Annotated in this window: 54 protein-coding genes and 1 pseudogene (2 of these 55 running past the window's edge); 26 read left to right on the top strand and 29 right to left on the bottom strand. The window is 66.6% G+C overall.

Annotated elements, in window-relative coordinates:
• From ACX12D_RS30685 to ACX12D_RS30675, 3 genes are all read right to left on the bottom strand, one after another.
• Positions 1-328 carry the 5' end (the start) of a DUF535 family protein gene (locus ACX12D_RS30685; RefSeq protein WP_459374787.1) on the bottom strand. It extends 725 nt beyond the left edge of the window, so only the first 328 of its 1053 coding nucleotides appear in the window; it begins with the start codon at positions 326-328; its stop codon lies beyond the left edge, outside the window.
• Positions 329-672: 344 nt separating this feature from the next.
• Positions 673-1902 (bottom strand): MFS transporter, encoded by a 1230-nt coding sequence (locus ACX12D_RS30680; RefSeq protein ID WP_459376572.1) that lies wholly within the window; start codon positions 1900-1902, stop codon positions 673-675.
• Between the two features lie 119 nt (positions 1903-2021).
• Positions 2022-3503: an SLC13 family permease gene (locus ACX12D_RS30675; protein ID WP_459374785.1), complete on the bottom strand. Its 1482-nt coding sequence runs from the start codon at positions 3501-3503 to the stop codon at positions 2022-2024.
• Between the two features lie 136 nt (positions 3504-3639).
• Between ACX12D_RS30675 and ACX12D_RS30670 the strand changes: the two genes are divergently transcribed.
• Genes ACX12D_RS30670 through ACX12D_RS30655 form a run of 4 tightly spaced genes read left to right on the top strand, consistent with a single transcriptional unit; the run spans position 3640 to position 6826 of the window.
• Entirely contained in the window at positions 3640-4440 is an 801-nt protein-coding gene (locus ACX12D_RS30670; protein ID WP_459374784.1) for an AraC family transcriptional regulator, read from the top strand.
• Entirely contained in the window at positions 4437-5501 is a 1065-nt protein-coding gene (locus ACX12D_RS30665; RefSeq protein ID WP_459374782.1) for an FUSC family protein, read from the top strand. The genes ACX12D_RS30670 and ACX12D_RS30665 overlap by 4 nt, the downstream gene beginning before the upstream one ends.
• A gap of 27 nt (positions 5502-5528) precedes the next feature.
• Positions 5529-6044, top strand: a complete 516-nt coding sequence (locus ACX12D_RS30660) for a MarR family winged helix-turn-helix transcriptional regulator (protein WP_459374780.1) — start codon at positions 5529-5531, stop codon at positions 6042-6044.
• Positions 6041-6826 carry a DNA alkylation repair protein gene (locus ACX12D_RS30655; protein WP_459374779.1) on the top strand — a complete coding sequence of 262 codons (786 nt, stop codon included), beginning with the start codon at positions 6041-6043 and terminating at the stop codon, positions 6824-6826. Before ACX12D_RS30660 ends, ACX12D_RS30655 begins: the two co-directional genes overlap by 4 nt.
• A gap of 98 nt (positions 6827-6924) precedes the next feature.
• On the opposite strand, the gene ACX12D_RS30650 is transcribed toward ACX12D_RS30655, so the two are convergent.
• From ACX12D_RS30650 to ACX12D_RS30635, 4 genes are all read right to left on the bottom strand, one after another.
• The gene (locus ACX12D_RS30650) at positions 6925-7557 is read right to left on the bottom strand and encodes a LysE family translocator (protein ID WP_459374777.1); all 633 of its coding nucleotides are present in this window, start codon (positions 7555-7557) and stop codon (positions 6925-6927) included.
• 443 nt (positions 7558-8000) lie between these two features.
• Positions 8001-11129: an efflux RND transporter permease subunit gene (locus ACX12D_RS30645; RefSeq protein WP_459374776.1), complete on the bottom strand. Its 3129-nt coding sequence runs from the start codon at positions 11127-11129 to the stop codon at positions 8001-8003.
• Between the two features lie 13 nt (positions 11130-11142).
• The gene (locus ACX12D_RS30640; RefSeq protein WP_459374775.1) at positions 11143-12354 is read right to left on the bottom strand and encodes an efflux RND transporter periplasmic adaptor subunit; all 1212 of its coding nucleotides are present in this window, start codon (positions 12352-12354) and stop codon (positions 11143-11145) included.
• Between the two features lie 49 nt (positions 12355-12403).
• On the bottom strand, positions 12404-13666 hold the full coding sequence (locus ACX12D_RS30635; RefSeq protein ID WP_459376571.1) for a TolC family protein: 1263 nt from the start codon (positions 13664-13666) through the stop codon (positions 12404-12406).
• 531 nt (positions 13667-14197) lie between these two features.
• Between ACX12D_RS30635 and ACX12D_RS30630 the strand changes: the two genes are divergently transcribed.
• A complete protein-coding gene (locus tag ACX12D_RS30630; protein ID WP_459374774.1) occupies positions 14198-14974 on the top strand; it encodes a sulfite exporter TauE/SafE family protein in 777 nt (258 codons plus the stop codon).
• Here the strand turns inward: ACX12D_RS30630 and ACX12D_RS30625 are convergent.
• Positions 14971-15456: a GFA family protein gene (locus tag ACX12D_RS30625; RefSeq protein ID WP_459374772.1), complete on the bottom strand. Its 486-nt coding sequence runs from the start codon at positions 15454-15456 to the stop codon at positions 14971-14973. The genes ACX12D_RS30630 and ACX12D_RS30625 overlap by 4 nt on opposite strands.
• Positions 15457-15914: 458 nt before the next feature.
• Between ACX12D_RS30625 and ACX12D_RS30620 the strand changes: the two genes are divergently transcribed.
• A complete protein-coding gene (locus tag ACX12D_RS30620) occupies positions 15915-16988 on the top strand; it encodes an IS110 family RNA-guided transposase (RefSeq protein ID WP_459376570.1) in 1074 nt (357 codons plus the stop codon).
• Between the two features lie 1090 nt (positions 16989-18078).
• On the opposite strand, the gene ACX12D_RS30615 is transcribed toward ACX12D_RS30620, so the two are convergent.
• Complete coding sequence (locus ACX12D_RS30615) at positions 18079-19413, bottom strand: ABC transporter permease (RefSeq protein WP_459374771.1); 1335 nt, start codon at positions 19411-19413, stop codon at positions 18079-18081.
• On the bottom strand, positions 19410-20360 hold the full coding sequence (locus ACX12D_RS30610; RefSeq protein ID WP_459374770.1) for an ABC transporter ATP-binding protein: 951 nt from the start codon (positions 20358-20360) through the stop codon (positions 19410-19412). Before ACX12D_RS30610 ends, ACX12D_RS30615 begins: the two co-directional genes overlap by 4 nt.
• Before the next feature lie 183 nt (positions 20361-20543).
• On the opposite strand from ACX12D_RS30610, the gene ACX12D_RS30605 reads away from it, so the two are divergent.
• From ACX12D_RS30605 to ACX12D_RS30590, 4 genes are all read left to right on the top strand, one after another.
• Positions 20544-20732, top strand: coding sequence for a hypothetical protein (locus tag ACX12D_RS30605; RefSeq protein WP_459374769.1), 189 nt, complete (start codon positions 20544-20546; stop codon positions 20730-20732).
• A gap of 258 nt (positions 20733-20990) precedes the next feature.
• The gene (locus ACX12D_RS30600; protein ID WP_459374768.1) at positions 20991-21863 is read left to right on the top strand and encodes a hypothetical protein; all 873 of its coding nucleotides are present in this window, start codon (positions 20991-20993) and stop codon (positions 21861-21863) included.
• Between the two features lie 225 nt (positions 21864-22088).
• Positions 22089-22709, top strand: a complete 621-nt coding sequence (locus ACX12D_RS30595) for an N-acetyltransferase (RefSeq protein WP_459374767.1) — start codon at positions 22089-22091, stop codon at positions 22707-22709.
• 221 nt (positions 22710-22930) lie between these two features.
• Positions 22931-23581: an HAD domain-containing protein gene (locus ACX12D_RS30590; RefSeq protein WP_441640641.1), complete on the top strand. Its 651-nt coding sequence runs from the start codon at positions 22931-22933 to the stop codon at positions 23579-23581.
• A gap of 91 nt (positions 23582-23672) precedes the next feature.
• Here ACX12D_RS30590 and ACX12D_RS30585 read toward each other — a convergent pair whose 3' ends face one another.
• From ACX12D_RS30585 to ACX12D_RS30555, 7 genes and pseudogenes are all read right to left on the bottom strand, one after another.
• A complete protein-coding gene (locus tag ACX12D_RS30585) occupies positions 23673-24542 on the bottom strand; it encodes a DMT family transporter (protein ID WP_459374766.1) in 870 nt (289 codons plus the stop codon).
• Between the two features lie 143 nt (positions 24543-24685).
• On the bottom strand, positions 24686-24850 hold the full coding sequence (locus ACX12D_RS30580) for a hypothetical protein (protein ID WP_459374765.1): 165 nt from the start codon (positions 24848-24850) through the stop codon (positions 24686-24688).
• A 122-nt stretch (positions 24851-24972) separates the two neighbouring features.
• A complete protein-coding gene (locus tag ACX12D_RS30575) occupies positions 24973-25554 on the bottom strand; it encodes a hypothetical protein (protein ID WP_459374764.1) in 582 nt (193 codons plus the stop codon).
• Positions 25551-26201, bottom strand: coding sequence for an SCO family protein (locus ACX12D_RS30570; RefSeq protein ID WP_459374763.1), 651 nt, complete (start codon positions 26199-26201; stop codon positions 25551-25553). The genes ACX12D_RS30575 and ACX12D_RS30570 overlap by 4 nt, the downstream gene beginning before the upstream one ends.
• On the bottom strand, positions 26198-26803 hold the full coding sequence (locus ACX12D_RS30565; protein ID WP_459374762.1) for a c-type cytochrome: 606 nt from the start codon (positions 26801-26803) through the stop codon (positions 26198-26200). Before ACX12D_RS30565 ends, ACX12D_RS30570 begins: the two co-directional genes overlap by 4 nt.
• Before the next feature lie 112 nt (positions 26804-26915).
• Positions 26916-27542, bottom strand: a pseudogene (locus ACX12D_RS30560) (cbb3-type cytochrome c oxidase subunit II); the annotation flags it as partial.
• A gap of 2 nt (positions 27543-27544) precedes the next feature.
• Positions 27545-29188 carry a cbb3-type cytochrome c oxidase subunit I gene (locus tag ACX12D_RS30555; protein WP_459374761.1) on the bottom strand — a complete coding sequence of 548 codons (1644 nt, stop codon included), beginning with the start codon at positions 29186-29188 and terminating at the stop codon, positions 27545-27547.
• Between the two features lie 250 nt (positions 29189-29438).
• Here ACX12D_RS30555 and ACX12D_RS30550 point away from each other — a divergent pair, with 250 nt between their 5' ends.
• The 4 genes from ACX12D_RS30550 (at position 29439) to ACX12D_RS30535 (ending at position 32566) form a co-directional block, all read left to right on the top strand.
• Positions 29439-30911: an aminotransferase-like domain-containing protein gene (locus tag ACX12D_RS30550; protein WP_459374760.1), complete on the top strand. Its 1473-nt coding sequence runs from the start codon at positions 29439-29441 to the stop codon at positions 30909-30911.
• Between the two features lie 50 nt (positions 30912-30961).
• Entirely contained in the window at positions 30962-31165 is a 204-nt protein-coding gene (locus ACX12D_RS30545) for a SlyX family protein (RefSeq protein WP_150985171.1), read from the top strand.
• Between the two features lie 199 nt (positions 31166-31364).
• The gene (locus ACX12D_RS30540; RefSeq protein WP_441640672.1) at positions 31365-31883 is read left to right on the top strand and encodes a DUF1439 domain-containing protein; all 519 of its coding nucleotides are present in this window, start codon (positions 31365-31367) and stop codon (positions 31881-31883) included.
• A gap of 170 nt (positions 31884-32053) precedes the next feature.
• Entirely contained in the window at positions 32054-32566 is a 513-nt protein-coding gene (locus tag ACX12D_RS30535; protein ID WP_441640648.1) for a fumarate hydratase, read from the top strand.
• 412 nt (positions 32567-32978) lie between these two features.
• On the opposite strand, the gene ACX12D_RS30530 is transcribed toward ACX12D_RS30535, so the two are convergent.
• Together ACX12D_RS30530 and ACX12D_RS30525 are read right to left on the bottom strand one after the other, a co-directional pair.
• The gene (locus tag ACX12D_RS30530) at positions 32979-33596 is read right to left on the bottom strand and encodes a DUF938 domain-containing protein (protein ID WP_459374759.1); all 618 of its coding nucleotides are present in this window, start codon (positions 33594-33596) and stop codon (positions 32979-32981) included.
• Positions 33597-33698: 102 nt separating this feature from the next.
• The gene (locus tag ACX12D_RS30525) at positions 33699-34715 is read right to left on the bottom strand and encodes a GlxA family transcriptional regulator (protein WP_459374757.1); all 1017 of its coding nucleotides are present in this window, start codon (positions 34713-34715) and stop codon (positions 33699-33701) included.
• A 98-nt stretch (positions 34716-34813) separates the two neighbouring features.
• Between ACX12D_RS30525 and ACX12D_RS30520 the strand changes: the two genes are divergently transcribed.
• The gene (locus ACX12D_RS30520; protein WP_459374756.1) at positions 34814-35980 is read left to right on the top strand and encodes a DJ-1/PfpI family protein; all 1167 of its coding nucleotides are present in this window, start codon (positions 34814-34816) and stop codon (positions 35978-35980) included.
• A 92-nt stretch (positions 35981-36072) separates the two neighbouring features.
• On the opposite strand, the gene ACX12D_RS30515 is transcribed toward ACX12D_RS30520, so the two are convergent.
• Positions 36073-38064: a PhoX family protein gene (locus ACX12D_RS30515; protein ID WP_459374755.1), complete on the bottom strand. Its 1992-nt coding sequence runs from the start codon at positions 38062-38064 to the stop codon at positions 36073-36075.
• A gap of 292 nt (positions 38065-38356) precedes the next feature.
• Here ACX12D_RS30515 and ACX12D_RS30510 point away from each other — a divergent pair, with 292 nt between their 5' ends.
• Together ACX12D_RS30510 and ACX12D_RS30505 are read left to right on the top strand one after the other, a co-directional pair.
• Positions 38357-38968, top strand: a complete 612-nt coding sequence (locus ACX12D_RS30510; protein WP_459374754.1) for an IMPACT family protein — start codon at positions 38357-38359, stop codon at positions 38966-38968.
• Positions 38965-39288, top strand: coding sequence for a 2Fe-2S iron-sulfur cluster-binding protein (locus tag ACX12D_RS30505; protein ID WP_459374752.1), 324 nt, complete (start codon positions 38965-38967; stop codon positions 39286-39288). Before ACX12D_RS30510 ends, ACX12D_RS30505 begins: the two co-directional genes overlap by 4 nt.
• A 13-nt stretch (positions 39289-39301) precedes the next feature.
• Here ACX12D_RS30505 and ACX12D_RS30500 read toward each other — a convergent pair whose 3' ends face one another.
• The 4 genes from ACX12D_RS30500 to ACX12D_RS30485 form a co-directional block, all read right to left on the bottom strand.
• A complete protein-coding gene (locus ACX12D_RS30500) occupies positions 39302-40411 on the bottom strand; it encodes an extracellular catalytic domain type 1 short-chain-length polyhydroxyalkanoate depolymerase (RefSeq protein ID WP_459374751.1) in 1110 nt (369 codons plus the stop codon).
• A gap of 232 nt (positions 40412-40643) precedes the next feature.
• On the bottom strand, positions 40644-41399 hold the full coding sequence (locus tag ACX12D_RS30495) for a sulfite exporter TauE/SafE family protein (RefSeq protein ID WP_459374750.1): 756 nt from the start codon (positions 41397-41399) through the stop codon (positions 40644-40646).
• Positions 41400-41406: 7 nt separating this feature from the next.
• A complete protein-coding gene (locus ACX12D_RS30490) occupies positions 41407-41781 on the bottom strand; it encodes an antibiotic biosynthesis monooxygenase family protein (protein ID WP_174423839.1) in 375 nt (124 codons plus the stop codon).
• Between the two features lie 54 nt (positions 41782-41835).
• On the bottom strand, positions 41836-42960 hold the full coding sequence (locus ACX12D_RS30485) for a cytochrome P450 (RefSeq protein WP_459374748.1): 1125 nt from the start codon (positions 42958-42960) through the stop codon (positions 41836-41838).
• Positions 42961-43166: 206 nt separating this feature from the next.
• Here ACX12D_RS30485 and ACX12D_RS30480 point away from each other — a divergent pair, with 206 nt between their 5' ends.
• On the top strand, positions 43167-43634 hold the full coding sequence (locus tag ACX12D_RS30480; RefSeq protein ID WP_459374747.1) for a MarR family winged helix-turn-helix transcriptional regulator: 468 nt from the start codon (positions 43167-43169) through the stop codon (positions 43632-43634).
• 166 nt (positions 43635-43800) lie between these two features.
• Positions 43801-44247 carry a hypothetical protein gene (locus tag ACX12D_RS30475; RefSeq protein WP_459374745.1) on the top strand — a complete coding sequence of 149 codons (447 nt, stop codon included), beginning with the start codon at positions 43801-43803 and terminating at the stop codon, positions 44245-44247.
• A gap of 435 nt (positions 44248-44682) precedes the next feature.
• Here the strand turns inward: ACX12D_RS30475 and ACX12D_RS30470 are convergent, their stop codons facing one another.
• Both ACX12D_RS30470 and ACX12D_RS30465 read right to left on the bottom strand, forming a co-directional pair.
• Entirely contained in the window at positions 44683-45273 is a 591-nt protein-coding gene (locus ACX12D_RS30470; protein WP_459374744.1) for an HD domain-containing protein, read from the bottom strand.
• Positions 45274-45486: 213 nt separating this feature from the next.
• Complete coding sequence (locus ACX12D_RS30465; protein ID WP_459374743.1) at positions 45487-45774, bottom strand: DUF7668 domain-containing protein; 288 nt, start codon at positions 45772-45774, stop codon at positions 45487-45489.
• 413 nt (positions 45775-46187) lie between these two features.
• Here ACX12D_RS30465 and ACX12D_RS30460 point away from each other — a divergent pair, with 413 nt between their 5' ends.
• The 3 genes from ACX12D_RS30460 to ACX12D_RS30450 all read left to right on the top strand — a co-directional run bounded on the left by ACX12D_RS30460 (position 46188) and on the right by ACX12D_RS30450 (position 48120).
• A complete protein-coding gene (locus ACX12D_RS30460) occupies positions 46188-46565 on the top strand; it encodes a hypothetical protein (RefSeq protein WP_459374742.1) in 378 nt (125 codons plus the stop codon).
• Positions 46566-46840: 275 nt separating this feature from the next.
• Complete coding sequence (locus ACX12D_RS30455; RefSeq protein ID WP_441641220.1) at positions 46841-47530, top strand: ArsR/SmtB family transcription factor; 690 nt, start codon at positions 46841-46843, stop codon at positions 47528-47530.
• Positions 47531-47610: 80 nt separating this feature from the next.
• On the top strand, positions 47611-48120 hold the full coding sequence (locus ACX12D_RS30450; RefSeq protein ID WP_441641221.1) for a DUF6630 family protein: 510 nt from the start codon (positions 47611-47613) through the stop codon (positions 48118-48120).
• Positions 48121-48153: 33 nt separating this feature from the next.
• Here the strand turns inward: ACX12D_RS30450 and ACX12D_RS30445 are convergent, their stop codons facing one another.
• A complete protein-coding gene (locus tag ACX12D_RS30445; protein WP_459374741.1) occupies positions 48154-49083 on the bottom strand; it encodes a LysR family transcriptional regulator in 930 nt (309 codons plus the stop codon).
• A 236-nt stretch (positions 49084-49319) separates the two neighbouring features.
• Here ACX12D_RS30445 and ACX12D_RS30440 point away from each other — a divergent pair, with 236 nt between their 5' ends.
• The 4 genes from ACX12D_RS30440 (at position 49320) to ACX12D_RS30425 (ending at position 53392) form a co-directional block, all read left to right on the top strand.
• Positions 49320-50045: a TetR/AcrR family transcriptional regulator gene (locus tag ACX12D_RS30440; RefSeq protein ID WP_459374739.1), complete on the top strand. Its 726-nt coding sequence runs from the start codon at positions 49320-49322 to the stop codon at positions 50043-50045.
• Positions 50042-51436 carry a carotenoid oxygenase family protein gene (locus ACX12D_RS30435; protein WP_459374738.1) on the top strand — a complete coding sequence of 465 codons (1395 nt, stop codon included), beginning with the start codon at positions 50042-50044 and terminating at the stop codon, positions 51434-51436. The genes ACX12D_RS30440 and ACX12D_RS30435 overlap by 4 nt, the downstream gene beginning before the upstream one ends.
• An 83-nt stretch (positions 51437-51519) precedes the next feature.
• Positions 51520-52101 (top strand): hypothetical protein, encoded by a 582-nt coding sequence (locus ACX12D_RS30430; RefSeq protein ID WP_459374737.1) that lies wholly within the window; start codon positions 51520-51522, stop codon positions 52099-52101.
• A gap of 91 nt (positions 52102-52192) precedes the next feature.
• Positions 52193-53392 carry a low temperature requirement protein A gene (locus tag ACX12D_RS30425; RefSeq protein WP_459374736.1) on the top strand — a complete coding sequence of 400 codons (1200 nt, stop codon included), beginning with the start codon at positions 52193-52195 and terminating at the stop codon, positions 53390-53392.
• Positions 53393-53427: 35 nt separating this feature from the next.
• Here the strand turns inward: ACX12D_RS30425 and ACX12D_RS30420 are convergent, their stop codons facing one another.
• Together ACX12D_RS30420 and ACX12D_RS30415 are read right to left on the bottom strand one after the other, a co-directional pair.
• Positions 53428-54516 (bottom strand): Zn-dependent alcohol dehydrogenase, encoded by a 1089-nt coding sequence (locus tag ACX12D_RS30420; RefSeq protein WP_150985147.1) that lies wholly within the window; start codon positions 54514-54516, stop codon positions 53428-53430.
• Between the two features lie 157 nt (positions 54517-54673).
• Positions 54674-55519: the 3' portion of a mechanosensitive ion channel family protein gene (locus ACX12D_RS30415; RefSeq protein WP_459374734.1), read on the bottom strand. Its footprint extends 27 nt past the window's final position; the window shows 846 of its 873 coding nt (coding positions 28-873); its start codon lies beyond the right edge, outside the window; the stop codon is at positions 54674-54676.

Here is a 55519-nt window from a genome sequence, read left to right as displayed (position 1 = left end):
TGCGCTCGCGAAAGCTCAGCCCGCATGCGCCAAGCGGGCGATACGGGCGCTCGAGCAGCGAAGGCTTGGCCACGGCCACGCGCCGCATCAGCGCGCAGGAGTCGACCGCCTGCAACCAGCTGCGCACCGCGGTAAAGCGGAATGCGGACCGGCAGATCAGCTTGAAACGCTTTAAAACCCACTTCTTGCCGCCCGGCGGATGGCAAAACGCCGACAACGCAGTGAGCGTCGCCAGATAGCGAAAATAGAAAAAAGGCCCGAGATCTTGAAAAAATCCCCTGGCATGCAGCCCCGACAGCCATTGAAGGCTCGAGATTGGTCCTTGCACCACTTGACGCTCCCCTGTTCCCAATGCAGCAAAGCCGGTATCCGGTCTTGTGGTGCTGCCCTAACGATTCAAAACCGCCGCGCCCGCCATGGCAGTGGCGAGGTAGACGGCCAGGCGTAGCCTGGATCACGGGGCGTGGCTGGCAGCGTGGGGGGCTACCGGGCCAAGTGTTTCAGCCCCGTAATATTTCGTAACGAATAGTAATACGTCTGGTTGACAGGGAATGCAGTCATTTCCCTTGGAACGAAAAAAAATTTCGGCGGGGCGCCCGGGAGCATCGATAGATCAGGTCGCTGCCTGGATCACGCGCACAGGGCGCGCGCCCCGGCCCCGGCGATCCGGGATCAGCGCGGCGGCGCGCCCGCGGGCCGTCGCTCCGTAGCAAAGTACAGGCCCGCCATGGCCGGCAGGCCGAAGCCGATCCAGCTGGTGAGCGTCCAGCCGCCTTGGGCAAAGGCCCACGCCCCGACGGCCGATGCCACCGCGCCGCCGGTGAAGAAGATCGCCATGAACAGCCCGTTCAGGCGGCTGCGATAGGCGGCGCCCAGCGCAAAAATGGCGCGCTGGCTCACGACCAGGGTGGCCGCCACGCCAAAATCCAGCGCGATGGCGGCAATCGTCAGCGCCGCCAGGGCTAAGGGCGAGCCGGGCGTGCCGGCCTGTCCCAGCACAAAGGCGCCGGCCGCGAGCAACATGGCGAGCATGGTCATGCCCCGGCCACGGCCGCGATCGGCCTGGCGCCCGGCGATGGGCGCGGCCACCGCACCCGCCACGCCAGCCAGCGCGAACAGAGCGATGCCCTTCTGGCTCAGGCCGAACCCGGGGCCGGCGAGCCACAGGGGCACGGTGGTCCAGAACAGGCTGAACGCCCCGAACATGCATGCCTGGTAAGCCGCACGCCGGCGCAGCACGGGCTGCGCGCACAGCAGCTGCCACATGGACACCAGCAGCGCGCCATATCGCACCGCAGGTGCCGGGCGGCGATCCGGGAGCAGCCGCATGAGCACGGCGGCGAGCAGGGCCATCCCCACGGCCGAGCCCGCGAAAATGGCATGCCAGCCCCACAGGTCGGTGACCAGGCTGGCGGCCGGACGGGCCAGCATGATGCCCAGCATCAGGCCGCTCATGACATTGCCGACGACACGGCCGCGCGCGTGCTCAGGCGCCAGGTGCGCGGCAAACGGCACCAGGACCTGGGCCGCCACGGAGCTCAGCCCGATGCAGACGGCCGCCAGCAGAAACACCCCGGCATGGCCGGCCAGCGCCGCGCCGGCCAGTGCGAGTGCGCTGGCGACCAGCAGGCTGCAGATCAGCCGGCGGTTCTCGATGATGTCGCCCAGCGGCACGATCAGCAGCAGGCCCGCGCCGTAACCGGCCTGGATCAGGGTCACGATCAGGCCCGCCGCCTGCGGCGACAGCCCCAGCGCGTGGCCGATCGGGCCGATCAACGGCTGCGCGTAATACAGGTTGGCCACGATCAGGCCGCAGGCCGTAGCCAGCAGCAGGGTCATCCAGCTTGCGCCGCCCACGGGGCTAGCCTGCGCTTGCGGCGCGCAGTGCGCTCTTGTCGTCATCATTGCCTTCTACGGTGGAGCTCGGCTTACCCGCATGCCAGCCTACCCGGGGCTGGGGTTAACCAGAGGTCGAAGGCCGAGATCATGCCTCAGTTAGCGCAAGCTTGCTGGCAGCGCGCTCAAGGCAGGTAGCCCAGCAAGCGCCACCAGAAGTAATCCAGCGGCAGCAGCACCAGCAAGGTCAGCGCGGCCAGCGCCAGGCACATGCGGGTTCCGTCGCGCAGCCCCACGCCACCGAGCTGCATGGCGATCACGATGGGTGGCGACTGGTAGGGAAAGAACACCGTGGAGAACACGGGAACCTGCAGCATCAGCACGGCTTCCAGCGACAAACCCGTGGCCTGCGCCAGCTGTTTGGCCAGCGGCGTCAGCACGGCCGGCAATCCGGGCAGCGTCGTCATGAGCCCCAGGCTCGCCCCGACCGCGCCAAGCGCGGCCACATTGGCGGCGGTATGTCCCGGCGAGAGGGGCAGCCAGCGCAGCAGCGCCGTGCTGATGGCGCCCCCCAGCCCGGTGGATTCCACCACGGCGCCCAGGCCGAGAAAGCCGGCCACATAGATCAGGGGCGTGAGGTGCACCTGCTCGGCCAGCATGCGCGAGGAAACCAGGCCCACGCCCGGCAGCAGGCAGACGATGCATGCCGCCAGCGAGATCCAGGCCGGCGAGACGCCGTGCAGCGTGTCGGTGGCAAACCCGGCCACGGCCAGCACCAGGATCACCGCCAGCAGCTTTTCCTGCCGGCTCGGCGCGCTCGCTTGTTCGCGCGGGAGTGCCGCGATCGGTCCGTGCTCGGGAAACAGCCGGCATACCAGCCAGACCAGCATCACGGTCTTGAGCAAGCCCAGGATGGGGAAATGCAGCAGGAGATAGCTGCCATAGCTCAGGTTGACGCCATACAGGGAGCTAGCCGCGCCGAGCAACACGCTGTTGGGGATATTGGCCGGCAGGATGGTGGTGGGCGGCATATAGCTGGCGGCTGCCACGGTCAGCACCATGCCGATGCGGCCGTTGGAACCCGGTGCGAATCCAAGCCGGTCGGCCAGCGCCAGCACGATCGGCATCAGCAGCAGCACCCGCCCGGTGGTCGAGGGCATCAGGAATGCCAGCCCCACGGCGCTCACCGCCACGGTGCCGATCACCTGGCGATAGCTGCCCACCCGGCCCCGGAAAATGATGGCCGCCAGGCGCTGCGCCAGCCCGGTCTGGCGCAAGGCCACGCCGGTTACCGCGCCACCGAACATGAGCCACCACGCGGTAGAGGCAAAGCCCGAGAACACCACGGAGGCCGGCGCCACGTGCAGCACGACGGCGCACAGGAAGAACAGCAACGTCGTAGCCGGCTCGGGCAGCACGCCCAGCGCCCAGCAGCACACGGTGGACGCCACCAGCGCGCCCGCCAGCACCAGCCCGCCGGGCGCGCCGGTGGCGCGGCCCACCAGCCAGACCGCGGCTACGCACAGGGCGATGACCAAGGCGGCGCGCGCGCTGTCCGACAGCTTGCCCGCGGGTGCGGGGCCCGCGGCGGGTGGCGCCTTGGAAACGGCGGGATTGCCGGGAAGGCTGGCCGGGGGCGGCAAGCCGGGCTGACTGGTATTGCTCATGCGAGGGAACTCCGTGGTGCTCATGCGATGAGCGCCATCGTAGGACGCGCCGATCTGGCCGGGTTACACTTCTCGGGCAATTTCTTACGAATGCCAGCCACACCCGAACACCTGCGCCAAAGCCGCGCCGAGCCAGATGCCACGCACCACCTACCTGCCCGTCCCGCTGACCCAGCCCACCGCCGAGCAACCGGTCATCGTGCATCTGCGCCTGCCGCCGCCCAACGCCATCATTCGCCGCCATCGGCATGCTTGGGGGCAGATCTCGTGCCCCTCGCGCGGCAGCATGCGGGTCACCGCGGCAGGCACGACCTGGGTGGTGCCGACCATGCGCGCGGTGTGGATTCCGCCGGATGTGGAACACGAGGTGGTCACGCTGGGCGACGCAGCGCTGCATGCCTGCTATGTACTGCCGCAGGCGGCGCCGCTTTCGCTCACCGCCTGCGTGGTCGTGGAAGTGTCGGCGTTGATGCGCAACCTGATGGTGGCGCTGACCGACGCGGCCAGCTTGTCCGCGCCACGGCGCCAGCTAAGCGCGGCCTTGCTGCTCGAGGAGTTGCGCACCGCGCCCACGCTCTGGCCGGGGCTGGCCTTGCCTACCGACCGCCGCCTTAAAGCCTTGTGCGATGCCTTGATGGAGCAGCCGGGCTCAGCGCTAAGCCTGGCGCAATGGGCCGAGCTGACGGGTGCCAGCGAGCGCACCCTGGCGCGCCTGTTCCGCACCGAGCTGCGCACCAGCTTTGCCGCCTGGCGCCAGCAATTGCGGCTGGCGCACGCCGTGGACCTGATGAGCCGCGGCAAGCCGCTCGCGCACGTGGCGGCCGAAACCGGCTATGCCAATGCCGGCGCCTTCTCCACCATGTTCCGGCGCGCGCTGGGACAGGCGCCGCGCGATTTTCTGGCGGCGGAGTCCCGCAATCACGGGAGGGGACATTGAGCGCAAAGACCCACCTTGCCAAAGCCATCCATTGGCCCGCCGGCGCGCAGGTGCATCCTCGCGAGATGCTCGCGGCAGCCCTGGGCATGGGCATGCCACTGCTGCTCGCTGGCGCCATGGGGCAGATCGCGCTTGGCCAGGCCGCCGCGCTCGGCAGCCTGGCGATCGGCGCCGGGGCGGTCGCCGGATCCGGCATCGATGCGCAAGACGAATCCCGCATCAGGCCGCTGGCGGCCCTGCTTGCACCGGTTGCGGCTGCCGCGGCCATCGCTGCCGTCGCGGCAGGCCACGGCGCCCTGACCGATGTCATCGTCCTCTTGCTGGCCGGTGCGGCGGCCTGCATCGGCGGCTACAGCCGCCCGCTCGCTATCGCGGCCACGCGCTTCATCCTGTTCCTCATCATTGCCACCGGTGCGGCAAGCGCTGCGCCGCATCGGGCGGGTTTTCTCCTGCTCACGCTGGCCGGCGCGCTCTGGACCTGCCTGCTGTGCCTGCTCCTCGCGCCGAGGGCCAGGGCGCTGCCGCAGCCCGGCACGCCCTTGGCGTTGCCCACCACGGCGCAGCGCCTGCGGCGATGGCGGCGCACGCTGTCGCATTGGGCCGGGTGGCAGTACACGCTGCGGCTGGTGCTCGGCCTGGCCTGCGCCTGCATCCTGCGCTGGCTGCTTCCGGGCCATCACTTCGAATGGATCACGCTGACCGTGGCGATCCTGCTGCAGCGGCAGCCGGAGGGCTTCGCCGTCAAGGCCACGCAGCGGGTGGCCGGCACCCTCCTCGGCGTGCTTGGCGCGAGCTTGCTGCTGGGCCACCAGCTCCCGTACTGGCTGGTGGCATTCAATGCGGGATGGCTGGCCGGCATCCGGCCACTGCTGCGCCTGCGCAACTACCTGGCCTACTCGGCGGTCATGACCCCGCTGATGGTGATGATCATGGGCGCCAGCCGGCCGGCCGACGCCGGCATGCTGATGGACCGCGTGGCGGCGACGGCGATCGGTGCCGCCATCGTGCTGCTGGTCGACCGGATTGCCCTGAAGGCAGCTGGCGGCGCGCTTGCCAATTAGTTAGGCGCCATATAATATGGCGCCACTATGCAAGCACTCGAACAGAAGTACCTCGCCCTGCTCAACGAAGCCGAACGACGCCAGTTGCCCGACCTGGACAGCATCCAGCTGTGCTTCCGGGCACTATCGCTAGCGTCCGCGATCGACCGCGACTGCGCTGCGCTGCTGGCTCCGCATGGCCTGTCCGAAGGCCGTTTCGTGCTGTTGTTCCTGCTGAACGCAGCCAAGGACGGGCTGGCGCCCAATACGCTTGCCGAGCAGGCCGGTGTCACGCGCGCCACCATCACCGGCCTGCTGGACGGGCTGGAGCGCGAGGCGCTGATCGAGCGCCATGCCGACACCACGGACCGGCGCGCCCTGACCATCCGGCTCACCCGCAAGGGCAAGCAGGTCGCCAAGAAGGTGTTCGACGAGCATGGCCGCTGGATCGCCAGCCTGTTCTGTCACTTGTCCGCACAGGAGCGCGCCTTGCTCGACGGCCTGCTAAGCAAGGTTTCCGCGGGCATGGCCAAGCGCGATGGCGTGCCGGGGGATCTGGCATGAACCAGTCGGCAGCCCAGCCGGCAACACGCAAGGGCGCGAGCCGGGCGGCGGATATTCCCGCCGGCATCCTGGCCGCGCTGGAACGTGGCGAACTGCAAAGCGCCACGCTCACCGAATGCCTGGCGTTGAACCAGGTCACGCTGCTGCGCGCCGTGTTTCCCGAGCTCCCGCCAGCCGCCATCCGGCAAGCCGAAGCCGCCGGCCAGCTCGGCATCCTCAAGCGCATGGCCAGCATCGGCGCCATCCTCCTGGCGCAGCTTGGCGCCGCGGGCATCGCACGTTGCCAGGCGCATCCATCGGATACCGTGCGCGGCTGGGCCTGCTTCATGGCCGGCATGCGGCCGGACCTGGATCTGAGCCAGCGCCTCGCAGCCATCCGGGCGCTGGCCGACGATCCGCATTTCGGCGTGCGCGAATGGGCCTGGATGGCCGTGCGGCCGCATCTCGCGGCGGACCTGGACACCAGCATCGCGCTGCTTGCCGCCTGGACGGCATCGCCATCCGAGCGGCTGCGCCGCTTTACCACCGAGGCACTGCGCCCGCGTGGGGTATGGTGCGCGCACATCGCCGCGCTGAAGAAGCATCCCGCGCAAGCCCTGCCGCTGCTGGACGCGCTGAAGGCCGACCCCTCTGCCTATGTACAGGACTCGGTGGCCAACTGGCTCAACGATGCGGCCAAGGACAGTCCCGACTGGGTCCGCGCCCTATGCCAGCGCTGGCAGCAGCATGAACCGGCTGCCGCCACCCGCCGCATTTGCAGCCGCGCGCTGCGCAACCTGTGACGAAAAGACCGCGGGGCGGATCGGGGCAATGGAAAAAGCCGGCTGCCAAGCACTGCGCAGCAGGTCCCTTTGCGATGTGGATCAGGAGGGAATGGCACTCACTGTATGCCGCTGCGGCGATACAGGCTCAGTGCTATGCCCAGTCCTGCCAGCATGCCAGCGCACCCCCGGTTCAGCCAGCGCATCGCCCGGCCTGAGAGGATGCGTATCACGTGATATCCCCCAACTGCGTAGACGCTCATCAAGGCGATGTCGATCACCGCGGTCACGAGTGCGAGGGTGACATACTGAGCCGCGATAGCTCCTTCGGGATGAATGAACTGCGGAAGAAACGCGGAGAAGAACAGCAGCCCTTTCGGGTTGGACAAGGCGACCAGTAGCGAACGGACGAAGGCTGCGCGACCGCTCGGTGGCGCAGCTGCTGATGCGTCTGCATGAATCGGGCTGCCGGGGGCTCGCCACAGGATCCAGGCCAAGTACAGCAGGTAGGCGGCACCTACCCACTTCACGAGCGTGAACAACTGTTCGGATGCGATCAGAAGCGCGCCGAGGCCGCAACCTACCGCACTGATCAGGATCAAGTCGGACAACGCTGCGCCGGCGATGCCGAATGCCGCCAGCCGCATACCTCCATGTGCGCCATTGTTCAGCGCGAGCAGCATGGTTGGGCCGGGAATGACGGTGACGGCCGACACAGCTATCACATAGAGAAAGAATGTCGTTAAATCCATTTTCTATTCCTTGCTGAGTAGTTTCGTGAATGACGAGAGGATGTTCCATGCCAGGCGAGCGGCTTTATCCATCGAGGAAATGCCGATTTTTCAAGCATAAGGCCTATCGTGAAAATGATCGCCGATCACTGTCGCAATCCGCAAGAACAGATGGCCGCCATTCTTCTTGGTCAAGCGAATGATCAGAATCGATACGCGAGTCGGCAAAGTCTATCGTGAAGATGGAAAGAGTGCCCGCGAGGGGCACCTTGGCAAGGGGATGACATTGCGGTCAATGAAAAATTTCGGAAAGCACCGGCATCTGATGGGCGCGCCTAAGTGATTGATGAACCTGCTTCATCGGCTCGGGCGCAGTCCAGCGAAGTACCGAGCTGGAGCCTTGGTGAATAAAAAAAGCCCGCCACCAAGGTGACGGGCTTTCGAGGCAGGCAACAACCGGAAAATCAGGCCGGCAGCGAATCCGACAAGTGGTTCTCCTTGCCATTGCCATTGCCGTTCTCTTCGTCCGGCCAGTTGCGCCCAACCATCCACTCATACAGCGTGGGCAGCACGATCAGCGTGAGCATGGTGGCGGTGATCAGGCCGCCGATGATGACGATGGCCAACGGGCGCTGCGTCTCCGAGCCGATGGCGCGCGAGATGGCCATCGGGAACAGGCCTAGCATGGCCAGCAGCGCGGTCATCAGCACCGTGCGCAGGCGGTCCATCGAGCCGGTCAGCACGGCCTGGCGCACCGGCATGCCTTCGTCGCGCAGCTGGTTGAAGTAGGTCACCATCACCACGCCATTGAGCACGGCCTGGCCGAACAGCGCGATAAAGCCGATCGCAGCCGACACCGACAGCGGAATGCCGGTGATGAACAGCGCAAACACGCCGCCGATCAGCGCGAACGGAATGTTCGAGATGATGAGGGTCGCGCTCTTGAACGACTTGAAGGCGTTGAACAGCAGCAGGAAGATCACCAGCACCGACAGCGGCACCACGATCGACAGCCGCGCCATGGCGCGTTCCTGGTTCTCGAACTCGCCCGACCAGCTGATCTTGACGTCGTCGGCCTTGACGTTCTTGGCGACCAGCGCCTGCATGTCCTTCACCACGCTGCCCATGTCGCGGTCATGGATGAAGATGCCGATGGACGTGGTGCGCTGGCCGTTCTCGCGGCTGATGTTCATCGCGCCGGAAGCCGCGCGGAAGTGCACCAGTTGCGACAGCGGCACCTGCGCGCCGTCCGCCGTCTGCAAGAAGATATTCGGCAGGTTTGGCAGCTGGCGCTCGTTAGGCTTGAGGCGCACCGCCACGCTGAAGTGCTTCTCGCCCTCCCACAGCTCGGTGGCTGCCTTGCCGGCCAGCGCGGTCTCCATCAGGTCCTGCACGTCTCCCACGTTGATGCCGTAGCGGGCGGCCTGGGCGCGGTCGAAGTCCAGCACGTACTGCGGCAGCTCGCCGTCGCGGTCGATAAAGGCGCGCATCACGCCCTGGACCGATTGCACGTTGGCGAGGATCTGGTCGGCCACGCGCTTGTTCTGCTGCAAGCTGTCGCTCTGCACCTTGATCACGATCTGGCCCTTGATCTGGGAGATGCTCTCAAGAATGTTGTCGCGCACCGGCTGCGAGAAATTAGGCTCGATGCCGGGCAGCTGGCGCAGGTTGGCGTTGATCTCGTTGATGATCTTGCGCTTGTCGTAGCCCGCGCGCCATTGCTTGTCGTTCTTCAGGTCGACCAGGATCTCGACGGTGTTGATCAGCTTGGGGTCGGTGCCGTCGTCCGGGCGGCCCACCTTGGAGATGGTGGTATTGACCTCGGGCGTCTTGCGAATCACGCCCCGCAGGCGGCGGGCCTGGTCGCGCGCTTCGTCGATGGACACCGACGCCGGCAGGTCGAAGCTGACCCACATCGAGCCTTCATCCAGCTCCGGCAGGAACTCGCTGCCAAGGAACTTGCCCACGCCAACCGTTGCCACCAGCAGGCCAACGGCGATGCCCACCACGGTGCGCTTGTGGTCCAGCGCCCAGGCCAGCATCGGCTCGTAGAGGCGCTTGCTATGGCGCACCATGAAGTTGTCTTCATGCGCGATGTTCTTGGTCAGCAGCAGGTGGCACAGCAGCGGCACCAGCGTCAGCGAGATGATCAGCGAGCCGACCAGCGCACCCGTCACGGTGTAGGCCATGGGCGCGAAGATCTTGCCCTCGTGGCGCTGCAGCGTAAAGATCGGGATGTGCGCGGCGATGATGATGATCATCGAGAACACGGTCGGGCGGCCCACCTCGGTAGTGGCCTGCAGGATGGCGTGCATGCGCGCTCGGCTGTCCTTGATCTGCGCCTCCTTCAGCTCGCCCAGCCGCTTGAAGATGTTCTCCACCACGATCACCGCGCCGTCCACGATGATGCCGAAGTCCATCGCGCCCAGCGACAGCAGGTTGGCGGGAATGCCCACCCAGGTCAGGCCGATGAACGTGGACAGCAGCGCCAGCGGAATCACGATCGCCACGATGGCCGCGGCGCGCACATTGGCCAGGAACAGGTACAGCACGGCCATCACCAGCAGCGCGCCCTCGACCAGGTTGCCGAACACCGTGTGCAGGGTCTTGTCGATCAGCGTGGAGCGGTCGTAGTAGGGCACGATCTTCACGCCCTTGGGCAGGATCGAGTTGTCCAACAGGTCGATCCGCTTCTTGAGCGCTTCGAGCACCAGCGAGGGGTTCTCGCCCTTGCGCATCACCACGATGCCCGAGACGATATCGTCCTCGTCGTCCTGGCCCATCAGGCCCTGGGGCGGCGCCGAGCCGGTCCTGATCTCGGCAATGTCCTTGACCAGGATCGGCGTGCCGTTGACTTCCGACACCACCACGTCGGCGATATCTGCCGAGGTACGGAAGCTGCCCAGCGAGCGCAGCAGGAATTGCTGGCGCCCGTTGGCCACGGCGCCGCCGCCGGCGTTGGAGTTGGCGCGCTGCAGGGCGGTAAAGAGTTGCGAGAGCGAGATCTTGGCGTCGCGCATCTTCGCCAGGTTGGGGTTCACCTCGTACTGCTTGATGGTGCCGCCAATGGTGACAAGGTCGGCCACGCCCGGGACCTGGCGCAGGTTCTTCTCCACCACCCAGTCCTGCAGCGTGCGCAGCTCCTGCGCGCTGTAGCCCTTGCCGGTCAGGCGAAAGCGGAAGATCTCGCCGATGGCGGTGGACAGCGGCGCCAGCTCCGGCTGCACGCCGTCGGGCAGGTCCACCCCGCGCAGGCGCTCGATCACCTGCTGGCGGGCCACCACGTCGGTGGCCTTGTCATTGAAGGTGACCATCAGGAAGGACAGGCCGAACTGGGTGTGCGAGAACACCCGCACGGAGTTCGGCGTGCCGGCCAGCGCGGTCTCGATCGGGATCGTGACCTGGCGCTCGACTTCCTCGGCGGCGCGGCCCGGGTACAGCGTAATGACGTTGACCTGGATGTCCGAGACATCCGGGAAGGCTTCGATCGGCAGGTTCTTGAAGGCCGCAAGGCCACCCCCGATGAAGATGGCAAGGCCGAGCCAGACGAACAGCTTCTGGTGCAGGGCGAAATGGACGATGCGCGAAATCATGTGGCGGTCTTCCTCACTGCTTCGCGCTGGCGCTGCTGGCTTCGCTCGCGCGCGCCGCGTTGACCGCGGTGGCGTCTCGCAGGATGTCCTGCAGGTACAGGTTGCCGTCGGTCACCACCACGTCGCCATCCTTGAGCCCTTCCACCGCCTCGGTCATGCCGGGCAGCGACACGCCCAGCTTGATCTGCTTGCGCTCAAAGCGGTTCTGCGCCGTGCGCACGAACACAAAGTGGTGGTTCTCGGCCAGGAACACAGCCTTGGACGGCACCGCGATCCCCTGGAAGGAGGCGGCCTGCAGCTTGGCGGTGACGAACATCTCCGCCTTCAGGCGACGGTCCGGGTTGGGCACGGACAAGCGCACCTTGATGCTGCGCGCCGCGGGATCCACGTAATCGGCCACCTTGATCACCTTGCCGGCGAAGGTCTCGCCGGGATAGGCGGCCGACACCAGTTGGACGGTCACGCCGGGCTTGAACAGGGCGATGTCGGCCTCGGCCGCGTCGACCTGCGCCCACAGTTCGCCGGGATCGGTCACCAGGAACAGCGGCGCGGTGGGCGGCTGGTCGGGGCGCAGCTCCATGCCGTTATTGATATTGCGCTCCACCACCAGGCCATCGATCGGCGTGCGCAAGGCAAAGCGGTTGCTCGCGCCCTCGCCCTGCGCGCCGGCGCCGTACTGGCGCAAGGCAGCCTGGGTGCGCTGCAGGTCGGCATTGGCCCGGGCGGCATCGGCCTGGGTCTGCTCCAGGTCCTTTTGCGCCACGACGCCGGCACCGTACAGCTCGCGCTGGCGGGCCAGCGCCTTGCCGGCATAGGCTGCGTCGGCCGCGGCCTTGCGGGCGTCGGCCTGGGCCACGCCGAAATCGGTCGAGGTCAGCATGGCCAGCGCCTGCCCCGCCTTGACGTTGGTCCCCGGCTGCACCAGCACCTCGGTCACGCGCCCGGCAAACGGCGTCGACACGCGCACGGTGCGGTCTTCATTCCAGACCAGGCGGCCTGGCAGGCTCAGCATGCGCTCGCCGCCGCTCTTGACGGTCTCGCCCACGATGCCGGGCAGCGTCCTGACCGTGGCCGGGAATTCAACGGTGTTGCCGCTGACCTTGGGTTCGTCGCTGGGGGGCGGGGCTTCCTTCTTGCCGCAGGCGGCGAGCGCCAGCGCGACCAGCGAAAACGCGACCAGCCGGGCGGCGACGCCTTGGCGGGCCGCGGCACGTACGGGGGACATCGAAGCAGGCGTAGCAGTCATCGGGACGGACATCGGAGCAGACACGGAATTAAGGACGCGGGACATCGGGGCGAGCCTGGGAATTGGGTGAGGACTGCAGGGCGGCGCGGTAAGCCGACAGGGATTTGGCGAAATCGCCTTGCGCGTTGACAGCGTCCAGGCGCGTCTGGCGCAAGGCCCGGCGCGCATCGAGCAGGTCCAGCACGCTGCTGGCGCCCTTGGCATAGGCAAACTCGGCGCTGCCAGCGACACTCTCGGCGGTCGGCACCACACCTTCGACCATCTGCTTGAGCGACAGGCGGGCGGCTTCAAGCTGGTTGCGCGAGCGCTCCAGCTCGTTCTGCGCCTCGAGCAGCACACGGTTGCGATCATCCAGCGCGGCGTAGTAATCCACCTCGGCGCGGCGGGCTTCGCCGCCAAAGCTGTGGCGCACGTAGAGCGGGATCGACACGAACACGCCGAAGCTGTTGCCGCTGCCGGTCTGGTTGGCGGCCGAGACAGGGTAGTGCTCCGCCTGCGCGCCCACGGTGACATCCGGCACGCGCCCCGCGCGGGCCAGGTCGCGTGCGCTGGCGGCTGCGGCCAGGCGGGCTTCTGCCGCCGCCACGTCCGCGCGGCGCTGCACGGTGTCGGCGTCGGGCTGGGGCACCGGCACGTCCAGGGCAGGCCAGTCGGGCGTCAGGCGATTGTCGGCCAGCGTGCCGGGCACGCCGATGGCTTGCGCCAGCGCGGCCTTGTCGCTGGCATGGTCGGCCATGGCGCTGCGCAGGTCGGCTTGCGCGCGCAGTACATCGAGCTGCAGCTTGGCCACATCGGCGCGCGACACATCGCCAGCCTTCAGGCGAGCCTCGTTGGCCTGCTGGGTGCGGCCGTAGAGCGCCAGCGTCTCGTTGAGCACGGCAACCCGCTCCTGGCTCACCAGTGCCTCATAGAACGCCTGGTCCACCAGGCTCGCCTGCTGGGTGATCACCGCCTGCAGCACTTCGCCGGCGGCGCGGCTGGAGGCTTGCGCGGTATCCACGCGCAAGCCTCCCTTATTGGCGGTCTCGATCACCTGGTCCACACGCAGGGTGGAGTCCACCGTCTTGCTGCGCGGGCCGCCCGAGTTGAAGCCGGCATGCGGGTTGATATTGGCCACGCCCAGGCTGAGCACGGGGTTGGGCCGCTGCGACGCAATCTGGATATCGGCCTGGCTGGCCTCCACATTGCGCCGCGCCGCGATGATGTCGCGGTTGCAGCGCACGGCATCGACGCGCACTTGGGCGAGGGTCAGGTTAGCCTTGGACGGCGGCGCCACGCAGGGGCCGTCCATCGGCAAGGGTGCGCTTTGCGGCACATTCGAGCCGGCCACGGCAGCGCCCGCGACGGCGCCGAGAAGGCTTAGCAGCAGGAAACGAGGAATGGAAAAAGACACGATCAATCTGGCTCGGTTCGACTTAAGTGTGCGGTAAACGACGATGCCCACCCATCGGTGCACCGAGTTAGCGAATATTCACGCATCTCCGTGGAACCCGACGTGTTCTTGCCGGTATCCGGCAACGGCGAACGATCTCCCGAGCGCATTCAAACCGAACTGCATTACAAACACCTTTCACACTGCCAGCAAGTGTGGGAAAACCCCCTCGAACACCCCCGTTTCGAGGGAAAACCCTGACAAATACGCTGCTTCCGTGACAAAACGAAGTAGCCGGCAGACGGGTCGCCAAAGCCGCGTATCATTACGCGCTTCGCGCCTTTTGCCCCCGCCGGAACGCCGGCCCGGGGCGTTATCACTCACCCCGCAGTGCACGCAGTTGCCACGCTGTTGCGACACCGTTGCCGTTAGAGCCGCTTCCCGCATTCCATGCTTGACCATTCCCTGCTGCCGTCTTTGCTGTCCGCCCTGTTGATCTTTGGCCTGGGCAGCGCGCTGGGCGCCGTGGGCGGGTTGTTCGGCATCGGCGGCGGGCTGATTGCCATTCCCGCGCTGGGCCTGCTCTATGGCATGGACCAGCAACTGGCGCAGGGCACCGCGCTGGTGATGATTGCACCCAATGTGCTGATCGGCTTCTGGCAATACCGCCGGCGCGCCGACATCGCGCTGCGCACGGCGGTCGTGCTCGGGCTGTCAGCGGTGCTGGCGACTTATGCCTCGGCACGCCTCGCCACCGCTATCGACGCCGTGTTGCTGCGCCGCATCTTTGCCTGCTTCATGATCGGCCTGGCGCTCTATTTCCTCTGGCGGCTGCTGCCAGGGCGCGCCGCCACAGCGCAGCAGGCGCGCCTGTCACCGCGCTGGATTCCGGCGCTGGGCGTGGTCGGCGGCGCGTTCTCGGGCTTTTTCAGCGTGGGCGGCGGCGTGGTGGCGGCGCCGGCCCTGGTCGGGCTGTTCGGGTTCCGGCAGGCGGCGGCGCAAGGCCTGGCGCTGGCGCTGGTCACGCCCGGCGCGGTGGTGGCGCTGGCCACCTATGCCCATGCCGGCCATGTCGACTGGGCCAGCGGCATCCCGCTGTCGCTCGGCGGCATGCTGACCATCTCGTGGGGCGTGGCGCTGGCCCACCGGATGCCGGAGCGGCGGCTGCGCGCCGCGTTTGCCCTGTGCCTGATCGCCACCGCGGGGATCATGCTGGCGCGCGGCTAACCTTGCAGGCCGCGGCGCTTGTGCCACTCGGCAAGCGACTCGGAGGGCCAGGTGCCGCAGTGCACATGGCCTCGCCCCTTGGGCACATCGACCCAGGGCGCGGCGAAATCCAGCGCGGCCTCCACCACCTCCGGCGGCTTGGGCAGCGGCGTATCGATGGCGCCCGCCTGCGGATGCACCAGCTCCGGCCAGCGCGGATCCCAGAGCCATAACGCGCTGCCGCATTTCAGGCAGAAATGCCGCTCCGCGGGCGAGCGGCGCGCGCGCTTGCCCGGCTCGCGCATCACCGCGTGATAGATGCCGATATGCTTTTTCCCGCGAACCTTCAGCGTGGCGGCGTCACCGCCGAGGTTGATGGCATAGCCACCGCCGCCCGCTGTCTTGCGGCAGATCGAGCAGTAGCAATGCATGAACGGATAAGGCGAGCCGGACTCCAGGCTGAAGCTGACCGCGCCGCAATGGCAGGAACCTTCGAGATGCATGGGATCTCCCGTGAGGACGGGACCCTAGTGTCCCGTTCCGCTGATTCGTTCGCAAAGTCTGTTGTGCTTGGAACAGGAATTGTAGGCCGGCGTGAAGTGCATATGCCATGCGTGAACAGGCCATACGGGGTTGGATATGTATGCACGTATGCGGTCTGTATTGCTTGTAGCCCGCCGACTGGGGGGCGTTTTGGGGGTGGGGTTTTCATGCTTCTAGCTGCTGGCGCGGCTGTGCGGGGTTGGCCGTTTACGCACATGGAGGTGTCACTTTTCTTTACTCGTAAAGAAAAGATGGTATGAACGCGCCCCGTCCCCGCAGTGGAGCGCGAGGTAGCGAGACGGTAGTGTGGGTCAGGCAGAAAAGAGTCTGATGAGAGGGGGTCCCTCCAGACCGAACGGCATCGCAATGTGCCAGAGTGGAAGATGTCACCACCACTACAGGAACGGAGGGACCCGAAATGAATGCTATGACATTTGAGCTGGATATTGCAAAGCATGTGTTCCAGCTGTACTGGGTTGACCCTGAGACTGGCGAGATTCACAACCGGCGATTTCAGCGTCAAAAGCTGATCGAGTTTCTAGCTCAGCACAAAGGACGCGTGGCGCTGGAGGCGTGCGGCAGCGGGCACTGGTGGGCCCGCAAGCTCCTAGAGATGGGCTATGAGGTGAAGCTGTTGCATGCGAAATACGTCCGCCCGTTCGTGCAAACCAACAAGACTGACGCCGCGGATGCGCGCGCAATCTGGACGGCGGCGCAACAGCCGGGCATGCCGACAGTGACGCCGAAGACAGTGGAGCAGCAGGCCACGCTGGTGTTGCATCGGATGCGAGAGCAGCACATCAAGATGCGCACCATGATGATCAACGCTTTGCGCGGCGCGCTCTATGAGTTTGGCTTGAGCTTCAAGAGGGGGCGTCAGGCAGGTCTGGCGGAGATGAACGAGAGACTGGCCGAAGTGGAGGAAGACGTGCCGGCGAGGGTCTTCGAGGCGTTGCGCGAACAGTTCGAGCTGATCGGTCGGCTAGACAAAGGCATTGAGCAGTTGGAAGGACAGATCAAGGCCTGGTCCCAAACGCAGCCAGCGTGCGAGCAACTGATGGCGATTCCGGGGATTGGCATGCTCACGGCCACGGCGATGCTAGCGACGATTGGCGATGCGCAGGGCTTCGAATCGGGGCGGCAACTGTCGGCCTACTTGGGGCTGGTGCCGCGCCAGCGTGGCACTGGGGGCAAGGTGCAACTGGGGGCGATTAGCAAACGCGGAGACCGTTACCTGCGCATGCTGCTGATCCACGGTGCCAGGGCAGTCCTGTTCCGGGCCAAGGACAAAGGGACTTGGTGCGACCAGCTGGCGCGCCGACGCCCGACCAACGTGACGGTGGTGGCGATGGCGAACAAGGCGGCGAGAATTGCCTGGGCGGTGCTGAGGGGCAAGGAGCCGTATGAAAGAGACCACGAATTGAAGAAAGCGGCGAGGGCCAGGCAAATGGCGGATTCCGCGCTAGGGCATCTGCGCCTACCAAAACCGTAGGCACAGCAGCCCTAGCTGCGGCTATGAAGCAGGTTAATTGAATTCGACTAGCAGGTTGCGCGGGTAGACGTGAAGTGATGGCAAGGCAGGTTGGACCGCAAGAACGAGACCCTGATCGGTTACAAGTGCTTCGAGCACGCTGAAAAGACGAGGGCCGCTCTTGGCGAATTCCATAGGGGCCCGCAGGCTTGACCTGCATGAGGCCGGATATAAGGCTGCAACCAAATCCTCGCCGAGCATCATGAGATGATTTACCTGGCAAACCGGGGCGCGTTCATATAAGTAACCAAAAGAAAGCGATCCTTGCAGGAGGCTGGCTTGTCGGGGCTGCGCAGCCCGGTGGTTTCGTCGTCAGGCCCCGGGTTTTAATGGCCTCATGCCGTTACCGGATTGAATGGCCACGATCCTGCGGATGGCGCCGGTTTCGTGGTGAGGCTGCTCGGTAGCGGCATCCCTGCTCATTCACACATCTGCCGGTACGGGTTCGAAGCGCCACGATATATCACACCATGATGGTTTCGTGGTGGGGTGGGCGCGGTGGAAGAATTCTTCGGCCAATCAATCCGGTGCCACCGCGCCCACGACGGAAACGGGACGCTTGCAACTTCGTGGCCGCCTGCACCGCGAGCGACAGACGGCTTGAAGTTCGTGGTGGGCGCTATCGGGGGGACCACAACGAATCCCTGGGCATTGGCTGGGTAGTGGTGCTCTGGACCGGTAACGGCACGAGTCTGTTAGAACCCAGGGCCTGACGACGAAACCATTGGAGTCCCCAATGCCGACACGCCAGCCTCCTGCAAGGATCGCTTTCTCTTGGTTACTTCTCTTTACGAGTAAAGAGAAGTGACATCTCACACGTTCTAAATCGGCCAACACCGCACAGCCGCGACAGCAGCTAGAAGCATGAAAACCCCACCCCCAAAACACTTCCGGCTCCATCATGCCAAACAAAAAATACAACCGCATTCCATGACACGGCTTCCACCGATTCAATCCTCGCCAAACTCGGCAGATTTTGTGAGCGAATCACCGGAACGGGACACCAGGAGCCGGAGCACGACCGCACGCCTGCGCTCCTCGTTGGCGCCTGTTATGCGCTAGCTGCTGGCTCCTCCCAATCGAAACGCCAGATCGCCAGCAGCGTGAACAGCGCGGCAAAGGCCAGCAACACACCGATCGGCACCAGCGCGGCCTGCAGCGGCAGCCCGCGCCAGGTCATCGCGTCCAGCCCGTCCACGGCCCAGCGCGTGGGCAAGGCCAGCGACGCCGATTGCAGCCACGACGGGAACAGGAAAGCCGGCACCCAGGCGCCGCCCAGCATCACCATCAGCAAGGTGGAGAAGATCGCCAGCCCGCGCGTGGCCGCCGGCGTGCGCCCGAGCGCAGCCACCAGCAGGCCAAAGCTGGCGGTGGTCAGGGCAAAGGCCACCACCACCCCGGCAAAGCCCGCCACGCTGCCGTCGATGCGCACGCCAAAGAACGCAATGGCGGCGCTGAAGATCAGCGCCATCAGGATCACGGCCGTGAGCGCGCCGCTGATGATGCGGCTGCCCAGCAACAGAGCGCGCGACACCGGCGCGGCACGCAGGCGCTGCCACAGGCCGAGGCGGCGCATCAGCAGCAGCCCCACGCCAAACTCGATGCCCATGAAGAGGATGAACTGCACGCCCATGCCGGCGAAGGCATGCGCGTAGCTGTTGTAGGGACGGCCGGCCTGCGCGCTGGCCGGCTGCTCGCGCGCCTCGAACGGCAGCCCCATCCGCATGCGGGGCATGCCTGCCGCGTCCGGCCCGCTCGCGGCGCGCGCTGCCTGAGCCCGCTGCACGCGCTCGATGCTGTCGGCCATCGCCAGCACATCCTGGCGATACGCGGCCGGGAGGTCCGGATTCGCTGCCATTGCGCCACGCAGCGCACCAAGCGGCCGGGCCGCATCCGGCCCGCTGCCCATGGCCGCCTGCGATACGCTTTCCATTACGTGCTGGGTCAGCACGCCGCGCACCACCGCCAGGGCGAGCGCCTGCGAGGGGTCGTAGCGCAATGTCAGCACCGGCTTGGGCTGCGCGCCGAACAGCGCGCGCGGCGCCGCCTCGCCGAAGCCGTCCGGCAAGGTCACGGCCACCTGCACCTTGCCTTGCCGCACCGCTTCATCGGCGGCCTGGGCCGGCAGCTCGCGCAGCTGCAATGCGGGATCCTGCCGCAGCGCCGCGACGATCTTCTGCGACAAGGGAGTGCCATCGAGGTCGCTGAGCGCCACCGGGATGCGCGATGGCTTCTGCGTGGCGGGGTTGAACAGGTAGCCGAAGAACGCCGCGATAGCGATTGGCGCGGCCACGCCCATGACGAGCGCCCGGCGATCCGAGAAATACAGCCGCAAGTCCGCGCGGACCAGCGCGAACAAGGCACGCAGTACATTCAACGCGCTCATGCTCCGTCCCTCAGTTGCCGCCCGGTCAGCGCCAGGAACACATCCTCCAGCGTGGCCCGGCCCGACGCCAGGTGCCGCACCACGCGGCCACGGGCGCCCAGCCAGGCCATCACCGCGGGCACGGCGCGCGCGAGATCGTCCACGCCAATGGTCAGCACGCCGGCGCATTGCCGTGCGTGACGAACGTGGTGCGCAGCGCAGTCATGCGCCAGTTGCGCGGCATCGACCACGCCGTCGACCGTGACCTGCAGCGTCTCGGCCACCGGCAACCGGCCATAGAGCCCGGCCAGCGTATCGCTGGCCACCACCTGCCCGTGGTCCATGATCACGATGCGGTCGCACAGGCGCTCGGCCTCTTCCATGTAGTGCGTGGTGTAGAGCAGCGCCTTGCCGCGCTCGCGCAGCGCTTCCAGGCTGTCGAAGATGGCATTGCGGCTTTGCGGGTCGACCCCGGTGGTGGGCTCGTCGAAGATCAGGATGTCGGGATCGTGGACCAGCGCGCAGGCAATGTTCAGGCGGCGCTTCATGCCGCCGCTGAAATGCGCGGGCTTGTCCCGCGCGCGCTCGGACAAACCCACCAGCGCAAGTGCCTGGGCCGTGCGCTCGCGCAGCAAAGCACCCGACAAGCCGTAGAGCGCGCCGAACAATTCCAGGTTGGCGCGCGCCGGCAGTTCCTCGTAGAGCGACAGCTCCTGGGGCACCAGCCCGATGCGGCGCTTGAGCAGGCTCACCGCGCGCGCGCCGGCATCCTGCAGCACGCTGCCACCAATAAGGACGCGCCCGGCATCGGGGGCCACCAGGCCGCACAGCATCGCTACCGTGGTGCTCTTGCCAGCCCCGTTGGGCCCCAGCAGGCCCGTGATCTCGCCGCCAGCGACGGTGAAGGCAACGTCCTTCACCACCGCCCGCGTGCCATACGATTTGCCCAGGCCGATGGCTTCGAGCATGTGGCGCCCCCTCTCGTGAAGACGCACGATTCTAGCCGAGGTGCCCGGCCAGGATGCCCGCCTCGCGTCCGCCCGCAAGGGGGGTTAGCTGGACAAGCCCCACCCGATATGGCATAAGAGTATGTGCTGCCTCAAAAAACGGCAGCGGCTTGCCAGGATTTTCCACCCTTCATTCGAGACCTCATGCTCCTCGTCCCGCACCGCAACGCAGTCCGCCGCCATGCCATGCATGCGGTGGCGACGCGTGCGTGCGCGGCCAAGGGCAGCGTGCGCTCGCTCCGCGCCACACCGGCCGCGGTCAACACCTATGGTTTCGCCGCCGTGCTTTTCCAGGCCGTGCGGGGAAACCAGGACACACCAGCCAGGTCCTGACTTTCCCCGCACGGCACTTTGCCTGAGGGCGCGCATCGCGCCCCTTGTCCAATGTGCAACCTGGGAGAAAAGCCGTGTCTTCGTCTTCGATCTATCGCAAGACCCTCTGTGCGATCGGCACCGTCGCCGTCGTCTACTTTCTCATCAATCTCTGATTGAGCACGGGGCCACGGCGTAGCCGTCGCCCCGTCATGGCCCTGCACCCCTTTTTCCTGCCGCGGCGCGTTCGCGGCATTCACTTCGCACGCCTTCATCGCCATGGAGCTCACTAAGAATTTTGTCAAAGCCAAGCGCCCCTGCGCCGATGGCTACCGCTGGTTCGTCCGCAACCGCCAGGGCGGCAGCGACTACCAGCACCTGCTCGACGCCCTCGTCGATGACGGCCGCGTTGACGACGCCTGCTGGCTGCTCACGCAGTTCGGCCCCACCGACGCCGTACTCGCCGTGGACAGCATCGAGGCCGATGCCGTGGTCTTTGCCGGCTCGCTGGTGGTGCGCGGCTGCATCGACGTCGGGACGACGCTGCGCGCCGGGGGCAGCATCCAGGCCGGCGGCGGCATACGCGCGGGCCGGGCCATCGTGGCCGGTGACAGCCTTGCGGCGGCCGGCGGCATCCACAGCGGCGGCGTGCTCGAAGCGGGCGGCGATATCAAGGCCGCATGGGGCATCGACGTGCAGGACACGATCACCGGCGGCGGCAACCTCAAGGCCGGCTGGGATGTGCTGTGCGGCGGCAAGATCGCGCTCGGCGGCAGCGCCGTGGCCGGGCAGGACCTGATCGGGCAAGCAGCCATTCACTGCGGCAAGAGCATCCGCGCCGGCGGTGTCATCGATGCGCGCCACACCGTGCGCGCCGGCCACGGCATCGAGTGCGGCGCTTCCATCCGCTGCGGCATGCATCTGGAGGCCGGCTGGGGCATCAAGGCGCTCGAGGCCATCGTTGCCGAATGCGCCATCAAGGCGGGCGAAGGCTTGCAGGCGGGCGACGAGATCCGCGCGGGCATTGGCTATGGCGTGTACGCCGGCCTGGATGTCAGGGTCGATGCATGGCCGGCGAGCGCGAAGGTGCTGGCGGCGCGCAAGCCCGAAGGCCTGGTGAGCGGATGGTGGGAGGAACCTGCCATGTGCTGAGATGCCACCGCCTGGCTTGCCCTTGTTCCTTCACCGTTCTCGCGTTCTCACGTTCTCACGTTCTCACGTTCTCACCGTTCTCATTGTTCACATCGTTCACTTGGGAGATAAGCAATGTTCTACAAAGTCTTGCTGGTCCTGGCCTTCTTCATGGTCGTGGTGTTTGCCCTGGCACGGGGCTTCCAGCACATGCCGGCCTGAGTGCCGCGCCTCCGGGAGAACGACATGTCCATCATGGCGCCGGCCACGGCGCTTCCGTGGCTTGCGCGCAGGCTCGAGCTGCGCATCGATGTCAGCCACCGCCCCGCCGAACTCGACCAGGAGTTCGATTCCATCTACGGCCGCCTGCACCGGCCGGGCGACCGTCTCCACGGCATCCCGGCAATCGCCACCGACTCGCCGGAGCTGGTGATCCGCTACCGCGAGGCGGATGGCGAGTACTACGTCTACGTGGAGGATGTGGCGCGCAAGCGCCTGGCGGGCTACACGGTCTTCAACCGCCTGATCGAGGTGGGGCGGCGCGCCGACCCATACCTGCGCGCGCCGCACTCCAAGTACGAGACGGCCTACCAGCGCCGCGGGCTGGCCACCGCAATCTACCGCTGGGGGCTGGACGCCGGCCTGTGCCTGATGACAGGCGCGCGGCAGTCCGCCGGCGCCAATGCCTTGTGGCACTCGCTGTCCAGGCACCATGTGCTGGGCTATGTCGACCTGCGCTACAAGACGCTGACTTATCTCGGGCAGGAAGTCAGCCGCGAAGTGCATGACGACCTGCACACGCGCATGATCCTGCTGGGCAAGGGATGGAGCATCGAGCGGCTGGCGGCCGTCACCGGCATGCTGTAAAGCCGCGCTGGCGCCGCTTGCCGGGTTCATGAAGACCGGAATCGCCCGGGCTAATTGTTTCGCGCCGAAACAACTAGCCCGGGCGAATCGCTGATTTTTACGAAGTCGCATCTCAAGTTACAGATATGTTGCAACTTAGGCACTTCTCGCCTCTCCAGATTTTCCGGGATGCGTCGTAATCTTCAAACGTGCCAACCGGCGCTGCAACCCAATAGGAAATCATGTCCGAACGCCTCATCATGCTTGACGTCCCCGGTGTCCTCTACTCGAGCCGCTCCGAGGCTCGGCTGGGCGGAATTCCCGATACCGGCACCTTGCGCGACGTCCGCTTCTTCGATCCCGTCGCGCTCGGATTCGTGCGGCGCCTGTTCGGCCTGGCCGGTGCGCGCGTGGTGGTATCCGAGGCATGGCGCCGCGGCGTTCCCGCCGCCATCCTGCAGCAGCTCGACCTGCAGGTGGAAGGCATGACCCCCGATGTACCCGGCGGCCACGCAGCCCGCATCGCGGCCTATTTTGCGCACCGCCCCGCACCGCAGGCCTTTGCCATCCTGACCTGCGACACGGCATCGATGACAGACCCGCAATACGCGCATCTGCTGCCGCACGTGGTCAGCGTGAATCCGGCCGAGGGCCTGACGCCCGCCAACTTCAAGCAAGCGCTGGATATGCTTGGCGTGGCGTGCCCGTCCACCCTGTGCCTCGACACGCAGCCCGACGCGCGCGTGGAAGCCCGGCTGGAGCGGCTGCGCCGCCTGGCCAAGGAAGCGCCCGCGCGCTTCGAGATGGGCACCGTTGCCGCGCCCTTGCTGCAAGCCGTGCCAACGCTCGCGCTGCCGGCGCGGCGCACGGAAAAGCGGCTCGCACACGCCTGATACGCTGCATGCCGATGCAAGCCGGCCCCGGCCGCGGCGTGCCTCTTCGGCGCGTAGCGGCCGGGGCCGGCTTGGCTTTCAGGCTGCCGGGCTACTCCGGGCTATCCGCCTTCTGGCTGAACACCAGCACCAGCCCAAGCACGATCGCCGCCATGCCTGCCAGGCTCAGCGCGGCAAGGCGATTGCCCAGGAACAGGTAATCCATCAGCGCGGTCACGGCCGGCACCAGGTAGAACAGGCTGGTGACGTTGACCAGGTTGCCCGCCTGGATCAGCCGGTAGAGCAGCAGCGTGGCGCCCACCGAGATAACCAGCGCGAGCCATCCGAGCGACAGTGCGAAGCCCGCCGAGGGCACCACCGCCATCGGCTGGAACGGCACGAACAGCAAGCACAGCGCCAGGCCCGCGCCGTATTGCAACGGCATCACGTCGAGCGGTGCTTGCCGGATGCGTTTTTGCAGGATGGCGCCGATCGTCATGCACGCCAGCGCGCAGAGCGCAAAGCCCATGCCCAGCGGCGAGATCCGCGCCATCGCTATGCCCTGGAAGACCACCAGCACCAGCCCGCCCAACGCCACCGCCAGGCCTGCCAGCCGGCGCGCGGAAAAGCGCCGCTCCACCAGCAGCAAGGTCAGGATCGGCTGCACGCCCAGCAGCGTGGCCAGCACGCCCGGCGTCATGCCGCGCGCCAGCGCCAGCAGGTAGAAGATCGAATACGCGCCGGTCAGCAGCAGCCCGGAGCAGACCACCTGCAAGCGCGTGCCGGGCTGCGGCAACCAGCGCCGCCGCCAGGCCGCGAGCACCAGCAGCACGGCCAGCGCCAGTGCAAAGCGCGCGGCCAGCAAGGCAAAGGCGGAAGCGTATTCAAGCCCGAGGCGCGCAAAGATGGCGCCGCTGCTCCATAGCAGCACGAAGAGCGTGGTCGAGCCATGCGCGCTCAGTGCGTTTTTGTTCAAATCCATGGGTTTCACCTGTTACCTGTCACGGTAATCCGTAAGACTCCGGCGTGCCCCGGCACACTGACGCCGCGCGGACGCGAAGGCGCCCTGGCATCAGGCGGGAACCAGCCGAAGAAGGAAGAAGCCGAAAAAAGACGGGCTGACGATCAGCCCAGCACGGCTGGGGGCGGCGGCGCAAGGCCGGCCCGCGTGCGCGGCGCGGAAGTGACAGGCGGTGCGAGCGGTACGAACGGTGCGAAGGCGGCGCACGGCCGCACCGCGCCCGGACGGGTCGCGATGGCGGCAAAGGCGTTGTGCGCAGCGTGATGCATGGGAATCCGTAAGAGGCTGGGACGGAGAAACAAGCAAGCATCCGGGTCCCGCAGGACTGCGTAACGTTACACCACGTCAATTCGCATGGCAATGCTGTCCGGTCTGCGGTGGGCTGGCTGGCCTAGGTGACCGGCTCGCGATCCACCGCTAGCCGGCTGGCAACGGCAAACAGCCACATCGCCAGCAAGGCCAGCCCCCACAGCACCAGCACCCGGCCCGCCGCCAGTTGCTCATCGACCAGGTAGGTGCTGCACAGTTGCGACTCCGCCTCCTGGTACAGCAATCCGGCGCTGAGCATCATCCAGGCGCCGTTGATGACAAAGAACCCTTGCACCACGGGGCCGGCAGCCTGCCACGAGGCGCGCGCCAGCAGTCCCGCCAGCACCATGCTCGCCACCTTGGCCATGCCCATGGGCCCCGCCAGCGTGGCAGCGTCCAGCGCAACCGGCAGCATCCAATAGCTGACGATGCACCACGCCGCCAGCAGGCCTGGCAGCCCCGCCGCGTTCCATGGCGCCGCCCAGGCCGCCAGCCGCGGCCCGGCGCAGCGCGCCGCCCACCAGCCGGCAAGTGCCAGCAGCGGCAGTTCCAGGCCCATATGCCTGGCCATGGTCGCCTCCAGCCATGGGCGCAAAAGCGCGGCCACGGCCAGCATCAAGCCGGGCAGGCAGGCTTGCCAGCCGGGTGCAAGCCGCGCCTTCACAGCCGGCTGCGCAGCACGTCGGCCAGCGCCAGGTCCGGCCGCTCCACGTCATAGGCAGCAGCCAGCCGGCCTTGCGCGTCGACCAGGAACAGCGCGGCATTGTGCGAATAGCCGCCCAGCCCATCGGGCAGCACGACGATGCCGAAGGCGTCGAGCAGGCCGCGCAAGCGTGCAGGCTCGGCCACGGTGGCGAAGGTCCAGATGGCAGGATCGGCGCGCAGCGTGCGCGCATAGGCCAGCAGCGCGGCGGGCGTATCGCGCGCCGGGTCGAAGGAGAGCGTCAGCAGGCGCACGCGGTCCTGCAGGCCGCGCTCGCGCAATTGCTGCTGCAGCCAGGCCTGCCCCGATGCGCTGGTGCGGCAGATTGCCAGGCATCGGGTATAGACGAAGGTCACCAGCGTGACGGGCCTGCCGCGCTCGCCGCTGCCCTCGCCCTGCGGCATGGGGCCGCCAAAAGCGTGCTGCCGGCCCGTCTGGTCGAGCAAGGCCAGCGCCGGCAGCTCGCGCGGGGCGCGCGCCAGGTCCAGGCGCCGGGCGCCATCGGCGCTGAGCGTGCGCAAGCCGCGCGTCGTGGCGAACACCGCCGCACCGGCCAACACCAGCACGAGCGCAACCATCGCCAGCGTCTTGCTCCACGCACGCGTCATGGCTTGGGGGCACCTCCCGTGGTCATGAATGCCTGCAGCGCTTCGCCGCCGTGCCAGGGCGCCTTTTGCGCGACGGAAGCCGCGCGCGCCGCCGCGATCTGCGCGGCCTCGACCGGCGCGGCGCCATTGCCCCACTGGCTGCGGATATGCGTGGCCAGCGCCGCGATCTCCTGGTCGGAGAACTGCTCGCCAAAGGCCGGCATGGCGCCGTTGTAGGTGGTGCCAAGCACGTCCAGCGGGCCGGTCATGCCGTGCAGCAGGATCTGCGCGAGGCGGTCCGGATCGTCGTTGACCCAGGGGGAGGCTGCCAGCGGCGGGAACACGCCGGGAATGCCTTGCCCGCTGGCCTGGTGGCAAGCCTGGCAATTGGCGGCGAACAATTGCTTGCCGTCGGCTACGCGGCCCTGCCCGGCCGGCGCTGCCAGCGCGGCCAGGTCGCGCCGGTCGCCCAGCGCGGCGCTGCCGTCGGCGCGCTCGATCAGGATGTAGCTGATGGCCCAGACCAGCAGGCCGCATACCAGTGCCAGCACGATCTTGGGCACCGGGTTGTGCTGCTCAACGGGATCGGCGTTCTCTGTCTTATGGGCTTGCGAGGGCTTCATCGTAGCTGGCTTGCGCGCCGGGCGCGCGTGGCGCCGGCGGGCTGGAGGTGGATTGAGAAGAAGCGATCGCACCGAACGGGTTGGACGGCGCGGTCGAAACGGATGCCGGCGTGGCAGGCTCCGGCGGCTGGCCGGTTGCGCCCGCGGCTGCGGCCTGCTCCACCACCGGGTAGGTGTGGCGCAGGCCAATCAGGTAGGCGACCAGGTCCAGCGCCTGGGGCGTGGCCACCACCACCTTGCCTGGCGGCACCGTGCCGCCGGGCAGCGCGACCACCTTGTCGCTCTTGCCGACTGCGCCTTCCGGCTTGAGCTCGAACAGGAACGGGTAGCCCGGCATGATGCTGTCCGCCACGTAGGCGCGCGGCTGGTAGAGATGGCCCAGGTGCCAGTCGGCGCTCGGCTGGCGCACCCCGATATTGAACAGGTCCGGGCCGGTGCGCATGGTGCCGAGCAAAGGCGGGCTGTCATAGTGGTAGTCCGCCGCCACGGACGGGCGGCCCCAGCCGCGCGCGCCGTCGGCACGGCCCGCGCCGGTGGAGCTGGGCTGCTGCGTATGGCAAGCGATGCAGCCGTTGGCGAGATACACCTCGCGCCCGCGCAGCTGCTCGCTGGTGTAGGGCGCCAGCGCCGCCGGCGCGGGCACATCCTTGAGCTGCAGGAAGGGCACCACGATCATGGCCGAGGTGGCGAGCGAGAGCGTAACCATGGCCCCGCCCACAAGTTTGAGTTCGTTTTCCATGTTCAGGCAGCCGCTTGGGAAACCATGCGATCGGTCTGCGCCAGCGCCGAAGGACGCAAGACCATCAAGGCAAAGTGAAAGGCAAAGACCAGATGGCCGAGCGTCATCAGCGCACCGCCCAGCGAACGCCCCTGCAGCCAGGGCAGCGTGACCGTCACCGATTCCATGAAGGGACGCGCCGGGTCCAGCAGCGCCAGGCCCTGCAGCACGCCGCCAATGCTCAGTGTGATGAGGTAGGTGGAGAAGCCCGCCACCACCAGCCAGAAATGCAGCGAGATCAGCGCGGGCCGGGGCCACGGCGCGTCGACGATGCGCGGCAGCGCGAAGTAGATGCCGCCGAAGATCACCATCGACACGAAGCCGTACATGCCCAGGTGCGCGTGCGCCACCGTGAAGTGCGTGAAGTGCGTCACCGCGTTGAGCGAGCGCAGTGCCTCGAACGAGCCCTGCACCGACGCCAGCGTGTACATGATGGCGCCGAACACGATGAAGCGCAGCGTGGCCGAGTGGCGCAGCGCGCCAAAATTGCCCTTGAGCGTCAGGTGCTGGTTCACCGAGAACGCGGTCACCGGGATGATCATCATCACGCTCTGCACGATGGACAGCGTGATCAGCCAGGGCGGAATCGGGCCGCCGATCAGGTGGTGCGCGCCGACCTGGCCGTAGAAGAACGCCAGCGTCCAGAAGCCCAGCAACGACAGGTTATACGAGCGCACCGGCCGCCCGATCACCTTGGGCAGGAAGTAATAGACCGAGGCGAGCGACAGCGGCGTATAGAACAGGCCCAGCACGTTGTGCCCGAACCACCAGTTCATGGTGGCCTGCTCCACGCCGAAATGCACGCCCGGGATCTTGGCCACCACGTACAGCACCGGGAACCAGAACAACGCCGCACCGATGTACCAGACCGACACGTACAGATGATGCACACGGCGCTTTTGCAGCATGAATGCCAGCGGCAGGCCGATCATCATCCCGCCCAGCGCGAACAGCAGGCCCACTTGCCAGGGGATCTCCAGCCACTCCAGGCCGGCGTTGATGCCCACGGCAATGCTGCCGAGCCCCGCCACCAGCCCCGCATTCCAGACCAGCGCACCGATCATGGCAAAGCGCCCGCCCAGCAGCGGCGTGCGCAGCAGGCGGGGCAGCATCCACAGCGTCAGCCCGAGCAGCCCCATCGGCGCCCAGCCGTAGGCGACCGCGTTCAGGTGCAGCGTGCGCAAGCGGCCAAAGGAAAGCCACGCCTGCCCGGTCAGCAGGTCGGGCATATGCAGCTTGAGCGAGCTAAGCAGGCCGGCGGCCGACGCCACCACCAGCCAGACCACGGCACAACTCAGCATCAGCAGGGCCGGCAGGGCGCTGGAGCGATCAGCCTCATGCCGCGCGGCCAGCTCCGCCTCGAGATCGGCGCGTGCGGCGGCCGTGGCAGGCGCCTCCCGGCTGGACGCCGCGCCCACCCAGAGCGCCTGGCGCTGCGCCGCGTCGCTCGACGGCTCCTCCGGCTGGCCGACCTCGCCCGGCGCGAAGATGGTGCGCGCACCAGCGGCTTCGAGATCGAACAAGCCCTTGCGCAGCGACCAGATGAAAGCAAACAGGCCACCGACCGACAACAGGAAGGTAGCTAACAACAGACTCGTGGGATCCATGGATTTCCTTGCACTTCCCATGACGGCGCCGTGGCGGCCGTGGCTTGCGGACAGTGTTGAATGCTAAGGAGACAAGGCCGGCCCGAACAGGATCAGATCGGATCGATACAACCGGATCAGAAGGATTCAGGCGTGACATGTTGCCGCAGCAAATCTGCCACATTGGAATATCGCCATGCGCTGTGTCGTGCATCGCGCCGATACGATACAGTTGCCGGAAATCAGACATAGGCCAAACAGTGGATCTCCAATGCCGCCCAGCAAGCCAGACACCCCCCCGCTAAAAGACGGGGAAGCCACGCCCGGCACGCTCTACGAAACGCTGGCCGACGATATCGCGCACTCGATCCAGGCCGGCACGCTGCGGCCCGGTGACCGCCTGCCCTCCGTGCGCCAGGCCAGCGCCAGCCGCGCGCTCAGCCCCTCCACGGTGTTCCAGGCTTACTACCTGCTGGAAGCGCGCGGGCTGATCATCGCGCGCCAGCGCTCCGGGTACTTCGTGGCCAGCACCAGCCGCGTGCTGCCACCCGAGCCCGAGGCCGCGTCGCAGCCGGCGGACGAATCCACCACGCTGAATGTCAGCGAACTGGTCTTCGACGTGCTGGCGTCGGCCAAGCAGCGGGAGCTGGTGCCACTCGGATCCGCGTTTCCCAGTCCGATGCTGTTTCCGCTGCCGCGCCTCGCCAAGTCCATGGCGGCCGTGGTCCAGCAGCTAGACCCATGGAGCTCAGTGGACGACATGACACCGGGCAACGCCGGCCTGCGCCGCCAGATCGCCCTGCGCTACCTGATCGACGGGCTTACCGTGCACACGGACGAGATCGTCATCACCAACGGCGCGCTGGAGGCGCTGAACCTGTGCCTGGCGGCCGTCACGCGCCCGGGCGACGCGGTCATCATCGAGTCGCCCACCTTCTACGGCGCGCTGCAGGCGCTGGAGCGCCACGGCCTGCGCGCCATCGAGGTGCCCACGCATCCGCGCGAAGGCATCGAGCTCGACGCCCTCGCCCGCGCGCTGGAACGCCACCGCCCGAGCGCGTGCTGGCTGATGACCAACTTCCAGAACCCGCTGGGCAGCCTGATGCCCGACGACAAGAAACGCGAACTGGTGCAGTTGCTGGCGCGCTTCGAAGTGCCGCTGATCGAGGACGACGTCTACGGCGAGCTGTACTTCGGCAACAAGCGCCCCACCCCGGCCAAGGCGTTCGACACGCAGGGGCTGGTGATGCACTGCGGATCGTTCTCCAAATGCCTGGCGCCGGGCTACCGGATCGGCTGGGCCGCGCCCGGACGCTTTGCGCGCGAAGTGGCGCGCGCCAAGCTCACCAGCACGCTGACAGTGGCGGCGCCAACGCAAGCCGCTATCCTTAACTACCTGGAGAAGGGCGGCTACGACCGGCACCTGCGGCAGTTGCGCCAGGCGCTGATGCAGCGGCAGGACGCCTTCGCGCAGGCCATCGCGCGGCACTTCCCGCCGGGCACGCGGGCCACGCGGCCGGCTGGCGGGTACTTCCTGTGGATCGAGATGCCGGCCGGCACCGACAGCCTTGCGCTGCACCGCTATGCGCTCTCGCACGGCATCAGCATCGCGCCCGGCCCGATTTTTTCCGCGCATGGCGGCTTCCGGCATTGCTTGCGCATCAACTGCGGCCACGACTTCGACGACCGGACCGACGCCGCGCTCGCCACGCTGGGCCGGCTGGCCAGGCTGACAATGCAGTAAAGGCCGCGCCGCACCTGCCTTACAATGCGCGGCCCAATGGAGAACACAAAATGGAATCCCGCCTGACCGAACTAGAAATCAAGGTCGCCTTCCAGGACGACCTGCTCGACACGCTCAATCTCGCCGTGGCGCGCCAGCAGCGGCAGATCGACCTGCTGCAGGAGCAACTCCAGGCGCTTTACCAGCAGATGCGCTCCAGCGGCACGGGCGGCGCCGACAACGGCCCCCAACACGAACTCCCGCCGCATTACTGATCGTGCGCATGGCCCGCGGACAGACTGGACAATCGGACGACAATCGGACAATTGAACAAAGCCGGCGCAGGCGCGGTCAGAAGGGATAACGCGCAAGACGCCAACCTGGAGGCACCGCAGCATGCCGACAACGCAACACCGCACCCGGCCCCGCAAATCCCTGACAACGCGCAAAGCCGCCGCCGCTGGCGCGCTTGCCATGCTGGTCGCCGCCAGCGCCTGGGCCGGCTATAACGTCTGGACCGGCGACTACACATTCTCCCGCCAGGAACTGCAGGACGCCGTCGACAAGCGTTTCCCGGCAAGGTTGCGCTACGCCCAGGTGCTCGACGTCCAGCTGACGCATCCGCGCCTGCTGCTCGACGAAGCCAACAACCGCGTGACCACCCAGATGGATGCACAGGTCAGCAACACCTTGCTGCCCGCGCCACCGATCAACGGCACGCTTTCACTGAGCAGCGGGCTCAGGTACGACCCGGCCAGACGCGCCGTGCTGCTCGACAATCCTTCCGTCGAACGTGTCCAGGTCGCCGGCATGCCGGCGCAATATGGCGAGCAACTGAACGCCATCGGCGCCGTCGTGGCGCAGCAACTGCTGCGCGATTACCCGCTCTACACGTTCAAGCCGGAAGAATTGCACGTTGCCGGCAAAGACGTCGAGCCGGGCGCCATTACCGTGCTGGCCGACGGCATCAAAGTCCAGGTCAATACACGTTAAACGCAATACGTCCCCCCTATTCGCATCCAATGCCGATGCCGTCGCCGTGCAAAACATGTTGTATCCGCGCACGCATTCATACCAGAAATTCACGCAGTTAATTCACGTCGCGCGAGCAATGTCGCGCGACCGGTTATACTCCGCGCTCCACAACTAACGGGTAAATACAAATGGCCGTAGCAAAGAAAGTCGCAACCAGCGCAGCAGCAAAGACCAAGCCGGCAGCCGCCAAGAAGGCAGCAGTTCCCGCGAAGAAGGCCAGCGTGCTGGCTCGCGAACTGGCCGCTGCAAAGAAGGGCCTGCTGAAGCTGCGCGCTGATGCAAAGAAGGCGATCGAAACTGCTAAGCGCGAAATCAAGGTCGCAGCTGAAGCCGCCAAGAAGGCCGTGCTGGCTGAAAAGCAAGCCGCCAAGGAAAAGCTGGCTGCACAAAAGGCCAAGGCCAAGCCGGCTGCGAAGAAGCCGGTGGTGAAGGCCGCCGTGGCAAAGAAGGCTGCAAAGCCGGCCGCCGCCAAGAAGGCAGCAGCGCCCAAGGCAGCACCGAAGGCCGCCGCCCCGAAGGCAGCAGCTCCGAAGGCAGCAGCACCGAAGAAGGCAGTCGTGAAGGCAGCCCGCAAGCCGGCAGCGCCGAAGAAGGCCGTGGCCGTCAAGGTCGAGGCAGAAGCGCCTGTCGCCGCGAAGTAAATCGCGCAAGGGCCAGCGCGGCAGGTGGCCCGGACATGCGCGCGGTAATTCGCGCCGTGCTCCGGTCCCCGCCGCGCACCACTTTTGTGCGAACTGGCTGGCGCCCTGCAGGGCCAGCCGGACATCTCCAGACCATATCCCCGCTTATTCAAGCCGCCCTGGCCGATCGGCATTTCCCGATTAGCGCCGCCTGGCTTCGCCTGTCATTTCCCGCATTTCCCGCATTTCCCACTTGGCACGCATTGCCCGCCAGGACGATCGCCGCGTCTTAAGCCAACGCTTAAGGTGGCATGCGCAAAGACAATTCGGCGAAGACTTAACCCCACTCCGCGCCAGTCCTCAATCCCGTTTTGTCGAATTTCGGCCACGCATTGCACGCGGCCCAATCCGCCTGCATTTGGCGATGAAGTTCCTATTTTCGGAATACCAGGCTGAAATTATTGGCCGGCATCGGGATTGGCTCGTCCATGCGGAAGCCCTCGGCCTCGCCCAGCGCCGCCACGTCTTCCATATTGCGCACGCCCCATTCGGCGTTCGCGCTGCGCAACTGCGCATCAAAGGCGGCATTGCTCGGCGCGGTATGTTCGCCGTTGCGCCGATACGGGCCATACAGGTAAAGCACGCCGCCGGCTGGCAGCAAACGCCCGGCCCCGGCGAACAGCGCCTCGGCCGCAGACCACGGCGCGATGTGGATCATGTTGATGCAGACCACCGCCTGCGCCGCCTCGATGCCCCAGGGCTGCTGGCGCACGTCCAGCACCAGCGGCGCGAGCACATTGGCCAGCCCGGCATGCTCGGCCCAGCCCGCGATCGACTCGCGCGCTGCGGCGTCGGGGTCGCTCGGCTGCCAGGTCAGCCCCGCCAGCGCGGCCGAAAAATAGGCGGCATGCTGGCCGGTGCCACTGGCGATTTCCAGCACCAGGCCGCTCTGCGGCAAGACCCGCCGCAGCACGGCCAGGATGGCGTCGCGGTTGCGGTCGGTGGCCGGCGCCATGCGGCGCGCGTCGTGTTGGCCGGCTTGGTTCGGCATCTTGTTGCTCCTGTTGGGGGTATGGGTCTGGGCCACGGGGGCGCGTTGGCGCGCGGCAGCCGCGCTTTACCGCAAGCGTAGCAGGCATGACCGGTCCCGGGTCTATGTTGCCTCGGCGGATCCACGCGCCGGTGGCCCGAAACGTTCCCGGTATTCGCCCGGGGTGACGCCGATGCGCTTGAGAAAGGCGCGATGCAAAGCGTCCACGCTGCCAAAGCCTGCGCGCTCGGCGATCCGCTCCAGCCGCCAATCCGAGCCTTCCAGCAGCGCTTTGGCACGCTCCACGCGCGCGCCCTCGACAAAGCGGGCAGGCGGCTCGCCGGTCTCCCTGGCGAACGCACGCGCGAAAGTGCGCTCGCTCATGCCCGCGCGAGCGGCGAGCACCGGCCCTCTCAGGTCGCCCCTTGGGTCGTCGATAATGGCCGCCAGCAATGCGCGCAACCTGGGCGTGGCACTGGACTGCAGGCGCAGGCCGGTACTGAACTGCGACTGCCCGCCGGGGCGCCGCAGGAACAGCACCAGTTCGCGCGCTACCGCCAGCGCCACCTCGGGACCGCAATCGGCCTCTACCAGCGAGAGGCACAGGTCGATGCCGGCGGTAACGCCGGCCGATGTATAGAAAGGTGGATCGGCGACGAAGATTGCGTCCGGCTCCACCTGAATCGCTGGGCGCAATGTCTTCAGCAAGCCACAGGCGTTCCAGTGCGTGGTGGCACGGCGCCCGTCGAGAAAGCCGGCCGCGGCCAGCACAAACGCGCCCGTGCAAACGCTGGCAATGCGACGCGTACGCCGGGCGCGCGCCTGCAACCAGGCTAGCAGGTCCGGATCGGTGGCGGCGCGGCGCAGGCTCTCCTCGCTGCCGCCCGCGACCACCAGCGTGTCGATGCGCTCCGGCAGGTCGGCTAGCGCAACCGCGCCTGCCAGGCGCAGGCCGGCATGTGTCCCAAGCTCGCCACCGGCTTGCGTGGCGAGCCTGACCTCATAGGGCTTGCGGCGGCCCGCGGGGCTATGCAAGTTCGCCACCGCGAAGACCTCCATCGGCCCCACGACGTCGAGCGACTGCACGCCCTCGAAGCCGAGCACTACCACCTTTCGTGTTGTTCGCTGTAGATAAGCCATGGCAAAGAATGCGGTAATTCTGTCCTTTTTGCCAGCCCCGGCGGAGGGTAAATTCGATCCATGTGCATCTGGTACGAAACGCACCAACCGAGGACACCATGCAGTACGCCATCATGACCCGCCTTGCCGCGCTTGCGCTGTGCACTTGCACGCTGTGCGGCTGCCTCAAGCCCGCCGCGCAGATCCCCGCTTCGACCGAACCCGCAGAACGACGCCATGCTGCGTCCGCGGCGTCGTCGGGTAATCCGGCGACGCTCGCGCTGCCCGCGCCCAGGGCCGGGCGGACGCGACCGCTGGTCGCCGTACTGGCCGACAATGCCGGCACCGAGGTCACCGATTTCGTGATTCCGCTTGGCGTACTGCGGGAGGCAAGCGTGGCCGACGTGCATGCCGTATCGACCGGCCCCGGCACCGTCACCTTGATGCCGGCCCTGCGCGTGCGGGCCGACCTGACAATGGCGGCCTTCGACGCCGCCTTTCCCGAAGGCGCCGATATCGTCATCGTGCCGGCGATGCATCATGAGGACACGCCGGCCACGCTAGCGTGGCTGCGCGCGCAGGCAGCACGGGGAGCGACCGTCGTGGCGGTCTGCGAAGGCGCGCGCGTGGTCGCGAGCGCCGGACTGCTCGATGGCCGCTCGGCCACGACACATTGGTATGCGATGAGCCGTGTCGGCGCAAAATTTCCAGCCACCCGCTGGGTGGGCGACAGGCGCTATCTGGCCGATGGCAACGTTGTCACATCGAGCGGCGTGACTGCCTCGCTGCCGCTGTCGCTGGCATTGGTCGAGGCGATTGCCGGCCAACAAGTGGCGGCGGCAACCGCAGCGCGCCTCGGCGTAACGGAGTGGAGCCCACGCCACGATTCGGCCCCCTTCAAGCTAGGCGCCGCGAGCATCGGCGTCGCGCTCTCGAACCGGCTCGCCTGGTGGCGGCACGAGGCCATCGGTATCGCCGTGGCACCGGGTTTCGACGAGATCGCGCTGGCGCTGCAGGCGGATGCCTGGTCACGGACCTATCGCTCCGAGGCGCAGACACTTGGCACGGGTGCAGCTCTGCGCTCGCGCCACGGACTCTGGCTTGAGGCAGACACCATCACCGCTCGCGCGGACGACAAGCCCGCAGCCGGCCGCCATGACTTGCCGCCATACACTGGCTTGCCGGCGGCGGCGCTGGATGCCGCCTTGGCCGGAATCCAGGACCGCTACGGCCACGCCACCGCGGATTTCGTCGCCCTGCAACTGGAGTATCCCCGCCCGCGCTAGCCATTTCCCGGGCGGGTGTGTCAAAAAAAAGGCCCCCGATGACAAAGTCATCGGGGGCCCAACAAAGCGCCGGGGTAACAGCTGTCCCGCGCTTACGCCTTACTGGTCTTGATGCTCGTGGTATCGGCCGTCAGGTAGCCAACGGCAGCGCCAAAGCGGTCCTTGTAGTTAGCGCGCACCAGCGGATCCAGCGTGGCCTGGACGTTGGCGTGCAGGCTGCTCCAGTCGCCGGCGTGCTGGAAGTTGTTCATGATGTAGGTCCAGCCATTGATCTCGTCCACCGCATGCAGGCCGGTGGATTCCGCGCCAGCCGGGGTCGAGAGCACGCGCGACAGCTTCTTGGTGTCTACGTTGTAGGCCCACAGGAAGTTGTTGACGTGCTGGCCACTGTCCTCGCCGATGAACAAGGTGCGCAGCTTTTCCGAGAACTTGAGGTTGTCCGGGTTGGCGATCTGGTCCGGATCGGCGGTGTTGCCGAGTGCGTCCGCGCTGATGTCCTTGCCCACGATCAGCGCCTTGGTGTGTACCGGCACCCATTCGCTGTTGATAGCGGCGCCGCCCAGATCCTTCTGGCCGCCGGCAAGGTTGTGCTGCATCACGCCGCCAGCGTTGAGCGCCTTGGGGATCGCGATGTTGCTCTGTGCGTTCCAGCCCTTGGCGTTGTTGACGACCATCGAGTCGATGATGTTCTGCAGCGCGGAGTAGGCCACCTTGTCCTTGATATTGACGGTGGTGCCTTCCATCTTGGTAAAGCCCATGCTGCCGCCCTTGAGGTAGGCGTAGCGATGGGTTTCCAGGAAGGCCGCGGCCTTCTCCTTGCCCGGGTTGACTTTGATCCAGTTGGCGGTGCCGCCAACGAAGATCTTGGTGAAGGTGGAGTCCGCGGGGTCGGCCGTGCGCACGTCCATGATGTCGGTGGGCAGGTTGGACTTGGCCATGGCCTCGACTTCGGCGCTGGTGGCATGCCCCAGGTTGACCCACGTCAGGTCGGCGCCGGGGGCGGCCGGGTCGATGGAGAAGCCCGCGCCCACCTTCGCCACGTACAGCGTGCCGGCGGACAGGTCCTTTTCCTTGTCGGCCACGAACATGAACAAGCCACTGTTGGTGGCGTCGTCGCCCATCAGCACCGTGCGGTTGTCCGGCATCACATGCACCAGTTCGTGCGAGATGCGGCCCATGCAAAAGTGCTTCTTGATGCTGGCGGTGCCGTCGGCATTGACCGTGACTTCAGGCATGTGGCCATAGAAGTACGGGTTGGCCACGACGCTGGCAGTGCCGAGCAGGTTCTTGCTGAACGCCAGGAACTGCGCGTTGGTGGCGGCCGTGAACGCGTCCGGCTCGTACTCCTCGCTCGACAGGTGGGTGTTCCACGGCGACAGGCTGGCGCCGCAGGTAATCCACAGGCCATTGACCGACGAGGTATCGACGTTGTGGTACTTGACCAGGGTCAGCTTGCCGGTGGCCGGGTCCTGGTCCAGCGTCAGCACGCCGATCGGGGACGGCAGGCGGCCGTAGGCGCTGGCGCCGGCCTGGTCGCGCGTGGTGTACTCGAACTGGACCACGGCGAAGACCGTGTTGCCCTTCACGCCGGCCACCTTGGCGCCGTCGATCTTGAGCAGCGAGGTGCCGTCGGGCGAGTCGGAGTAGAACTGGCGTTCCTTGCCGGCCACCGATTTGTCGATGATCGGCTGGTTGTTGATGTCGAAGTAGCCGCCGGCGAGGATGCTGCCGCCCTTGCCGTCCGGGACCATGTCGCCGGTGATGAAGAAGGGCTGGTAGGCCAGCTTGTAGGTTTGGCTGCTGCCGTCGCTGAACGATACCTTCAGGCTGGAACCCACCGTGGTGGTAGCCATCGCGGCCGCGTTCGTCAGCGAGGGCGCGGCCATGCCGGTGAATTCGGCGGTCGTAAACGTAGCGCCGGCAGGCGTGATGGGCGTCGGCGCCGGAGCCGTTGCGGCTACCGCGTCGCCATCGCCACCGCAACCGACCAGAAAGGCGGTAGCGCCAAGGCCCAGCGGCAGCATGGGGGCGCCAGCCAGGAATTTAAGCGCCTTGCGGCGGGATGCGTCCGGTTTGTCGAGCATGCTTCTTTCCCGTTTCATTATGTGAAGGATTAGGCGGCGCGCCATGCGCGCTGCCATGCAGCGCGCTCGTGGGGACAACCGCGCAGCATTCAGGCCGATACGTATCCTATGAATGATTTGTGACAGCTTGTTTAAACTGACTTAACTTGCAGACATCCAGGAGGCCTCTCGCACAATCCGGGCGGCCGGGCCGGCTGCGGTACACTGGCGCAGGCCCCAATCCGGTGCCCCGATTCCTTTAGCTTTCCGCCCGCCGGCGCCGCGCATCGCGCGCCGTGACGCGGCCTACCCCGTGCCGACCTACACCCTCGCTTCTCCCGTCCAGTCAGACCTGGAAATCCGCAAGAGCCGCTTCATCGGCTTTGCCTTGCCCGTGCCCGACCGCGCCGCGGCCATGGCCGAAGTGGCGCGCCTGCGCGCCGACCACGCCACCGCCACCCATGTCTGCTGGGCGCTGCTCGCGGGGGGCCAGTCGGGCATGTCCGACGACGGCGAGCCATCCGGCACCGCCGGCCGGCCCATGCTGGAAGTGCTGCGCCACCATGAGCTCGAAGGCGTGCTGGCGGCCGTGGTGCGTTATTACGGCGGCGTCAAGCTGGGGGCGGGCGGGCTGGTGCGAGCCTATACGGACGCGATTGCCGTGGCGCTCAAGGATGCGCAGCGCATCGAGCGCATCGCCTATGCGGAGCTGGTTGTGGAGGTGGACTACGCCGACGAAGCCCGCGTGCGCCGCTGGATCGAGCAGGAGCGCCACGAGCTGGCGCATGCCGAACACGGCGCGGCCGCCCGGCTGACCATCCGGCTGCCGGCCAGCCTGCTGGCACCGGCCCGGGCCGCGCTGCGCGACGCCACCCATGGCCGTGCGCGCTTTCCCGGCGCGGACGAGGGGCAAGCGCAATCATGAGCGACGACATCGCCGCAGCCCCAGTGGCCCCGGCTGCCCCGGCTGCATTTGTCGCGCGCCTGGAGCCGCAGGGCAGCACCTTTCCCGCGCTGCCCACGCAAACGCTGCTCGAAGCCGCGTTGCAGGCCGGCCTGACATTCCCAAGTTCCTGCCGCAACGGCACCTGCCGCACCTGCCTGTGCCGGCTGGCCGCCGGGCGGATTGGCTACCGCATCGAGTGGCCGGGCGTGAGCTACGACGAGCGCGACGAGGGGTTCATCCTGCCGTGCGTGGCGTATCCCGAGAGCGATGTGGTGATAGAAGCGCCGCAACCGCGCTAGCCAGGCACAGGCGTCAGGCGGCCACCTTGCGCACCCGCCGTGGCGCGGCGCGCTGGCGCGCCGCCAGGCACTGCATAAAGAACTGCCACGCGATCCGCAATGCATCCGGGCCGGACGGATCGGCAAAGGCCTGGCTGGACGGTCCGCCGCTCCACGCGTGCCCGAGCCCTTCGATGCGCACCAGCCGGATGCAGGGCTCGCCCTCGCTCGACCAGGCAAAGATGCTGTAGGGACGGCGCTGCCCGCGCTGGACCCGGCGCGGCTTGGCCAGCACGGGTGGCTGCGCCAGCAGTTGCTGCCAGAGCGCAGCGCTGGCCAGCGCGTTATCGAAGTGCACCACATGATCGGCATCGCCGTGCAGCAGCAGCAAGGGCGGCGGGCGGCGCCCCGCCAGTTGAAACCGCGCCGCGTCCACATCCGGCTGGCCCTTGCCGTGCATCACGCGCGCCGCCTGCGCGGCGTTGGACGCGCTGAGCGGCACCGCCCCGGAATGCGAGCCAACCGCGACAAAGCGGTCCGGGTAGCGCAGCCCCAGTATCACCGCCATGGCCCCGCCCGCCGACAAGCCAAGCGCGAAAACGCGTTCGCGGCGAACCGGATGCTGCTGGCAGACATGCTCGACGATCGACATCAACAGGCTGGCCTCGGCCACCACGCGCGCCGCCGCGCGGAACCAGTTCCAGCAGCGCTGGGCGTTGGCTTGCGACGATTGCTCCGGCATCAGCACCACGCAGCCCGCGCTGCGCGCCAGCGTAGCCGCGCGGGTGCAAGCCGCAAAGCTGGCCGTGTCCTGGCCACAGCCGTGCAGCAACACCAGCAAGGGCGCGGGGCGCGACGCGCTCACCCCGGGCGGGATGAACAACCGGTAACGGCGCTGCACGAGCGGCCCCAGCCCCCAGCTGCCTTCCTCCCAGCGTCCGCCGCCGCGGCTGACCGGCGTAGGCACCGGCGAGGCAACGCCGGTCAGCACGCGCTGCGCCGCCTTGCTCATCGCCTCGCCCTGCCTGAGCGCCGAGCGGATCGCGGACTTCGTGACCGTGCGCTGCGCACGCCGGACATTGCGGGTGGCGATCTTGCTCAAGGTATCCCAGAGCTTGGTGCCGCTGCGATTGCGTCGTGTCATCGGCGATATGCCATTGGCGGCATCTCCAGCGCGGGGTTGCGGGAATGCGCGGCCTGCGGTGCAGCGCAGCAGCCAGTATGCCGCGCGCGACGACGCGCTGTCAGCCCTATTGCGTGCAAACCACGCCACGTGGGCGCATTCCTGCAGCACAATGCGGCACGACACGGCACGCACCTGGCAGCGGCACCGGCACGCGCATCCCCGGGAGAATGCGCCTTCGCCCCCCTCCCGATCAGAACAACCCGCGCAGCGCCAGCTCGGCACCGAGCAGCAGCAGCCCGCAAAAAAACAGCTTGCGAAAACGCGCCGCGCTGATGCGATGGCGCAGCCACTGGCCGATGAACATGCCGGCCAGCGCCGGCACCAGCGCCAGCAGCGACGCCCCTAGCACCGGCGTGTGCAACAGCGCGCCATGCATCGCCAGGCTCACCGCGAGCGCGATGGTGGACACCGTGAACGACAAGCCGAGCGCCTGCACCAGCGTCTCGCGGTCCAGGCCCAGCCCCTGGATATATGGCACCGCCGGAATCACGAACACGCCCGTGACCGCCGTGATCGCGCCGGTGACCACACCGATCAGCGGCGCCAGCCAGTCCTCGGCAGCGGTTGGCACCTTGGGGTGGAACGCAGCCAGCCCCAGCACCGCGTACAGCACCAGCGCCACGCCCAGCCATGCGGTGGCATGCACCATCAGGCTGGGCGGCAGCAGCGCGGCGGCCAGCCACGTGCCCGCGCAGATCGCGGCCAGCAAGGGCCACATCCGCCGCGCCAGTTCGCCAAGCCGCGGCCCGGTGTAGAGCTGAACGACGTTGGTCACCATGGAAGGCGCGACCAGCAGCGCCGCGGCCTGCGCCGGCGGCATCGCCAGGCCCAGCAGCCCTACCGCCACGGTAGGCAGCCCAAGTCCCACCACACCCTTGACCAGGCCGGCAAGCAAGAAGGTAAAACCGATCAGCGCGGTCTGCGCATTCAGGAAAGCCGATTCCATGGCTTGCTCACCGCGCCGGCGACGCGGGCGCCGCAATGGGTGCGTGCACGGCGCGGCTATCCGCCGGCGCCTGGTCGCGTTCATTCAGGCCATAGTCGCGCAGCACATGCGCCACGCGCAGCCGATAGCCCGCAAACACGCCACCGCGCCCGGCCGACTGCGCCAGCCGGTGCTCCTCGGTATTGCGCCACGCCATGACCGCGGCCTCGTCGCGGAAGAACGACAGCGACAGCAGCTTGCCCGGATTGGTCAGGCTCTGGAAGCGCTCCACCGAGATAAAGCCGTCGATGGCCTCCAGCGTGGGCCGCAGTTGCGCGGCAATCTGCATGTACGTGTCCTTGCGGCCCTCGGCCGGCTCGACTTCGAAGATGACTGCGATCATGGTGGGGTCCTTTTGTCCTATTGTCCTTTTGTCCTACTGTCCGATTGATTTGCTTCACAAAAAATACGGAATGCGCACGTTGACCGATGGCCGATAGCGGAACGCGCGCGCCAGCGAAGCCGGATCCGCACCACGCACCAGCAGTGCGGCCACCACGGCCTGCGCCACCGTGGACGCCAGCGCGTCGCCGGGGCACGCGTGGCGGCCACGCCCGAAGGTCCATGGCGCTGGCGTCGCCGCCTCGCTCTTTTCGAGCGAGGCGGCCGCCAGCACGACCAGCACCGCATCGCCCGCCTTCAGTTGCGCACCGCACAGGCGGACATCGGCGGCCAGGAAGCGCCGGGTGTTCTGCACCGGCGGATCCTCCCGCAGCACGCGTGCGGCGACGCAGTCCAACGCGGGCAGCGCTCGCCCATGGGACGTATCCCGGCCCAGGCACAGCAGCATGTTGCCGACCAGGCCGGCGGTGGCCTCGCACGCCTGGATCAGCAGGCCGATCGCATTAGTGACGACGATCTCCTGCGCCACGCCTGCCGCAAGCGCTTCCTGCACCAATGCGTCCAGCGGCGGCGCGGATGACAGGCTCGTGCGCATCCAGGCCTGGAGCCAGGTGGCGGCCTCGCTCCCGGCGGCAATCTCCGGCGCTGCCGCCAGCGGCGACATGGCCCGCGCGAAGGCCGCCACCTGGCCCGCTACGCCGGGCTTGCCGGCCACCGGCAATCCTAGTGCATCGGCTACCACCAGCACCGGCAAGGTGAACATCCAATGGTTCACAGCGGCACCGGGCCGGACGGCGTCGAACGGCAGGTCCTGCGCCAGCGCCAACACCCGCGCCCCCATGCCGGCAAGCGCGAGGCACGCCATGCGTTTGCGCAGCACGCCCTTGAGTGGCGCATGCCAGTCCCCATCGTTCATGCGGATCAGGCCGCCGAACAGTGCACCGGCCGTGCTGCCCGCCAGCGCTGGCGGCACGGCTTGCGCGGGCGGCCGCACGCGGCACGCGGGATGGGTCAGCACGGCCTGCACCTCGGCGGCGCCGGCGGCAATCCATAGCCCGAGCGCTTCGTCGCGATAGAACGGGCGCTGCGCGGCAAGGGCGCGGTAGTACGGCGCCGGATCGGGGTGCGTCACGGCGCGAAGCGGGTCGGACGGCATTGGCATGGCGGTCGGCAAGAGCATGGGGAGACGGATCGAGAGCACACAAGCAGTATGCCGTCGCGCCCCGCTCGACGTTTCATGACGATATGAAATGTGGAATGCGAACCCGGGCGGCAACGGCGGGGGATGCTACGTCCACCATGCCTGCCATGCGCCCGCGCCAAGGGTACGGGCGTTTGACAATTCACCGCATCATCGTAAACTGGTTGTCAATTACGAGGACATTCATGCGAATTCAGAAGAGTGAACAATTGACCGGCATCGTCCTGTCGGTGTTTCAGCTGAACGGCCGGCTCCTGGCCTGGGGCGACAGCTTCGTGGCCCCGCTGGGATTGACGAGCGCGCGATGGCAAATGCTCGGCGCACTTGCGCTTGCCGGCGAATCACTGACCGCGCCACAGATCGCGGCCAATATGGGCGTGACCCGGCAAGGCGCCCTGAAGCAACTCAATCTGCTTGCCGACGAGGGTTTCATCGAAGCGCGTCCCAACCCCATGCACAAGCGCTCGCCACTATACGTGCTCACCGAGCGCGGCCAACGCACCTACCGCACGGTGGACCAGCAGTGGCGGGAGCACGCGGCAAAGCTTGCCGCCGCATTTAGCGCGGCCGACCTGGAGGCCACCGCCAGGGTGGTCGAGGGGCTTGCTGCGATGCATGCCGAGGTCGACGCGGAAGTGGACACCGGCGCATAGCGCACCGCGCCTGGGAAAGCACGATCAAGCGGGGCGACAGCAGGATACGCCTGGCATGCTGGCGCCGTTGCATTGCCTTACCGCCTTCCGCCGGTCACCATATTGACAACCGGTTTCCATTAATGGAAACTGGTTGTCAATCTTTGAGAGCAGAAGGAGAATATCCATGAAACCGATCGTGCATGGCATCGCCGGCAGCGTGGCAATGCTGACCGTAGCCACCTTCTGGATGTCGACGGTCATCTCCGAGGCGTTCTTCGACCACGCTGCCGTGGCGCTGGTCAAGCAATGTGTGGTGTACGGGCTGGCGCTGCTGATTACGGCCATGGCCGCCACTGGCGCGTCCGGCTTTGCCCTCTCCCGGCACAGGCGGGGCCGCATCGTGGACAGCAAGAAAAAGCGCATGCCACTGATCGTCGCGAACGGCCTGCTGATCATGTTGCCCTGCGCGCTCTTCCTGAGCGCCAAAGCGCAGGCCGGCGAGTTCGACACCTTGTTCCACGTCGTCCAGGCCATCGAACTGGCAATGGGTGCCTTGCAACTGACCCTGCTGGGCATGAGCTTTCGTGACGGCATGCGGCTAGCTGGCAAGCTGAAGCTGAAGGCGCAATGAACGTGCGTTAGCCCTGCGATCTCCCTCGGATCCCGGGCTTGAAGGCAGGCTAAGGCGCGACGCCGCCGCTTTACAAAGAACGCCAGAGATCACCTCTCTTTCCGCGCATGCACTTGTGCGGCGGCCACCGCTATTGAAACCGGGGGTCAAGTTGCTCCTGGCGCTCGGCCTCGGCCTTGATACGGTGCAATTCGCCAACCGAATACGCAGCCTCATCACGGTCAATCAGCCGTTTGAACCTTGGACGGTCACGTTGCGCCGGTGAGCGGAATCAGCTCGTAAAAGACGGGCAGGCTTCGCGGAATGGAAGCCTGCCCCAAGTTGACAAGGAACTGTGCGTTCCTGTCGCTGTTAACGTCAGTTCGGCCCGCACCTTTCGCAATTTTTTGTAAGTGACCGAAGCGACTCGCGTGAGCGTCACCCCTCAACGCCACCTCATTCAGTCTTTGCCTTGTGGAAAAATTCTTGGATGAGCTTGGCCGACTCCTCCCAGAGTGCCGGTGCACCGCGCTCGATAGGTGGTCGATAACGTGCAAGGGCCTGTTCTTCAGTGACCTGACACTCCACCCAGCTGCCACCTCCTGTTGCGGCGTTGTGGACCAACGGCTGAAAGCGGTCCAACGCCTTCGCAAACCTTGCGTCGTCGCTTTCCGCCGCCTCAAATTCGGACCAGAGACCGCGAAACTCCGCGGCCTGTACGTCCGGCAACAACGAGAAGATTCGCTCAGCAGCCTGTTGCTCCAGTTCAGCCTGACCGGCGCGCGCTGACGGGTCGTGAAACGGAACATCACCTGCATCAATCTCCACGATGTCGTGGATGAGAAGCATCTTCACAACTCGTACCACGTCAACAGGCGCTGCTGCATGCTCCGCCAGGACGAGGGCGTACATGGCGAGATGCCAGGAATGTTCGGCACTATTCTCTCGACGCGACTGATTGATCAGCGGCGACATCCGTACGACGCTCTTCAGCTGGTCAATCTCACGGAGGAAGGAAAGTTGGCGTTCCAGATTGGCAAGATTCATGTTGGATACAAATGGCCTAGGTTTCTCAGGGAAGTTTAGCAGCCGCATGCCAGCAGCAACCCTGGGCCCTAGCGATACGTCTGGGGGTCAGCGGCAGTTCGGACCCGACTCTAGCCACGGTCAGTAGTGGAGGACACGCTTCAAACAGTGGACGACTACGAAGCTATGCTGCCTTGGAACTTATGCCACCGACGTCGACACCCAGACACGTGCTCAGAGAACGTGCAGGTCGTGCAGCGTGGCAAAGTAATGGGCTCCCGACCGCCGGAACTCAAATTGAGCGGTAAGGTCGGTCCACGCTCCTTCAAGTGGCAAGTCAATGTCGACCCAATAACCGGTACCGTCATCAAACGCACCGGTCGAAATGCGAGGCCGCTCGCTTGAGGCATGTGGGTCCGTAACTGCGGGCTCAGTCCCCCCGCCATACTCGATGAGTGCACGACGAACGTCTGCAGTAGTCCAAAGCACGCCATAGTAGTTTGGCACTTCCACCAAAGCCATGGCGCCGTCCCAGTCTCCACGGGCCAGGAGATCAACCCAGGACTCTACATACTGGATGAGAGCGGATTCAATATCGGCTGAGTGGAGGACTGGCATCGCGAACCGCGGGAGAAGGTCTGGAATGCAAAGACGCATTTTGCACTATTGCGAGCTGGCAGGAGACCCAACATGGCGCTCCGTCTGAGTTCATCTGACGCCCAACACTAGCGTGACTCGGGGGAGCCGTGCATTCTCGACCGCTTACCGATATCTCGTCGCCTTGTTAAAGGGTTGTCCCTCGCAAAGACTGTCGACCTACGAAGCTCTGCTACCCTGGAATCTCAAGACATCAGCTATCTAGCCGACTCCGCGTGCGGCAGAAGGAGCTTTGTCAACCGACCCGTACGCTATACGATAACTACCGAGTGTCTACCATGGCTATGTCAATCTTGTTCAATGGTCATACTGAAGACATTGCGTCTCTAGAAGAACTGCGCGACGCGCTGGGCCGCTTTGACGACGTGCCCCAGTTTGAGCTGTGGGTGTCCGTCCCGGACGGGCCAAGCATTTGCATGCTGAGGAACTGCGAACATGCCTGGCTTATGTACCTGCGTCATGAAGGTGACAGTGGCTTTACTTCAATTGGTGAGGCCAGCCAGTTGGGCAACGAAAAATACATCCTGAGCAACGGTCAAAAAGACGAGTACCCGTTAGCGTGGTGCATCGAGGTCGAACAGTGCTACAAGGTCATCGCATATTTCTATGTGAATGACGGAGCGCGACCGGAATGGATTCAGTGGCTTGAGAGCTAGGAGCTAGTTGCGGGGCGTGCGCCTAACCCTCAAGAGAGCTCTGAGCGGACGAAGCCACCTGGTACTACGGCGCCGGTCCAGCACTTACTGGTTGGCCTGGGTAGGTGGGGAAGGTCACGGCTGGCCGCTTAGACTCAAGTGAGCTGGGTTCCAAGACCAAATCCCGCAAGTTTGAGGGGTGGTGGGACGGCGTTTCGGAAGGACTTTATTCCCCAGGATCACTATCGTCCACCAAGCGTCTATACTGCATTCGTTGCTTCATTGTGGAATGAACTATGGAATACGCTCCCAGCATCAGCCAGATGGCCGGCCTGCTTGCCGACCCGGGACGAGCCGCCATGTTGTGGGCGCTGATGGACGGCAGCGCCCGCCCGGCCGGCGAGCTTGCGGCCATCGCCGGCTTGTCGGCATCGTCCACCAGCGGCCACCTGGCGCGGCTCAGTGAAGGCGGCCTGCTCGCCGTGCAGACGCGCGGGCGCAATCGCTACTACCGGCTCGCCACGCCGGAGATCGGCGTCGCCATCGAGGCGCTGGCCAGTGCGTCGCTGGCCAGCCAGCCGCCGCGCGTGCGCGCGGTGCCCGCGTCGCGTACCGCACCGGCGGCCTTGCGCCAGGCGCGCACCTGCTATGACCACCTGGCGGGCGAGCTTGCGGTTTCCCTGTTCGAACGCATGTCGCATGCCAACTGGATCGTGGTGGATGGCACGGCGGTGGACCTCACCGACAGCGGCAGTGCGGGCATGGTGCAGCTTGGCGTGGACCTGGATCTGGCGCGCCGTAAGCGGCGGCAGTTTGCCTGCACCTGCCCCGACTGGAGCGAGCGCAAGCCGCACCTTGGCGGCGCGCTTGGCGCGGCGCTGCTCGATAGCATGATGGCCAACAGCTGGATCGAGCCCACGACCACATCGCGTGCGCTGCGCGTGACGCCGCGCGGGCAACGCGAGATCCTGCGCATTGCCGGCTGAGCACGGGCTCAGCCGTGGACAGCACCAAGTTCCGTTTTCAATGCGCCGAGCCGGCGCCGCACCGATGGAGGGCTGATGCAATGAGCGACGAATTGAGTAACGACGCGCGCGAGGCGCTCTGGCGCCTGATTGAGCTGATCGACTTCGACGACGCAGCCATGGCGGAGAAGCACCAGATGCTGTTCGAAGAAGCGCTCGCCAACTCGGACGATGCGGATGCGGTCGAAGGCCAGGAGCTGCTCTGGATCCTGAAGGACGTGATCGACTGGGAAGCGGGCTTCTATGTGGACTGGAAAGACGCCGCGTCCTTCATCAGCTGCATGGACGAGCTGTGCGCCAGGGTCGATATCGAGCTGGACTGGGGCGTGGAGGATCCAGAGGACGAGGAGTTCCTGGAGAAGGCCAGCGTGCCGGACCTGATGGAACTGGCTCATGAGCAGTTGCGGCTGGCCGGCATCACGCTCTGGAACTGGAACACCGATGGCGATGCCTATGCAGGCTGGATCGCCCGCGGCGAGGATGATGAAGAAATGACCACCGTGGCCGAAACGCTGGGGCTGGAGATAAGGACCGGCGACCAGGCGTATTGAGGCTGCCGCGCTGGCCCGGGTCGCGCCGCGGCCTCAGCCAGTGGTCCCCACGCCAACCGCGCCCTGCCGATCCGTGGCGCCCAAGGTGCGCTCCAGCACATCGAGAAATGCCCTCACGCTGGCCGGCATCAGCTTGCGCGCGGGCATGAGCACAAACACCTTCAGCGGCGACGACGTGTACGCCGGCAGCACCCGCACAAGGCGCCCCTGTTCCAGTTCATCCTGCGCGTAGCGTGGCGAGAGCCGGGCCACGCCAAGGCCATCGGTCGCGGCTTTCAGGCGGATCTCCGCGCTCTGCGTGCGCATGCGCGGCTCCACCGCCATGCTGGCCACCTCCACGCCATCGCGCAGGAATTCCCAGCGCCGGTCCTCGGCATCGCCCAGCATGGGCCAGCCGGCCAGTTCCTGTGGCGTGCGCGGCAAGCCGCGCGCGCGGATCAGCGATGGCGCGGCAAAAAAAGCACGCTCGATGCGCACCACCCGCTTGCTGGCAAAGGAGCTGTCGTGCAGGCCGGTGGTCGTCATCACGAAGGCCAGGTCGTAGCCTTGCTCGACCAGGTCGGGCTGCTCCCAGCTCACGTCGACCTGCACACGCAGCTCGGGATGCAGCCGCAGCAGCTGCGTGAGGATGGGCGAGATGTGCAGGGAGCCGACCTCGTAGGGTGTGGAAATGCGCAGCGTTCCACTGACTTGCTCGCTGACCGACACCGCCTCGGCGCTGATTTCGCGCAGCTCGTTAAAGAGGGGCGCGACCCGGTCGTAGAGTTGCTGGCCCCGCTCAGTCACCCGCACGCGGCGCGTGGTGCGCTCGAACAGGCGCACGCCCAGCTGCACTTCGAGCCGCGACACCGCCGCGCTGGCGGATGACTTCGGCACGTCCGCCAGATCCGCGCCCTTGGTGAAACTGGCGCCCTCCACCACCCGGCAGAAAATCTCCCAGTCCTTCCATTCGATCGTCTTCATTCGCCATCCCCGTGCCACATGGCGCGCATCGCGAGTCGTGCGCGGCAATGTGGGGGATTGTCCCATGCGGCGAACAATGACGCCGCGGCGACTAGCGGGCAGAGTTGCCTCCAATTCTTTCCTTGACTATTTACATAGTAAATCTACACTGTAAATCATCGTTGCCGAAGCATCGTTGCAGCAGAAGGCGAGACGCTTCAATCGGCACACACACTGATCGCCCCACCCCACCAGATATGGCAAGAAACCTCACCCAGGAAGAGATCGACGCGTTCAAGGCCCGCCTGTGCGCGGTAGCGGAGCGGCGCTTCGCCGAAGGCGGCGTGGCCAGCGTGAGCATGCGCCAGCTCGCCGAGGAATTGGGCTGCAGCCCGATGACGCCCTACCGTTACTTCAAGGACAAGGACGACATCCTGGCCACGGTGCGCACGGCCGCGTTCGACCGTTTCGCCGCCACCCTTGAGGCCGCCGGTGCCAGCGTTGCCGAGCCACGCGAACGCGCGCGCGCGGTGGGCGAGGCCTATCTCGCCTTTGCCTTTGCCGAGCCCAATGCTTATCGGCTGATGTTCGACATGACCCAGCCGGACGACGACCGCTACCCCGACCTGGAGCGCGCCGGCTCGCGTGCGCGCCGCACCATGAGCGCGCATCTGGAGAGCTTGGCGGAGCGCGGCCTGATCCATGGCGACCCGCAGGTGCTGAGCTATGTGATCTGGGCCTCGATCCACGGGCTGGTGATGCTGCGCCTGGCCGGCAAGCTGCCCGGCGACCCCGATTTCCGCGTCATCCATGCCGAGATGTTGCGGCTGCTGGCTTCGGGCATGCGCGCGCCCATGCCCGAAGCCAGTTTAGAAGCGGGTCACGACGCAGATCACGAAGCCGTTAGCGAATCCGTTAGCGAACCCGTCCCCCCAGCTACGCCAAAGCCAATCCGGCAGCAGCGCAAAAGGAGCTCCCAATGAGCCAGCCGTTCCCGTCCACGCCCTATCTCAGCGGCAACTTCGCCCCCATCCTGATGGAGTGCGATGCGCCCGACCTGCCGGTGCTTGGCGAGCTGCCGCGCGCGCTGCGCGGCACGCTCTACCGCAACGGGCCAAACCCGCAATACGCCCCGCGCGATGCGCATTACCACTGGTTCATCGGCGATGGCATGGTGCATGCCTTCCACATCGAGGACGGCCGCGTGCGCTACCGCAACCGCTGGGTACGCACCAACAAGTTCCAGCGCGAGCAGGCCGTGGGGCAGGCGCTGTTCGGCAGCTGGGGCAACCCGGCCACCACCGATCCGTCAGTGCTCGGGCAAAACGACGGCGTGGCCAACACCAATATCCTCAGCCACGCCGGCCGCTTGCTGGCGCTGGAAGAAGCCGACCTGCCGGTGGAGCTGGACGCCCAGACCCTGGCCACGCGCGGCGACGTCGACTACGGCGGCAAGCTCACCGGCGCCATGACCGCGCACCCCAAGGGGGACCCGGTGACCGGCGAGATGGTGTTCTTCGCGTATTCGGCCGACGGCCCCTTCACCCCCGGCATGCGCTACGGCGTGGTGGATCGCAACGGGCAGCTGCAGCGCCTCGAACATTTCGAAGCGCCGTTTCCCAGCATGGTCCACGATTTCATGGTCACGCAGAAGCATGTGCTGTTTCCCATCCTGCCACTCACCGGCAGCATGGAGCGCGCCATGCGCGGCGAGCCGGCTTACGCGTGGGAGCCGCAAAAGGGCTCGCACATCGGCATCATGCCGCGCGATGGCGGCACCACGCAGATGCGCTGGTTCCGCGGCGAGGCCTGCTACGTGTTTCACGTGATGAATGCCTGGGACGCCGGCAACAAGGTCATCGCCGACGTGATGCAGTATGAATCCTCTCCCATTTTCAATCCCAACGGCAGCGGCACCGGCGCTCGGCTGTGCCGCTGGACCTTCGACATGGCCGGCAGGTCAGACACGTTCACGCGCGAATACCTGGACGACACGGCGGGCGAGTTCCCGCGCTTCGACGAGCGCTTTTCCACACTGCCTTATCACCATGGCTACTACGCGTTCCGCCAGTACGAGAGCAGCGAGCGTGGCAGCTACGACAGCCTGGCCCACGTGGACCTGCGCAGCGGCAAGCGCGCCACCTACCAGTTGCCCGAGGGCGATGCCTTCTCTGAACCCGTGTTTGTGCCGCGCGCAGCCGACAGCGCCGAAGGCGATGGCTGGCTGCTGGCCACCGTCTACCGGGGCGTGCAGGCGCGCAGCGACCTGGTCGTGCTGGATGCCAGCGCGGTTGCCGATGGGCCGGTTGCCACGGTACAGCTTTCGCACCGCGTGCCGTTCGGCTTTCATGGCAACTGGTGCGGCGCGGACTGATCCCGCAGCAAGACACGCATCGACATCCACTGCCTGTCGGCCGGGCTTGATTCTGGCCGCAAAACCGACCCGAGGAGAACAGCATGGGAATGCTGATTGGATTTGCCCCGTTCGCCGCTTTTTTCGTCGCCATGCGGTGTGTCTCGCCGCTGGCCGGCCTGGCCGCGGCCTTCGTGGTCTCGCTGCTCCTGTGCTTGCGCATGTGGCGGCGCGGCGAATCGCTCAAGGTGCTGGAGCTTGGCAGCCTGGCCCTGTTCGCGCTGCTGCTGCTCTATACCGTCAGCGCCACGCCGCAATGGACGGTGGCCACGGTGCGGCTCGCGGTGGATGCCGGCCTGCTGGCGATCGTGCTGGTCTCGCTGGCGATCGGGCGCCCGTTTACGCTGCAATATGCCCGCGAACAGGTGCCCAAGGAATACTGGGAATCGCCGCGCTTCCTGGCGGTGAACCGGCATATCTCGCTGGCGTGGGCCGCCGCGCTGGCGGTGATGGTAGCCGCCGACGCGGCGGCGGAGTACGTCAGCACCATCCCGTTGTGGGTCGATGTCGCGGCGACGGTGGCTGCGTTTGCCGGCGCCGTCATCTTCACCGTGCGCTACCCGGCGGCCGTGCGGCGGGCGGCCGAAGCAGCGGCGTCGGCCACGCCGGGCCGGCCGCTGGCATAGCCGGGTAGCAACCCGACCCCACAGGCTTCCGGTGCGTTTCTCCCCGAACTGTGGCAAATTTCCCGCACGGAGAACGGGAGGAGCTTTTGCCATGAACCCAAGCACCAGTGCCGGCCTGTTGCGAGCGCGCGATGGCAGCAAAGCCCGCGTAACCGAAGGCGAGCTGTTCTTCGACCTGATCTACGCCTTTGCCATCACGCAGCTGTCGCACCTGTTGCTTCACCATCCCGGCCCAGGGGGCGCGCTGCAGACGCTGATACTCTGGTTCGCGGTCTGGCTGGGCTGGCAATACACCTGCTGGGTCACCAACTGGTTCGATCCCGACGCCATGCCGGTGCGGCTGCTGTTGTTCGCGGTGATGGCACTCGGGCTGCTGATGGCCGCCAGCCTGCCGGAGGCCTTTGGCGCGCGCGGCCTGCTGTTTGCGCTGTCCTATGTCTGCATCCAGGTCGGACGCACGGTGGCGGTCCTGCTGATGCTGGGCCGCGGCCATCCGCTGTTTGCCAACTTCCGGCGCATGGGCTGCTGGCTGGCCATCTCCGGCGTGCTGTGGATTGCCGGCGGCATCGCGGCGGGCGAGTTGCGCTTGCTGCTGTGGCTACTGGCGGTGGCCTGCGAATATGTCTCGCCCATGGCCGGCTTTGCCATGCCGGGGCTGGGACGCTCCAGCTTTGCCGACTGGCGCAGCGCGGATGGCGGGCATATCGCGGAGCGCTGCCAGTTGTTCGTGATCCTGGCGCTGGGCGAATCCGTGCTGGTCACCGGCGGCACGCTGGGCAGCGCCAACCAGTGGGATATCCCGGTGGTAATCGCGGTGCTGGTCTGCTTCCTGGGCAGCGTGGCGATGTGGTGGGTGTATTTCGATACCAGCGCCGAGGCTGCCAGCCACGCGCTGGAGCATGCGCGCGAGCCGGGCCAGATGGCCGCCTACCTGCATTACGTGCACGTGGTCCTGATCGCCGGCATCATCGTCAGCGCGGCGGCGGACGACCTGGTGATCGCGGAGCCGGACCACCACGTCGGCATGGCGTCCGGCACGCTGCTGCTAGCCGGCCCGGCCATCTACCTGATCGGCAACGCGCTCTATAAACGGGTGATCTACGGGAACATCCCGCTCTCGCACCTGGTCGGGCTGGGGCTGCTGGCCTTGCTGGTGCCGGTAGCCCCGTTGACCGACCTGCTGATGGCAGGCGGCCTGACCAGCGCTGTGATGTGCGTGGTAGCGGCATGGGAGAGCGTGTCGCGCCGGCGCGGGCGGCGCGCCGGCACGGCGGGGAAATCGGCAGCCTAGGCGGCCTGCGCGGCCTAGGCTGTCGTCGCCGGGCCTTAGTGCTCGAACATGATCACGGAGCGCGCCAGTTCGCCGCGCCGCAGTTCGTCAAAGGCCTCGTTGATGTTCTCCAGCGGCATGCGGCGCGAGATCAGCTCGTCCAGCTTGAGCTTGCCCGACAGGTAGAAATCGACCAGCCGCGGCATGTCCACCGGGAAGCGGTTGGAGCCCATCATCGAGCCCTGGATGCGCTTCTCGGCCAGGAAGTCCGTGCCCTTGATCTCGATCTTCACGCCCGGCGCGATCATGCCGATCACCGTGGCGGTGCCGCCCCGGCGCAGCATGGAGAAGGCTTGCTCGGCGGTCTGCTTCAGGCCGATGGCTTCGAACGCATGGTGCACGCCGCCGCGGGTCAGCTCGCGCACAGCTTCCACCGCGTCCACGTCAGCCGCGTTGATCACATCGGTCGCGCCGAATTGCCTGGCAAGCTCGAGCTTGCCAGGTACCCGGTCGATCGCGATGATGCGGCCCGCGCCGGCAATGGCCGCGCTGTTGATGGTGGCCAGGCCGATGCCGCCACAGCCGATCACGGCCACGGTCTCGCCCGGGCTCACACGCGCGGTGTGAATGACCGCGCCCATGCCGGTGGTCACCGCGCAGCCGATCAGCGCGGCGCGGTCCAGCGGCATATCGCGGCGGATGGCCACCAGCGCGTGCTCGTGGATCAGCATCTGCTCGGCAAAGGCCGACAGGTTCAGGAACTGATTCATCGGCCCGCCCTTGGCCGCCAGCAGGCGCGGCTCCTCGCCCTCGCGGCGCTTGGTGTCGGGCTCCACGCACAGCGACAGGTGGCCGGTCAGGCAGTGCTCGCAATGGCCGCAATAGGCCGACAGGCAAGTGATCACGTGATCGCCGGGCTTGACCGTGCGCACTTCGGAACCCACCTGCTCGACCACGCCGGCCGCCTCGTGCCCAAGCACTACCGGCATCGGGAACGGATAGGCGCCGTCTAGAAAATGCAGGTCCGAGTGGCAAACGCCCACCGCCGCCGTGCGCAGCAGCACCTCGTGCGGGCCCGGCTTGCCAATGGCGACGTCTTCGATCACAAGCGGGGTCTTGGGTTGATGCAGGACAGCGGCTTTCATGGGTCTCCTCGTTGTTCGATCTTGCTCGGCACAATTCGCTACGATTCCCGTCCCCGGCTACGGCGGCGGCACGGCTACCATACAACCGAAACGCCGTTCAGTGAAGCCATAAAACGGCGCCGCCCCTCGGCCTGCCGCCCGCCCGGGCGCCCGAGGATCAGGAATACGGCGTCGCCTTGTCCTGTTGCGCGGGCGCCGGCTCCGCAGCAACCGGCTCCGCGTTGCGCCGCTGGTGGTACTTGCGCAGGATCTGCTGCGCGATCGACAGCCGCGAGCCCACCGGCACCGGGAACCGCACCAGCGCATCGAGCCGGTCCGCCGCCATGGCTTCGAACATCACGCGCGGCTCGAACTGCGAGAGATCGAGAAAGCGCGAGCCGCCGTACTCCTGCAGGCTGTGCCGCGCTTCGGCCAGGAAGCCGGCGCACACCTCTTCCGTGATCGCGATCAGGTCGGCCTCGACGCGGTCCGGGTCGCTCTTCTCGGGCAACGGGATGCGCAGCGTGTCCAGGGTGTACTTGCCGGCCTGGGAGTGGTTGCGCACGGCGACCGTCAGCAACATGCTGTTGGGAATCTGCACCGTGGAACCGGTGAACTGGCGCGCGCCGGCAATCTCCACCAGCGTGGTGGTGAGCGCGTCCATGTCCACCACCTCGCCGGAATGCGGGCCGATCTCGACGATATCGCCAAGCTGGAAGGGGCGCGCCATCATGCGCAGGAAGGCGCCAAGGAAACACATCACCAGTTCCTTGCCGCCGATCACCAGGGCCACCGCGAAGGCGGTCAGCGAGATCGCCACGCTCTTGAGCTCGGACACCCAGATGCCCAGCAGCAGCAGGAACACCACCGCCGCAACCGCATTGCGCGAAGCCACGGTCCAGGTGCGATAGCTGCCGCGGTTGTCCTTGTCCGCCTGCTGGCGGCTCTGGAAAAAGCGGTTGATGAACTTCACGGCCAGCATGCCGGCCAGCACGATGCCGACGCTAAGCGCGATGTGTAGAAG

Source organism: Cupriavidus sp. PET2-C1 (assembly GCF_054515855.1).
This window is presented reverse-complemented; position numbering and strand designations above follow the sequence as displayed.

Coding starts and splice junctions, on each gene's coding strand:
- ACX12D_RS30435 (WP_459374738.1), top strand. CDS start 50,042: ATGAGCCAGCCGTTCCCGTCCACGCCCTATCTCAGCGGCAACTTCGCC.
- ACX12D_RS30450 (WP_441641221.1), top strand. CDS start 47,611: ATGAGCGACGAATTGAGTAACGACGCGCGCGAGGCGCTCTGGCGCCTG.
- ACX12D_RS30640 (WP_459374775.1), bottom strand. CDS start 12,354: ATGTCCCCCGTACGTGCCGCGGCCCGCCAAGGCGTCGCCGCCCGGCTG.
- ACX12D_RS30445 (WP_459374741.1), bottom strand. CDS start 49,083: ATGAAGACGATCGAATGGAAGGACTGGGAGATTTTCTGCCGGGTGGTG.
- ACX12D_RS30545 (WP_150985171.1), top strand. CDS start 30,962: ATGGAATCCCGCCTGACCGAACTAGAAATCAAGGTCGCCTTCCAGGAC.
- ACX12D_RS30650 (WP_459374777.1), bottom strand. CDS start 7,557: ATGGATTTAACGACATTCTTTCTCTATGTGATAGCTGTGTCGGCCGTC.
- ACX12D_RS30535 (WP_441640648.1), top strand. CDS start 32,054: ATGGCCGTAGCAAAGAAAGTCGCAACCAGCGCAGCAGCAAAGACCAAG.
- ACX12D_RS30655 (WP_459374779.1), top strand. CDS start 6,041: ATGAACCAGTCGGCAGCCCAGCCGGCAACACGCAAGGGCGCGAGCCGG.
- ACX12D_RS30480 (WP_459374747.1), top strand. CDS start 43,167: ATGCGAATTCAGAAGAGTGAACAATTGACCGGCATCGTCCTGTCGGTG.
- ACX12D_RS30680 (WP_459376572.1), bottom strand. CDS start 1,902: ATGACGACAAGAGCGCACTGCGCGCCGCAAGCGCAGGCTAGCCCCGTG.
- ACX12D_RS30625 (WP_459374772.1), bottom strand. CDS start 15,456: ATGCATCTCGAAGGTTCCTGCCATTGCGGCGCGGTCAGCTTCAGCCTG.
- ACX12D_RS30620 (WP_459376570.1), top strand. CDS start 15,915: ATGAATGCTATGACATTTGAGCTGGATATTGCAAAGCATGTGTTCCAG.
- ACX12D_RS30500 (WP_459374751.1), bottom strand. CDS start 40,411: ATGACACGACGCAATCGCAGCGGCACCAAGCTCTGGGATACCTTGAGC.
- ACX12D_RS30590 (WP_441640641.1), top strand. CDS start 22,931: ATGTCCGAACGCCTCATCATGCTTGACGTCCCCGGTGTCCTCTACTCG.
- ACX12D_RS30440 (WP_459374739.1), top strand. CDS start 49,320: ATGGCAAGAAACCTCACCCAGGAAGAGATCGACGCGTTCAAGGCCCGC.
- ACX12D_RS30420 (WP_150985147.1), bottom strand. CDS start 54,516: ATGAAAGCCGCTGTCCTGCATCAACCCAAGACCCCGCTTGTGATCGAA.
- ACX12D_RS30540 (WP_441640672.1), top strand. CDS start 31,365: ATGCTGGTCGCCGCCAGCGCCTGGGCCGGCTATAACGTCTGGACCGGC.
- ACX12D_RS30505 (WP_459374752.1), top strand. CDS start 38,965: ATGAGCGACGACATCGCCGCAGCCCCAGTGGCCCCGGCTGCCCCGGCT.
- ACX12D_RS30565 (WP_459374762.1), bottom strand. CDS start 26,803: ATGAAGCCCTCGCAAGCCCATAAGACAGAGAACGCCGATCCCGTTGAG.
- ACX12D_RS30555 (WP_459374761.1), bottom strand. CDS start 29,188: ATGGATCCCACGAGTCTGTTGTTAGCTACCTTCCTGTTGTCGGTCGGT.
- ACX12D_RS30530 (WP_459374759.1), bottom strand. CDS start 33,596: ATGCCGAACCAAGCCGGCCAACACGACGCGCGCCGCATGGCGCCGGCC.
- ACX12D_RS30570 (WP_459374763.1), bottom strand. CDS start 26,201: ATGACGCGTGCGTGGAGCAAGACGCTGGCGATGGTTGCGCTCGTGCTG.
- ACX12D_RS30670 (WP_459374784.1), top strand. CDS start 3,640: ATGCCACGCACCACCTACCTGCCCGTCCCGCTGACCCAGCCCACCGCC.
- ACX12D_RS30465 (WP_459374743.1), bottom strand. CDS start 45,774: ATGGCTTTGGTGGAAGTGCCAAACTACTATGGCGTGCTTTGGACTACT.
- ACX12D_RS30485 (WP_459374748.1), bottom strand. CDS start 42,960: ATGCTCTTGCCGACCGCCATGCCAATGCCGTCCGACCCGCTTCGCGCC.
- ACX12D_RS30635 (WP_459376571.1), bottom strand. CDS start 13,666: ATGGACGGCCCCTGCGTGGCGCCGCCGTCCAAGGCTAACCTGACCCTC.
- ACX12D_RS30585 (WP_459374766.1), bottom strand. CDS start 24,542: ATGGATTTGAACAAAAACGCACTGAGCGCGCATGGCTCGACCACGCTC.
- ACX12D_RS30660 (WP_459374780.1), top strand. CDS start 5,529: ATGCAAGCACTCGAACAGAAGTACCTCGCCCTGCTCAACGAAGCCGAA.
- ACX12D_RS30580 (WP_459374765.1), bottom strand. CDS start 24,850: ATGCATCACGCTGCGCACAACGCCTTTGCCGCCATCGCGACCCGTCCG.
- ACX12D_RS30645 (WP_459374776.1), bottom strand. CDS start 11,129: ATGATTTCGCGCATCGTCCATTTCGCCCTGCACCAGAAGCTGTTCGTC.
- ACX12D_RS30490 (WP_174423839.1), bottom strand. CDS start 41,781: ATGATCGCAGTCATCTTCGAAGTCGAGCCGGCCGAGGGCCGCAAGGAC.
- ACX12D_RS30615 (WP_459374771.1), bottom strand. CDS start 19,413: ATGAGCGCGTTGAATGTACTGCGTGCCTTGTTCGCGCTGGTCCGCGCG.
- ACX12D_RS30495 (WP_459374750.1), bottom strand. CDS start 41,399: ATGGAATCGGCTTTCCTGAATGCGCAGACCGCGCTGATCGGTTTTACC.
- ACX12D_RS30630 (WP_459374774.1), top strand. CDS start 14,198: ATGCTTGACCATTCCCTGCTGCCGTCTTTGCTGTCCGCCCTGTTGATC.
- ACX12D_RS30515 (WP_459374755.1), bottom strand. CDS start 38,064: ATGCTCGACAAACCGGACGCATCCCGCCGCAAGGCGCTTAAATTCCTG.
- ACX12D_RS30460 (WP_459374742.1), top strand. CDS start 46,188: ATGGCTATGTCAATCTTGTTCAATGGTCATACTGAAGACATTGCGTCT.
- ACX12D_RS30455 (WP_441641220.1), top strand. CDS start 46,841: ATGGAATACGCTCCCAGCATCAGCCAGATGGCCGGCCTGCTTGCCGAC.
- ACX12D_RS30595 (WP_459374767.1), top strand. CDS start 22,089: ATGTCCATCATGGCGCCGGCCACGGCGCTTCCGTGGCTTGCGCGCAGG.
- ACX12D_RS30475 (WP_459374745.1), top strand. CDS start 43,801: ATGAAACCGATCGTGCATGGCATCGCCGGCAGCGTGGCAATGCTGACC.
- ACX12D_RS30525 (WP_459374757.1), bottom strand. CDS start 34,715: ATGGCTTATCTACAGCGAACAACACGAAAGGTGGTAGTGCTCGGCTTC.
- ACX12D_RS30470 (WP_459374744.1), bottom strand. CDS start 45,273: ATGAATCTTGCCAATCTGGAACGCCAACTTTCCTTCCTCCGTGAGATT.
- ACX12D_RS30425 (WP_459374736.1), top strand. CDS start 52,193: ATGAACCCAAGCACCAGTGCCGGCCTGTTGCGAGCGCGCGATGGCAGC.
- ACX12D_RS30430 (WP_459374737.1), top strand. CDS start 51,520: ATGGGAATGCTGATTGGATTTGCCCCGTTCGCCGCTTTTTTCGTCGCC.
- ACX12D_RS30610 (WP_459374770.1), bottom strand. CDS start 20,360: ATGCTCGAAGCCATCGGCCTGGGCAAATCGTATGGCACGCGGGCGGTG.
- ACX12D_RS30520 (WP_459374756.1), top strand. CDS start 34,814: ATGCAGTACGCCATCATGACCCGCCTTGCCGCGCTTGCGCTGTGCACT.
- ACX12D_RS30550 (WP_459374760.1), top strand. CDS start 29,439: ATGCCGCCCAGCAAGCCAGACACCCCCCCGCTAAAAGACGGGGAAGCC.
- ACX12D_RS30605 (WP_459374769.1), top strand. CDS start 20,544: ATGCTCCTCGTCCCGCACCGCAACGCAGTCCGCCGCCATGCCATGCAT.
- ACX12D_RS30600 (WP_459374768.1), top strand. CDS start 20,991: ATGGAGCTCACTAAGAATTTTGTCAAAGCCAAGCGCCCCTGCGCCGAT.
- ACX12D_RS30675 (WP_459374785.1), bottom strand. CDS start 3,503: ATGAGCAATACCAGTCAGCCCGGCTTGCCGCCCCCGGCCAGCCTTCCC.